The sequence below is a fragment of the Massilia timonae genome (assembly GCF_001866515.1).
GTDB lineage: Bacteria > Pseudomonadota > Gammaproteobacteria > Burkholderiales > Burkholderiaceae_D > Telluria > Telluria timonae.
On sequence record NZ_JRYB01000001.1, the window covers coordinates 4,256,738 to 4,314,408 of the forward strand.

A 57,671-nucleotide genomic window follows, 5' to 3' on the forward strand; every position below is an offset into this window, starting at 1 on the left:
TTCCGGATCAACGAACTGGCCTGGTCTGGACGCCGCTACTTCCTGACCCTGGGCGTCAAGATCTGATCTCGTTCCCGATGTCTGCAGCCAGCCGCCCTTGATGGGGTGGCTGGCTTTTTCGCTTGAGAGGACACCATGAAATCCCATGCATTGCCAATCCTGTGCATGCTGCTGGCGCTGGCCGGCTGCCAGGCCCCGGCCGCATCCGACGATGATGCCGGCTTCGCCAACCCCCTGGTGCGCCAGCGCGCCGATCCCCACGTCACCCTGCATCCGGACGGCTGGTACTATTTCACGGCCACGGTGCCCGAGTACGACCGCATCGAGCTGCGCCGCGCGCGCAGCCTCGCCGAACTCGGGAAGGCCGAGGCCCGGGTCGTCTGGCGCAAGCACGCCAGCGGCGAGATGGGCGCCCACATCTGGGCGCCCGAGCTGCACCGCATCGACGGCAAGTGGTATCTGTACTTCAGCGCCGGCCGCGCCGACAAGGTGTGGGAGATCCGGCTCTACGTGCTGGAGAACAGCGCGGAGAATCCGTTCGAGGGCGAATGGATCGAGCGCGGCCAGCTCAAGACCGGCTGGGAGAGCTTCGCGCTCGACGCCACCACCTTTGCGCACCGCGGCCAGCGCTACCTCTCATGGACCCAGGTCGCGCCGGACGGCAGCAAGGGCACCAACATCTACCTGGCGCGGATGGACGGTCCGCTGGCGATCCGCCAGCCGGCCGTGCTGCTGACGCGTCCCGAGCACGCCTGGGAAAGGATCGGCCACTGGGTCAACGAAGCGCCGGCGGTGCTGGTCAAGCATGGCCGCGTCCTGATGACCTATTCTGCCAGCGCCACCGACGCCAACTACGCGCTCGGCCTGCTGTGGGCGCAAGAGGACGCCGACCTGCTCGACCCGGCCGCGTGGACCAAGTCGCCGCAGCCGGTCCTGCGCAGCAGCGAGAAGACCGGCCAGTATGGACCTGGCCACAACAGTTTTACCACCAGCCGGGACGGCAAGACCGACATCCTGGTCTACCATGCGCGCGACTATCGCGACATCGTGGGCGAGCCGCTGCGCGACCCGAACCGCCACACGCGCGCGCAGGCGATCATCTGGCGCGACGACGGCATGCCCGACTTCGGCGAGCCGGTCGCAGACAGGGAGGCAGCGAAGCAATGAACAGCGTGGATATGCAGCAAAGGAGTGCGACATGAAGTGGTATCACTCGATGGCGGCGGCCTGCGCCGCCCTGTGCGCGGCAGGCTTGCCCTCGGCCCAGGAGCTCGGCATTCCCCAGGGTTCGGGGATGCAGGCGGCGCGTGACGCCGCCAAGGCAGGCGACAGCGATGGCCGAGTCGTCCTGATGCCGGCGCTGACGGCCGGCGCGGCCAATGCGCTGAGCATCCTGGTCTCGAACGACGGCGCCGATTTTACCTCGCTGGCTTCCGAGACCTGGACTCCGCCCGCCGGCGACCTGCGCGATCCGGCGCTGGCGCGTCACGCCGACGGTCGCTACTACCTGGCGTATGCGAACGGCGCAGGCGGCATCGGACTGGCCCGCTCGCCCGATCTGCGGCAGTGGGAGTTCTTGCGCGACATCCCGCTGGGCGGCGCCGGCCAGTCCGGCAAGCCCGGCTGGGTGCGCGAGCGCGACGGCACTCTCAAGCTCGTGTTCGCGAACGCCGGGGGCGTCCACATGGTCGCGCCGGACGCGCAACTGGCCAACTGGTCGGCGCCACGGCGGCTGGAAGGGCTGGCCGGCCACCTTGACGCGGCCGTTCTGCTCGATGGCGAAGGCTATGTGGCGGTGGCGCGCCACCAGGGCGGCCGGCTGGCGCTGGCGCGCGCCGCCTCCCTGGCCGGCCCATGGAAGGTCGAGGCCACCCTGGACAAGCTCGGCGCCGGCGTGACGGCGGCGGCCCTGGTGCGTCATGGCCCGGCCCTGCGCCTGTACGGCGTCGACGCCGGTCGGCGCGCATGGCACGCCGACAGCCTCGATGGCGGCCGCACCTGGGGCGAACGGCGGCGCCTGACCGGCACCGCGGCGATGGCGTCGGGGTTTGGCGCGTTGGCGGGCGATGCCGGGGAGCTGGTCGGCGTGTCGGCGCCCAAGGGAGCGCCACGGAAGGTGAGCTGGGATCAGTATTCCCTCAAGATCGATGGCAAGCGGGTGGTGGTGTGGTCGGGCGAGATCCACCCGTTCCGCCTGCCCAACCCAGCCCTGTGGCGCGACGTGATGCAGAAGATGAAGGCGCTCGGCTTCAATGGCGTGGCCTTCTATTTCGACTGGGGCTACCATTCGCCGGCGCCCGGGGTCTACGATTTCTCGGGCATCCGCAACGTCGAGCGCGCGCTGCAGATCGCAAAAGAGGAGGGCCTGTACGTCATCGCCCGCACCGGCCCGTACATCAACTCGGAATTGACCGGCGGCGGCTATCCGGGCTGGATGTTCCGCAACCGCGGCGAGGCGCGCACCGACGACCCGGTGTACCTGGCGGCGGTGGACGAGTGGATGACCCAGGTGAACGCGATCATCGCGCGCCACCAGGTCACCGATGGCGGCGGCAATGTGATCGCCTACCAGCTCGAGAACGAACTGGGCAAGGTGGAGCCCAAGCACGTGCGCCAGATGGAGCACCTGGCGCGCAAGGCGCGCCGTGACGGCATCACGGTGCCGTTCTTCCACAACGCCGCCGGCCGCCTGCCCGACTGGACGCCGAAGGACTCGAGCGCGGCGTGGGCCAATCCCGGTCCGACCGACATCTACGCCTTCGACGGCTACCCGGGCGGCAGCTGCGACGTGCACGCCAACCCCGCCGGCGCCAACAAGGCGCCCGACTGGGGCATCCATGGCGCGCCTGGCCCGCGCGCCGGCGCGCTGTCTTCCCCCGCCACGCCGGGCTTCGCGGCGGAACTGGGCGGCGGCTGGTTCGACTACTGGGGCTCGAACGGCACCTATGCCTGCACCGCCGAGCGCCAGGGCAAGGGCTACCAGCGGGTGTTCTATGGGACGAACCTGATCAACCGGATCACGATCCACAACGTCTACATGACCTTCGGCGGCACTTCGTGGGGCTGGCTGGCCGGTCCGGTGGTCTACACCTCGTACGACTACGGCGCGGCGATTGCGGAAGACCGCGGCCTGCGTCCCAAGGCCTATGCGCTCAAGCAGCAGGGCATGTTCGTCCAGGCCGCCGAAGCGGTGCTGGCCGAGATGGACAAGGGGCCGCCGCTGGCGCCGGCGGACGGCAAGGTCAGGGTTTACCACAACGTCAACAAGCGCCTGGGCGCCCACGTGGTGTTCGCGGCCCACAATCCCCTCGATGGCAAGGGAGAGGAGCGTTTCAGCGTCAGGCTCGCCACGCGCGACGGCGAGTACACGATCGCCTCGACCCTGCGCGGGCAGGACGCGCGCATGCTGCTGGCCTCCTACGATATGGAACGCCAGCGCCTGGTGTATTCGACCTCCGAGCTGCAGACGCACCTGCGCGACGGTGAACGCGACATCGTGCTGCTGCATGGGCGCGATGGCCTCGAGGGCGAGACCGTGCTGCGCTATGCCGGCGCCCCGAAGGTCGAGGTGCTGGCGGGCCGGGTGCAATCGCGCTGGGACGCGGCCAGGGGCGACCTGGTGCTGAACTACGTGCACGATGGCCTGGCGCGGGTGCGCATCTCGGGCGGTGGGCGCGCCCCGATGCTCCTCCTGCTGGCGGACGAACAGACCAGCATGCGGTTCTGGACCCAGGACACCGGGGCCGGACGCGCCTTGCAACTGACGCCGGCGCTGGTGCGATCGGCGCGGCTCGCCGACGGCCTGCTTGCCATGACGGGCGATGTCGACCAGGATGGCGCCATCGAGATCTGGGGGCCGGCGTTCGAGACGGCCAGCTTCAACGGACAACCGCTGGCGCTCACGCCCCAGCTGGACGGCAGCGTGCGCGCGGCCGGCCTGAAGGGCCCGGAGGCGGTGCGCGTGCCGGACCTGGCGCGCCTGGCCTGGACCCGGCGCATGGACAGCCTGGAGGTGGCGCCGCGCTTCGACGACAGCGCCTGGGTGCGGGCCGACCGGCGCGCGTCGGCGGCCCAGACCTGGACCATGCCGGAACGCGGGCAGCCGACCCTGGCGATGAGCGACTACGGCTTCCACCACGGCGACGTGTGGTATCGCGGGCGCTTCACCAGCACCGATCCGAAGGCCAGCCGGCTCGAGCTGTTCTACGGGGCCGGCGGCGCCGGCATGATCCAGGTGTGGATCGACGGCCGCTTCGTCGGCCAGCACGAGCTGGACACCGGGCGCTCGTTCCCGGAGACGACCGACAGCGTGAAGCTCGACCTGGGCACGCTCACGCCGGGCGAGCACATGATCGCGGTCATGGTGCGCAACAACGGCCATAACTGGAACCTGATGGCGGACGATTTCCATCGCGAGGCGCGCGGCCTGATCTCGGCCTCGCTGACGAGCCGTGGCGGCCAGCGCTTCGGCACGCCGATCGCCTGGCGCATCCAGGGCCGCCAGGGCGGCGAGGACTTGGTCGACCGCGTGCGCGGCCCGATGAACAACGGCGGCCTGTATGGCGAGCGCGCCGGCTGGCACCTGCCGACCGCGTCGTCCCAGGGTTGGCAGTCCGCTCGCCCGACCGACGCCCCGCCGGCCGCCGGCACCTATTGGCTGCGCACGCAATTCAAGCTCGACCTGCCGCGCGACCACGACGTCCAGCTCGCCCTGGCCTTCGGCGACACCGACAAGCCACGCTCCGAACGCGACAACCGCGCGCTGATTTTCGTCAACGGCTGGAACATGGGCCAGTTCATCGCCCACATCGGCCCGCAGCGTACCTTCGTCATCTCGCCGGGCATCCTGAATCCGAACGGCGAGAACACGATCGCGCTGGCGGTCACGACCGACGGCCGCCCCGAAAACGCCCTGGAACCCATAAGGCTAGTCACTTTGCGCGCGACCCGCGGCGGCGTCCCCCTCGAGATCATGACCGCACAGGATGGGAAACCCCAAAAATAGCGATCCTTATTCCACCAATAATGAGGGTCAGAGTCGAATTGTTTGCCAACTTCAGTAAATCAATTGGCCAATAATTCGACTCTGACCCTCATTGTTGGGTTAGTGAGCGTGGGATAGTTGTGGGGTGGCTGTGGAGAGTGCGGCGCGCCACGCGTCGCGGTAGGCGGACAGGCCGGCGACCGCGCGCGGCGGCTTGGGGTGGTGTTGAATGGTTGGGGTGGCGTCGCGGTAGCGCAGCAGCCAGCCGCCGCAGGTGGTGCCGCTGGCGTCGTCGGAGTAGGCCAGCGCCTGGTGGGGACGCAGGCTGGCCAGCAGGGGGCCGAACCAGGGATTCGCCGTGAAGCTGCCCTCGACGGTGATCGGGCCGCGCGCGCCGAGCGCGTCGAGGCAGTAGTCGGTCATCAGGACACAGTACAGCGTGGCGAGCGCGAAGCGTTCGCCGACGTCGGCGGCGGGCGGTCCCGCGATGCGGCCGGCCCGGCCTGCGAACGGGCCGCCGCCATCGGCGAAGCACGGCAGCGCCATCGTGCCGCGCGCGATCAGCCGTTCGAGCTGCTCGAATGAACAAGTGCCCGGCTGGTCGCCCGCCAGCGCGCCGAATTCGCGTCCACCCATGAAGCGCATGCAGGCCACTGGCTGGCCGAGCGCGTTGGTATTGGCCAGCATGTCGGCGTCTTCGCGCAGGCCGGCGAGACCGACGCCGAAGGCGGCCGCGATCAGCCAGGTGCCGGTCGACAGCACGGTGCGCGGCGCGCTGGGGACATCCGCGCCGTCGCGGCCCAGGTGGCGCAGCAGCGAGGCATTGCTGTCGTGGATGCCGCACAGGACCTCGCAGCCTGGCGCCAGCCCGGTGGCTTGCGCGACCTCGGGACGCAGCACGCCGAGCGCCGCCCAGGCGGGCGCCAATGGCGGCATCTGGGCTTCCCAGCCCATGCGCGTCACCAGCGAGGAATAGTCCTGGCGCACCGGGTCCCACATATCGGTGTGGCAGCCGAGCGACGTCGCTTCGCCGGCGGCGACGCCACACAGGCGCCAGGCCCAGTACTGCGGATACATCAGGATGTGGCGCGCCCGCGCGAAGGGTTCGGGGTGATGCTGCCGCAGCCAGGCCAGCTGGCGGCCCAGGTTCAGGCCCGCCGGCAGCAGCGGCGAACAGGTCTGCGCATAGGCCGGCCGCAGCGCGGCGTAGTCGAGCCCCGGCAGCGCCGCCTCGTAGTCGAGCACCGGCAGCACCAGGCCGTCGTCGTCGACCAGGGCGGCGGTGGCGCCGTGGGTGACGGGCACGATCGCGGTCACCCGCGCCTGGCCGGCGAAGGCGCGGCAGGTCGCCAGCATCCAGTCCCAGATGCCGTCGGTGTCGTGGTGCGGATAGGGGCCGTCGTGCAGGATCGCATTCGGCCGGCGCCGTTCGGCCAGCAGCCGTCCGGCCGCGTCGACCAGGGCCAGCTTGACGTTCGTCTTGCCGATGTCGAGTACGATCAGCGCGTCGTCCGGGGTCGCTTGCATGGGGGCGCGCTCCATCAATGACGGGCCGGCTTGCCGCGCAACAGGCGCGACAGCGCGATGGTGGCCAGCAGCAGCACGCCCACCACGATCGTCATGTAGATGCCGGGCACGTTGGCCAGCGCCAGCCCATAGGTCACCGCGCCCATCGTCAGCACCGCCAGCAGCACGCCGCCGATGGTGCCGGCGCCGCCGGCGATGCTCACGCCGCCCAGGATCACCATGGTGATGATCTCGAGCTCCCAGCTGGTGGCGATGTTCGGCCGCGTGCTGCCGATGCGGCCGGTCAGCAGGAAGGCCGCCAGGCCCGCCATGGCGCCGGTGAGCATGAACAGGCCCAGGCGGTAGCGGTCGACCGCGATGCCCGAGAAGCGCGCGGCGTCCGGATTATTGCCGATGGCGTAGATGCGGCGGCCCACCGTGGTGGCATGCAGCACCACGGCGAACAGCAGCGCGAAACCGAGCAGGATCACGAAGGCGCGCGGCACCACGCCGAAGAAGGTGCCCTGGCCCCAATCCGCCATCAGCTGCGGGTAGTTGGTGAAAGCCTGGTCGCCCAGCGCCACGCTGGCCAGGCCCCGGTACAGGGCGATGGTGCCGATGGTGACGACGATCGAGGGCAGCATGAAGCGCGTGACCAGGAAGCCATTGAGCCAGCCGCAGGCCAGGCCGGTGCCGACCGCCACGAACAGCAGGGTCTCGGCCGGCAGGCCGGCGCCGTGCGCCAGGCCCATGGCGACCGACGACAACGCCAGCGTGCCGGCCACCGAGATGTCGATCTCGCGGCAGATGATCAACAAGGCCATCGGCAGCGCGATCAGCGCCTTCTCGCTGAAGTTGACCGTGCCATCGAGCAGGTTGTAGGGATCGAGGAAGTGCTCGAGCGTGACGCCGCCGGCGACGAACACCGCCAGCAGAAGTATGGCAAGCAGGGTCTCCCAGCGCGCCAGCACGTGGCGCAGGCCTGGCTTCTTGCGGTCGAGGATCGTATAACGCGATGTGTGGCTGGAGTCGTTCACGGTCTTGATATCGAGTGGGGGTTCGACCTGGGCGATGCTGGTCGCATTCATGCTGGGCTCCTTGCGGCCGGAACGTCGGTGCGGTGCAGCGGCAGGATCTGGCGGCTGCGCTTGCGGTTGCCGCCGGCATTGAGCAGCACGGCCGCCAGGATCACGGCGCCGGTCAGCGCGCTTTGCCAGAACGGCGAGACCTGCAGCACCGGCAGGGCATTGCCGATCACCGACAGGAACAGGGCGCCGAGCACGGTGCCGAGCACCGAGCCGACGCCGCCGGCGATGCTAGCGCCGCCGATCACGCAGGCGGCGATCACGGTGAATTCGAAACCATAGGCGATCTCGGTATACGCGACCGCATAGCGCGCCACCCACAGGTAGCCGCACAGGCCCGCCACCATGCCCGAGAGGCCATAGGTCCAGAGCAGGCGGCGCGCGGTCGGAATGCCGATGTAGGCGGCGCATTGCGGCGCATTGCCAATCGCGTACAGGTCGCGCCCGAAGCGGGTGTGACGGGCCAGGAAGGCCATCGCCAGCACCGCGCCAAAGGCGATCCACACCAGGTGCGGCAGGCCGAACAGGCGCTGCAGCGGGAAGCCGATGAAGTTGGCCGGCATCTGGTGCGCCGACACCCAGGCGCCGCCCGAGATCACGAACACCAGGCCGCGGTACACGCTCATGGCGCCCAGCGTGACCACGATCGGCGGCAAGGCCAGATAGCCGATCAAGCCGCCGTTGACGAGGCCAAGGGCCAGGCCCGTGCCGGCCGCGGCCAGCATCACCAGCGCCAGAGGCAGTTCCGGATTACCCGACGCCAGCATGGCCGCGACCATGCCCGACAAGGCCAGGTTCGAGGCCACCGACAGGTCGATGCCGCGGGTGACGATCACCAGCATCTGGGTCAGGGCCAGCATCACCAGCAGGGTGCTGTCGGTGAGCAGGTTGGCCAGCGAGGCGGTGGTGAGAAAGACCGGGGCGCGCAGGCCGACCAGCAGCACCAGCGCCACCACCATCACGGCCAGCAGGGCTTCGCGCTGCCTGAATACCTCGGTCATGGGGACACGCTTGATCATGGCGCCGCCTCCAGTCCCAGGTCGACCCCGGATGCGGCCGCGACCACGGTCTCGGGCGTGGCCTCGCCGCGCGCGAATTCGCGCACCACACGGCCCTGGCGCATCACGACCACGCGGTCGGCCAGGCCCAGCACCTCGGGCAGTTCGGACGAGACCAGGATCACCGACAGGCCGCGTTCGACCAGGCCGCTCACGAAGCGGTGCACGGCGGCCTTGGAGCCGATGTCGATGCCCTTGGTGGGTTCGTCGAGGATGATGACCTTGGGATCGGTGGCCAGCCACTTGCCGAGCACCACCTTCTGCTGGTTGCCGCCCGAGAGCTCGTCGACGTTCTGGCTCAGGTAGGCGGCCTTCAGCTCCAGCTGTTCGGCGAAGCGGCGCGCCAGCGCGGCCTCGGCCCGGGCACGGGGGAAGAAACCCAGCTTGGACAGGATCGGCAGCGTGATGTTGTGCATGATCGGCATGGTCAGGTGCGCACCATGGTGCTGGCGGTCCTCGGGCACATACGCCAGGCCGCATGCGATCGCTTCGCCCGGGTTGCCAAATACCGCCGGCTGGCCCTCCAGCCGCACGCTGCCGGTCACCCGCGTCGTCAATCCGAACAGCGCCTGCATCACCTCCGAACGCCCGGCGCCCACCAGTCCATAAAAGCCGAGGATTTCCCCCTTGCGCAGGGTGAAGCCGACATCCTGGAATTCGGTCGGGTGGCTCAAGCCCTCGACCTCCAGCAGCGGCGCGCCGATTGCTACCTCGGCCTTCGGATAGGCCTGGTGCACCGCGCGGCCGACCATCAGCGCCACCAGCTCCGGCTCCTTCACGTCGGCCAGCCGGCCTTCGGCCACGAACTGGCCGTCGCGCAGCACCGTGTAGCAGTCGGCCACTTGATAGATCTCGTCGAACTTGTGCGAGATGAAGATGACGGCGGTGCCGCGCGCGCGCAAGCCGTCGATGATGCGATACAGCTCGCGGATCTCGCGCTGCGACAGCGCGGCGGTCGGCTCGTCCATGATGACCACGCGCGCATCCTGCGACAGGGCGCGCGCGATCTCGACGAAGTGGCGCTGGGCCACCGACAGGTCGCGCACGCGGGCGCGCACCGGCAGCGACACCTCAAGGCGCGCGAACAGCTCCTCGGCCTCGGCTTCGATGCCGGCCCAGTCGATGCGCCGCGCTGGGCCGCGGGTCGGGTGGCGTCCCACATAGATGTTCTCGGCCACCGACAATTCGTCGAACATCACGGTTTCCTGGTGCACGGCGGTGATGCCGGCGGCCATCGCTTGCTGCGGGCTGCCGAAGGACACCGGCTTCCCGTCGAGCAGGATCGCGCCTTCGTCGGGACGGTGGATGCCGGTCAGGGTCTTGACCAGGGTCGACTTTCCGGCCCCGTTCTCGCCGATCAGGGCCATGACTTCGCCCGGACGGATGGACAGGCGCACGCCATTCAGGGCGCAGACGCCGTTGAAGCGCTTGGTGATGCCGGTCAGCTGCAGTACCGGCGTGGCGGGCGCGCCGTCGTGCGGGCGCAGGGGAGGGCTTGTCAGTTGGGTCACTGGCATATGGGTGCTGCAAACGGATGAAAGGCGCCGCGCGCCGATCATGCAAATCGCATCGATCGCGCGCGGCGGACGGGCCGGGTCAGAACAGCTTGGCGAACTTGTCGACGTTGCCGGCGTTGTAGGTGAACGGCGGGCCGAGGGCGGTTTCGCCGTTGGCGTCCAGGGTCACGGCGCCCAGGCGGCCGACCGCGACGGTCGCGCCAGCGCTGGAAGTCGCCTTGCCGGCCACGAACTGGTGGGCCGCATAGGTGGCGGCGTAGCCCAGGTCGACCGGGTTCCAGATCGCGAATTCACGCACCGCGCCGCTCTTGACGTGGCCGGCCATCTCGGACGGCAGGCCCAGGCCGGTGACGAACACCTTGCCCACCAGGCCCTCGTCGGCCACCGCCTTGCTGGCGGCGACGATGCCGACCGTGGTCGGGGCGATGATCGCCTTCAGGTTCGGGTGGCTGCGCAACAGGCCGATGGCTTCGCGGTAGCTCTTGTCCGACTGGTCGTCGCCATACACGGTCGCCACCAGCTTCAGGCCAGCGTATTGGGGCTGCTCGAGCGTCTTCTTCATGACGCCGATCCAGATGTTCTGGTTGGTCGCCTGGGCCGACGCCGACAGGATCGCCAGCTCGCCCTTGCCGTCCAGTTCCGCCGCCGCCATCTCGATCTGCTTCTGGCCGATCAGTTCCGCGTTGGAGGGATTGAGCTGCATCTGGCGCCCGTCGGGGGCCAGCGCGCTGTCGAACGAGATCACCTTGATCCCGCGCTGCATCGCCTTCTTGGCGATCGGCACCAGGGCGTTCGGGTCGTTGGCCGAGACCACGATCGCATCGACCTTCTGGCTGATCAGGGAATTGATGATCTCGATCTGGCCTTCCGCGCTGGGCGTGGTCGGGCCGGTATAGATGATCTCGACCCCGCCGATTTCGGCGGCGGCATCCTTCGCGCCCTGGTGGGCGGCGTCGAAGAAGCCGTTGCCCAGGCTTTTGACGACCATCGCGATGCGGGTCTGTTCAGGCGCGTCCGCGGCCTTCTTGTCGGCGCAGCCGGCCAGGCCGGCGAACACCCCGACGGCCGCCGCGGCGAGCAGGAGCTGTTTGATCTTCAATGCGAAATCTCCATCAGGGCTGCGGACTGGAAGTCATACTGGGGGCTGTAGCGCGTGGTGCGCAACGCCGGCATCTCGCCGTCGGGTTCGACGGTGACGACCTTCACGCCATACTGTTCGAGCAGCTGCACCGCCTTGTCGGAAGCGTCGGTATCGGTGATCACGGTGGACACGCGATCCAGGCCGCACAGGATCAGGCCGGCCTTGCGCGCGAACTTCGAGCTGTCGGCCAGCACCACCAGTTCCTCGGCCTGGCTGATCAGGCGCTTCTCGGCCTGGATCAGGAGCGGGTCGGCTTCCATCAATCCCAGCAGCGACAGGCCGTAGACGCTCATGAACATCTTGGTGGCGTAGTGGTGCTGGGTGATGTCGTTGTCGAACGGCGAAAGGATGACGTTCTGCTCGCGGTACACGCGCCCGCCCGGCACGATGATCTCGTTCTCGCTCGAGACCAGCAGCCGCTCGGCCATCAGGAATGAGTTGGTCAGGATCTTGAGCTGCTTCTCGGTGAGGAACTCGGCCATCATGAAGGTGGTGGTGCCACCGTTGATGATGATCGTCTCGCCGTCGTTGCACATGCCGGCCGCATGGCGGGCGATGGCGCGCTTGCGCGAGGCGAAGCACTGGATATTGTTCTGGAACGTTTCGCTGGTCAGCGGGAACTGGCGCGTCCTGGGCAGCAGGTTCTCGGCGCCGCCCCGGGTGCGGGTGAGCAGGTTGCGTCCCGCCAGCCAGCTGATGTCGCGCCGGACCGTCGCCGGGGACGCGTTGAGCCATTCGACAAGCTGCTGGACCGTCGCCGTCTGGTGCTCGGCAAGCAGTTTCAGCAAACGCTTGCGGCGTTTGTGATTCACCATATTGTGTCTCCTCCGTAAGCCGTCTGGTTGTGTGCGGCATGGGACCCGTCGTTCCAGGCCTCTTGTGGGCAGGAATCGCGGGGTGTTCGAAAAGAGTAGTTTCTAGATGCAATATCGTCAATCACCAAATGATCATTTGACTGATTATTTCCCGGCGCTGCAGCGCACAAATGCTCAAATCGCTCAAGTCGGTGATTGATTCTTACTTGGTCAGCAAGTTGATTGTTTCCGCGTTGACACCCCGTGGGCCGCTGCTTTCTACTGTCTGCCGATGCCGTAGCGCTGCTGGAGCAGCATGCGGACGCAGGACATGGATGAGACGCATCGATTCGATGACAAAACAATCAACTAGGAGATACAGATGGGCGCCTTGAGCGAAACGAAGCAGCGCGAACCGATCACCTCGCGCTGGGATGAAGCCGTTGCGGCCACCTTGAGTGAGCCGGAACTGCTGCTGTACCGGTCCAACCTGCTGGGTTCCGACCTGCGGATCACCAATTTTGGCGGCGGCAATACCTCGGCCAAGATCGACATGGTCGACCCGCTGTCGGGCGAGCAGGTCGAGGTATTGTGGGTGAAGGGTTCGGGCGGTGACCTGGGCAGCATCAAGCTCGATGGCTTCTCGACCCTCTACATGAGCAAGCTGCATGCGCTCAAGGGACGCTACCGCGGCCTCGAACACGAAGACGAGATGGTCGGCTACCTGCCGCACTGCACCTTCAACCTGAACCCGCGCGCGGCCAGCATCGACACGCCGCTGCACGCGTATATCGCGCGCCGCCACGTCGACCACATGCACCCGGACGCCTGCATCGCGATCGCCGCCTGCAAGAACAGCAAGGAACTCACCGCGAAGATCTTCGAGGGCGAGCTGGGTTGGCTGCCGTGGCAGCGTCCTGGCTACGACCTGGGCCTGAAGCTGGAGGCCGTGTCGCAGGCCAATCCGCAACTGAAGGGCATCATCCTCGAAGGCCACGGCCTGTTCACCTGGGGCGACACTTCGCAGTCGTGCTACGAAACCACGCTGGCGATCATCAAGCGCGCCGAGGACTGGCTGGCGCAGAACATCCAGCAGCCGGTGTTCGGCGGCCCGGCCAGCCCGATCCTGCCTGCATCCGAGCGCGCGGCGCTGGCGGCGCGCCTGATGCCGCTCCTGCGCGGGAAGATCAGCAAGGACGAGTACAAGCTCGGTCACTTCGACGACAGCGACGCCGTGCTCGAATTCGTGAGCAGCGCCCACCTGGCGCCGCTGGCGGCGCTGGGCACCTCGTGCCCGGATCACTTTTTGCGCACCAAGATCCGCCCGCTGGTGCTGGACTTCGACCCGAGCGCGCCCGATTTCGAGCGCCTGGCCGCGAGTCTCGACCAGGCCCTGGTCGACTACCGCGCCGACTACACCGCCTACTACGAGCGCTGCAAGCGCGCCACCAGCCCGAAGATCCGCGACGCCAACCCGATCATCTACCTGATCCCGGGCGTGGGTATGCTGTCCTTCGCCAAGGACAAGGCCACCGCCCGCATCGCCGGCGAGTTCTACGTCAACGCCATCAACGTGATGCGCGGCGCGAATGGCGTCGACACCTATGTCGGCCTGCCGGAACAGGAAGCCTTCGACATCGAGTACTGGCTGCTCGAGGAGGCCAAGCTGCAGCGCATGCCCAAACCGAAAAGCCTGGCCGGCCGCATCGCGCTGGTGACCGGCGGCGCCGGCGGCATCGGCCAGGCGGTCGCGCGCCAGCTGCTGCAGGAGGGAGCCTGCGTGATGCTGACCGATATCGATCCCGAGGCCCTCGAACAGGCCGGCAAGGACCTGGCCAAGGTCGCAGGCAAGGACAGCATCGGCACCGTGCGCGCCAATATCACGAACGAAGAGGAAGTCGCCGGCATTCTTGAGGCGGCCGCGCTGCGTTTCGGCGGCGTCGACCTCCTGATTTCGAACGCCGGCATCGCCTCGGCGGCGCCGCTGGACGAGACCACGCTGGAGATATGGAAGCGCAACCAGGATATCCTCGTGACCGGCTACTTCCTGGCTACCCGCGCGGCTTTCCGCATCATGAAGCAGCAGGGCCTGGGCGGCAGCATGGTCTTCGTGGGCAGCAAGAACGGCCTGGTCGCATCCGCCGGGGCCTCCGCCTACTGCACCGCCAAGGCGGCCGAACTGCACCTGGCGCGCTGCGTGGCGCTGGAAGGCGCCGAACACGGCATCCGCGTCAACGTCGTCAATCCGGACGCCGTGATCCGCGGCTCGCGCATCTGGGACGGCAAGTGGAAGGAAGAACGCGCCGCCTCCAACAAGATCGAAGCCGACGACGTCGAGGAGTTCTACCGCAAGCGCAGCATGCTGAAACTCTCGGTGCTGCCGGAGGATATCGCCGAAGCGGTGTACTTCTTCGCCAGCGACAAGTCGGGCAAGAGCACCGGCAACATCCTGAACGTGGATGCCGGCAACGCCGCCGCCTTCACGCGCTGACCGCGGGCGATACGCTAAGATAGCAAGAGATCACAACAAGCTGGGACGCCGACCCTCCGGGGCGCGCGTCACCGGTCATCGGCGGCGTATGCCGCCTGCATGGAGGAGACGAGTATGACAAGCGTTATCGACGCCGGCCTGGTCGCGGACCAGAACGCCAAACTGGACGCGCAACTGCAGGCCGACTACGAGGGATTGGGCGGCATGCTGGCGCGCCGCGGACTGGATATCGACAAGCTGACCGCGCTGGCGCAGAGCTTCGCCGTGGCGGTGCCCAGCTGGGGCGCCGGCACCGGCGGCACGCGCTTCGCGCGCTTCCCGGGCCGCGGCGAGCCGCGCAATGTGTTCGAGAAGCTGGAAGACTGCGCCGTCATCCACCAGCTGACCCGCGCCACGCCCAGCGTGTCGCCGCACTTCCCGTGGGACAAACCGACCGACGCCTCCGAGCTGCGCGAAACGGCGCAGGCGCTGGGCCTGGCCTTCGACGCGGTCAATTCGAACACCTTCCAGGACCAGCAGGGCCAGGCGCAGAGCTATAAGTTCGGCAGCCTCACGTCGACCAGCGCCGCCGTGCGCGCGCAGGCGGTGGCCCACAATATCGAATGCATCGAGATCGGCCGCGCGATCGGTTCGCAGGCGCTGACCGTGTGGGTCGGCGACGGCGCCAACTTCCCCGGCCAGCACAACCTGCGCGGCGCGCTGGAGCGCTACCTGGACAGCATGCGCGAGATTTATGCCGCGCTTCCCGCCGACTGGAACGTGTTCATCGAACACAAGCTGTTCGAGCCGGCGTTCTACGCCACCACCATCGCCGACTGGGGCACCAGCTTCGCCTGCGCCACCGAGCTGGGACCGAAGGCCAAGTGCCTGGTCGACCTGGGCCACCATGCGCCGAACACGAATATCGAGATGATCGTGGCGCGCCTGGCGCAGTTCGGCAAACTCGGCGGCTTCCACTTCAACGACAGCAAGTATGGCGACGACGACCTGGATTCCGGCTCGATCAACCCGTTCCAGCTGTTCCTGGTGTTTAACGAGCTGGCCGACGCGGCGCGGCGCGAGGGCGAGGCCTTCAAGCCGGCCTATATGCTGGACCAGTCGCACAACGTGACCGACCCGATCGAGAGCCTGATGAGCAGCGCGGCCGAGGTGCAGCGCGCCTTCGTGCAGTCGGCCCTGGTCGACCGCGCCGCGCTGGCCGCGCTGCAGGAGCAGAACGACGTGCTGGAGGCGGCGCAGACCCTGAAGCGCGCCTTCCGCACCGACGTCAGCCCGATCCTGGCGATGGCGCGCGTGCGCGCCGGCGGCGCCGCCGATCCGGTGGCCTGCTACCGCGCCAGCGGCTACCGCGACCGCGTGGCCGGCCTGCGCCCCGTGAAGGCCGGGGCCAGCAGCAGCGGGATCGTCTGAGCATGGGCGTTAACGCCACGCGCGCCTTCCGCATGAAGCTCAAGGCCGGCAACGAGGCGGAGTACCGGCGCCGGCACGACGCCATCTGGCCCGAGCTGGCCGCGCTGTTGTCTGGCGCCGGCATCCACGACTACGCGATCTTCCTCGACGAGGCGACGCTCGACCTGTTCGCGGTGATGAAGCTGCGCCCGGGGCATGATCTCGGTCCGCTGCCCGATCATCCGGTGATGCGCACATGGTGGGATTACATGGCCGACCTGATGGAGGTCGAGCCGGGCAACCGGCCGAAGGAGTGGCCGCTGACCCAGGTATTCCACCTGGCTTGAACCCGATTGGCTCCGCGGCCTGGCATCGCCAGGCCGTTTTCCATGTGCGTCAGCGCGCCGGGAAGCTGCGCTCGAGCCAGGCCTTCGGCACCGGCACCACCACGATATTCATCGAACGGCCGTCCTCGGACAGCATCGCCGACTGGATCTGGATGCGGGTGCCGTCGGCATTGAAGGTCGGGTGCGGGTGGTCGGCCGCGGTGGTCTTGTGGCCGGTGGTGAGCAGCATCATCTCGCGGTTGCGGCGGTCGATCAGGTAGACGCTGCGGCTGAAGTCATCGCCCACCGCGAAGCGGCCGTCGCTCGAGCCGTGCACGTGCCACAGGCCGCTGCCGGATTCGGTCTGGCCGACGATCTGCATCTGGCGCGTGCGCAGGTTGACGATCGCCAGGCCGGTCGGCTTTTCGCGGGTGCCGGTGGCGCCCCAGCCGTCGTCCTGGCCCGGATTGGCGCCGCCCACGTCGGTGGCCGGGCCGGCCACCGGGGCCGCCGCGCCGGGAATCGCGCGGTGGCCCATGATGGCCATCGCCACCTCGTCCTTCGTGATCACCGCCTCGTGCGTGACCCATTCGTACGGCGCTTCCGGATACAGCGGACGCAGGCCGCTGCCGTCGGCGCGCACGGTCCAGGTGCGCTGCGGCGACTTGCCGCCGGTCTCCCAGCAGAACACGATCTCGCCCGGATTCCACAGATTGGCCTGGATGTGGCCGACCTGGAACGGCACCGACACCACGTGTTTTATTTCGCCGGTGCGCACGTTCAGGCGCGCGATGCCTTGCGGGCCGGCGCCCATCTTGCGCGGGCCGAAGGCGGGCTCGATCTTGGTGCCCGGCGCCAGGTGCCTGGCCGCCTGGCCGGGGCCGACCTTGAAATAGACCCATTCCTCGTCGGCGTCGAGCGCCAGGTCGCCGCCGGCTTCCAGTTCGGCCGGCAGGTTCGAGACCACGCGCTGGTAGGTCGCCGCGGGCTGCATGCGCCTGGCGGCGCTGTCGGCCAGCACCCGCGCCAGGTCGGTTTCGACGATCTGCAGGCCAGCGTCGCCTTTGCGCATGTAGTACAGCTTCATCGACTTCTGCGCCAGGTTCAGCATGCCGGTGTAGCCGCCCTCGGTCACCTGCACCAGGTCGCCCGTCTCTTCGTTCACCGCCAGCGCCTCGCTGCCGGCCAGCCGCGAGCGGAACACCAGCCACTTGCCGTCGGCAGTCCATTGCGGGTGGGTCGGATAGATCTTCGAGTCGCCGTGCGGTTTGCTGGTCAGGAAGGTCAGTTCGGTGCCGGTGACCGGATCCTTGACGAGCTTGCGCTCGGAGGGAAAGCGTTTGCCGATCTGGGCCGAGGCGTCGGCGCACAGCAGCAGCGCGACGGCCAGGCCGATCGCGGAATGGATGAGGGGTCGCATCAGGGTGTCTCCGTCTTGTGGATGTTGTCCGCTCATTGTTACAGTACGAGTTGCTCATTTCCAATCATATTGCTGATTCTTTCCGCGGTTTGACCGCCATGGCTGATCGCGCCGCATAGAATCTGCCTATAACAACGACCGATGGAGACCGTGGCAATGACTGTTTCGCGCGCCCTGCAGCGGATATTGGCATGGCTGGTGCTGGCCTGCGCCATGGCGTCAAGCCATGGACAAGGCCTGGCCGCCGCCGTGAATACCGACCCCGCGCGCGCCCGGGTCGTGCTGCCGGAACCGGCCAACCCGGCCCTGCCTTCGATCATCCTGATCGGCGACTCCACCGTGCGCAACGGCCACGACGACGGCCAGGGCAAGGGCGCGCAGGGGCAGTGGGGCTGGGGGAATCCGCTGGCGGCCCAAGTCGATGCGGCGCGCGTCAACCTGGTGAACCGCGCGGTGGGCGGCCTGTCCAGCCGCACTTACATCAGCAGCGGGCATTGGGAGCGTACGCTGGCCCTGGTCAAGCCGGGCGATGTCGTCATCATGCAGTTCGGGCACAACGACGCCTCGCCGGTCAACGACGACAAGCGTGCGCGCGGCACGCTGCGCGGCGTGGGCATTGAATCCACCGAGATCGACAACCTCCTGACCGGCCAGCGCGAGACGGTGCACAGCTACGGCTGGTACCTGCGCAAGTACATCGCCGAGATCCGCGCCAAGGGGGCGACGCCGGTCGTGGCTTCGCTGGTGCCGCGCAAGGCCTGGAACGACGATGGTCCCCAGCAGGGCAAGGTGCGCCGCAACCGCGCCGACTATGCCGGCTGGGCGGCCGAGGTGGCGCGCAGCGAAAAGGTGGGTTTCATCGACCTGAACGAGATCGTGGCGGCGCGCTACGACGCGATGGGGCGTGACGCCGTCATGGCGCTGTTCCCGGCCACCGTGCCGGACGAACGCGTCCATACCAACTGGGCCGGCGCCGTGCTGAACGCCCAGGTGGTGGCGACCGAGCTGGCCAGGCTGGACGATCCGCGCATGAAGACCTTCCTCAAACCGGTGGAAGACGTGCGCCCAGTGGTCGACGCGCGCGCCGTGCGCGACGAGGCGGCGCGCGATCCGTCCTTGCCGACCCTGTTCCTGGTCGGCGACTCCACCGTCAGGAGCGGTGGCCAGAACGGCGCGATCGGCTGGGGCGAGCGCATCGCGCCGTATTTCGATGCCGGCAAGATCAATGTGGTCAATGCCGCGATCGGCGGCCGCAGCAGCCGCACCTTCTACACCGAGGGCCGCTGGGAGCGTGTCAGGGCGCAGCTCAAGCGCGGCGACGTGGTGCTGATCCAGTTCGGCCATAACGACGGCGGCCGCATCGGCGATCCGGCGTCGAAGAATCGCGCCTCGGTTCCCGGGATCGGCCCGGAAACGGTCGAGGACACCCGCCCGGACGGCAGCAGGGAAGCGGTGCACAGCTTCGGCTGGTATATGGCGCGCTACGTCGCCGACGCCAGGGACAAGGGCGCCATCGTGGTCATCGCCTCGCCCATTCCGCACCGCGACAAGTGGCAGCATGAACGCGACTTCGCCAACTTCGCCGACTGGGGCCGGCAGGTGGCCGCGGCCGGCGGCGCCCACTTCATGGACCTGACGATGCTGGTCTCGGACGCCTACCGTGAGGTCGGGGCGGCCACCGTCGACACCTTCTTCTCGGACGCCCGCACCCATACCAACGCCCCCGGCGCCGAATTCAATGCGCGCCGGGTCGTCGCCGGCCTGGCCGCGCTGCCGGGCGATCCGCTGGGCGCCTATTTTTCGCCACGGGCCTGCGTGCGCTGGGGCGAGCGCGGCGCCTTGCTCCATCAGGACGATTTCAATGGCCCCTTGACCGGCTATGTGAGCGAGTATGCGCGCAAGCCCGGCAATGTCGTCGCCAACCGCGACGGACGGCTGTTGATCGACGTCGATTCGGGCGCCACCGTGTGGCTCGACAAGCCTTTGTCAGGCAACCTCCTGATCGCCTACACGCGCCGGGTAGTGATGGACGGCGGGCCGAACGACCGCCTGTCGGACCTGAACCAGTTCTGGATGGCGCGCGATCCGGCGCGCGACACGCTGTTCACCCGCTCCGGCAAGTTCGAGGACTACGACGACCTGGAACTGTACTACGCCGGCATGGGCGGCAACGGCAACACGACCACGCGCATGCGCCGCTACGGCGACGGAAAGCGCGAGCTGGTCGCCGAGCGCCTGGGCCGCGACTTCCTGCTCGCACCGAACCGTGACTATCTAGTGGAGATCGCGGTGCGCGATGGCTGCACGCGCATGCGCGTGGACGGCCGAGACCTGTTTACGTATTACGACCCGCGGCCGCTCACGCGCGGGTATGTCGGTTTTCGCACCACGTGGTCGCGCCAGACGATCGACGGACTGACCATCCACCAAATCCAATAAAAGGAGACTTCACCGATGCATTCCCCCAAGCCGCGCCACACCCTGATGGCCATTCTCGTGGCGGGCCTGTTCCCGTTCTCCCTGGGCGCGATCGCCCAGGACGCTCCGCCGCCGCAGGAAAAAGGACCGGCGCCGGCCGACGCCATGCTGCACGCGCTGGAGGTGACTTACCCGACGCCGTACCGCGCCATGGAAGCGGCCGAGGTCAAGGCCGTGCTCGACCGCGTGTTCGCCTACCTCGACCGCACCACGCCGGCGGAGCTGATCGACAAGACCACGGGCGCCGCCATCACCGACGTAACGAAGGCCAACCCGAACGCGGTGCTCAAGCCCGGCGACTTCCGCCTGACCAGCTACGAGTGGGGCGTGACCTACATCGGCATGCTGGCCGCGGCCCAGGCCACCGGCGACGCCCGCTACCAGGACTACGTGACCAGGCGCCACACCCTGCTGTCCCAATTGACCCGCGCCTACCTGCCGGTCGTGAAGGCCGATGCGCAGAACGCGCATGCGCCGATCAAGAGCTTCCTGAACCCGCACGCGCTGGACGACGCCGGTGCGCTGTGCCACAGCTTCATGAAGGCCAAGGTGGCCGGCTCCAAGGTCGATTACGGCCAGATGATCGGCGTGTGCGGCGACTTCGTCACCAACAAGGAATACCGCCTGAAGGACGGCACGCTGGCGCGCGGCGGCCCGGACGGCAAGGGCGGCCGCAAGATGCGTCCGCTGCCGGACACCCTGTGGCTGGACGATATGTTCATGGGCGTGCCGACCATGGCCTACCTGGGCAAGACCACGGGCGAGGCCAGGTACTACGACGACGCGGTGCGCCAGGTGCAGCAGTTCTCCAAGCGCATGTTCAACCCCAGGCTCGGCATCTACATGCACGGCTACGTCGAGGGCAAGCGCGATCATCCCGAATTGCGCTGGGCCCGCGCCAACGGCTGGGCGGTGATGTCGATGGTCGAGGTGCTCGAAGTGCTGCCCAAGACCCACAAGGGCTACAACGCCGTGCTCGAACAGCTGCGCGCCCACATCCGCGGACTGGCCGGCTACCAGAGCCGCGACGGCTTCTGGCACCAGCTGATCGACCGCAACGACACCTATCAGGAGACCTCGGCCACCGCGATCTATGCCTACGCGATCGCGCGCGCGGTCAACCGCGGCTATGTCGAACCGGAGATGTATGGCCCGATGGCCAACCTGGCCTGGAACGCCGTGGCCAGCAAGGTGACGCAGAATGGCCAGATCGAGGGGATTTGCGTCGGCACCGGCATGGCCTTCGACCCGGCGTTCTATGCTTATCGCCCGACCAGCGTCAAGGCGGCGCATGGCTACGGTCCGACCCTGCTGGCCGGCGCCGAGATCATCGAGATGAACAAGAAGTTCAAGTTCGGGCTGAACGATAGCGGCCTGATGTTCCAGGGCGGCCGCGACTGACCCTCTTCCTCAGGGCGTCAGCGCCCTGAGCCTTTCCACCAGGCTGGCCGGGGCCGCGAACGCGGTCCCGTGGCGCATCTTGCGCGGAAAGCGCATGCGCGTGCTGACGTCTTCCCAGTGCAGCATGTCGCGCGAGCGCAGCGCGCCGTAGTGGCCTGCGGTGTAGGCGTCGAAGTACAGCAGCACCTCGTCGCCGACCTGCAGCGCGCTCGGCCCCTCGGCCCACAGGCCGGACGGCGTGACCGGCGCGCTCAATGGCCCGAACGGGCCTTCCAGGCTGGCGGCCTGTGCGACCCGCAGGTATTTGCGCGGCGGATGGCGGGTCTCGTCCTTCACCACCAGCCAGTCGTGCCCGAGCGCCCGCACGAAGGTGGCGTCGATCACCGAGAAGCCCGGATCGTAGAACAGCCGGGTCGGCGTGAAGCTGGCGAAATCCTTCGTGGTGGTGGCGTAGATGCGGTGGTCGTACTGCTTGTCGCCGGCGGCGTCGCCGCCAGCCTCGGTATGCGGGAAGCGGCCCGGGATCGTCGACGACCACAGGATCAGGAAGTGCGCCCGTCCGGCGTCGTGGAATATTTCTGGCGCCCAGGCGTTGAGCGCGCCCGGTTCGTGCGCCATCACCGGCAGGCTGCGCTGGTTCGACCATCGCACCAGGTCGGGCGAGGAAGCGTAGCCGATGCCGGTATCGTTCCAGCCGCTGGTCCACACCATATGGAACATCCCGTCCGGTCCGCGCGCGATGCACGGGTCGCGCATCAACCTGGTCGGGCCGACGGTGGGCGCCAGGAAGCTGGCGCCGCCGCGCAGCGCCTCCCACTGGTAGCCGTCGCGGCTCGCGGCGAAATGCAGGCCGTCGGCGCCATTGCCCAGGAAGTAGGAGAACAGGTAGGCCGGGTCTTCGGTGGCCCGACTAGCCGACAGCGGGCCGGCGCATCCGCCGAGCAGGCCGTTCGCCAGCAGGGCAAGGGTGGTGCGGCGCCTCATCGAGCAGCCCCGGTGGTCACTTCGCGCTGCCCGTCGTCGCCGAGCGGCCGTGCTTGCGTGCGGCCGGGGCTGGGCGGCGCCGTGAAGCCGGACACCGGATCGGGATGGGCCGGGTCGAAACGGAAGTCGGGGACGAGGTGGGCGGCCAGCGCAAGCTTCGCCTCGCGCATGCCCAGCGCCACCGCCTTGGCCAGCAGGTAGCTGCCATATGGGTTGTGGTGGGTGTTGTCCAGCTTTCCCGGGGCGGGCGAGGCAAACGCCGCCTTGGAGCCTTCCACGCCGAGGGTGGCGTACAGGGTCTTGCTCATCGCATTCAGGTCGATGAAGGGCACATCCAGCTCGCGCGCCGACTGGCGCGCGGCTTCGGCGTAGTCGCTGAGCGTGGGCCTGACCTGGCCCGCCGCGTCGAAGGCGCGGCGCTCGACCGGCGAGACGATCACCGGCAGGCCGCCGCGCGCACGGGCCATGTCCACATGGGCCTTGATCTCGGCCTTGTAGGTCGTGAATGGGCCGCTGCGCCCGTCCTTGACCTGCTTCTGGTCGTTGTGCCCGAACTGCATCAGGAGCAGGTCGCCCGGCTGCATCATGCTCAGGATCTTGTCGATGCGGCGGCGCGCCAGCGAGTCGCGGTAGGTCTCGCCCGACTGCGCGTGGTTCGACACCGCGACCTGGGGACCGAAGAAGCGCGGCAGCATCTGGCCCCAGCTATTGTACGGTTCGCCCGGCTGGTCGCTCACGGTCGAGTCGCCCAGCAGGAAGATGGTCGGCACCCTGGCCGGCGCGATCTCGATGCGCTGGACGGCGTCTGGCTCGCCGTTCAATTCCAGGGTGAGGCGCTCGTCCCAGTTCCAGGCCTCGGACTCGGTCTCGCGCGGCGCCTTGAGGGCGACCGCGCCGGCCGCGACGCCAGGCACGGGGGCGATGCGCGCAGTGCGCACATTGGCGACGAAGGTGCGCAGCACGCGCTGTCCGGCCGCCGCCGGCACGTTCTCGAGCATCAGCCGGCGCAGCTCGGATTTTATCGTGGTCGCGGTCGGCTGCGTGGCATGGCCAAGCACGACGGTGACGGCGTAGTTGCCTTCGGGGAGACGGACCGAAAAATAACTGCCGCCGTCCTCGAAGCCGTAGCCGCGCCCTGCATCGTAGGGTGTGCCGGGGGCGACGCGGGTGTGGCCGGCGGGCGGCTCGGCGTCGCCGAACACGAATCGGGTCGGCGCGGCGGCGTGCACCTGCGCGCCCAGCAGCGCGCCGGCCACCAGGCAGAATGCGTGAAATGAGTGGGTCATGGCGAATCGCATAGACAGGTCAGAGGACGTCACCGATCAACGCCAGGTTCTGGATCGCGGCCAGGCCCCATTGCGCGGTGTCGTTGGTGGTGACCCATGGCACTTCGAGGACCGGATTGAGCGTGGCCGCACCAAGGACCTTGGTGGCCACGAACGGCGGATAGGGGCGGATGCCCGCGAACTCGGTCCAGGCGCGGCGCGCCAGCGCCGGGTCTTTGCGCCGCCAGGCCGCGTATGCAGTCAGGCGCGAGTGGCCGATCACCAGCACGTCGGAGCCGCCATGCGGCTTGCCCAGACAGCGCTGCTGCTCGTCCTTCGGCGCGTTGTACAGCGCGCAGTAGTCGAGCCAGGCGCGTTCGAAGGCCTGGTCTCCGGTAAGGGCGATCAGTTCGTCGAATACCTCCACCGCGCCAAACACGGCGTTCAGGTGCGAGGCCTTGACGCTGTCGCCGGCCATATTGTGCAGGCGCCCGCTGCGGGGCTCGTAACCCATGCGTTCGCCGCTGAAGAAACCGTGCGGCATGGCGGCGATGTCGCGCATGCCGGTCAGGATCTTGTCGCGGTAGCGGGTGTCGCCGCTGCGTTCCCATTCGGTGAGCCAGTTGGCCGCCAGCGAGGCCCAGTCGGTGCCGAAGCTGGCGCGCACCGGATACGGGTCCTTGGGCGGCTGGTTCGGGAGCTTGCGCACCGGGTCGACCGCATCCAGGCGCAGGTCGGCGTCCAGCAGCTCGCGCATGACGTCGCCGGTGCGCTCGTCGGCCGTCAGGTAATAGTACATGCGGCGGTAGACCGCGGTGCTGATGCGCACCTGCTTGGCGCTGCAGCCCCAGTGCTGGACGTTGTGGCGCGTGCCCAGGCCGGCGAAGCGGCCCAGGTGGTAGGTGTCCACGTCCGTGGTATGGCGTACCATGGCTTCGCCCATGCGGAAGATGTCGGCGCGGCCGCTGCGCAGAAAAGCGTACCATAGCCACAGGTCGGGCGAGAGTTCCGAATTGGCCCAGGCATAGCCGCCGACGTCGTAGCGCCATTCGTGGCGATCACGGTCGTAGGTGTGGCGCACGTCGCCATGGTCCCAGAAGCCGTACCAGCGGCGCTGCTCGACCTCGTCGCGGTAGAAGGCGAAATGGGCATCCAGCCGGTCCTCCAAATGGGCCTTGGCCGGCGTCGAGCGGTCCGGCAGCGCATACAGGTTGCCGAAGGCGCGCGTGGCCAGGATGTGGGCTGGCGCCGCGCACAGCTGCGGCGGCGACTGGACATGGGCCGCAATGCGCACCAGCTGCTCGCGCGCCGGCGTCGTGTCCAGCGCCCACAATGTGAATTCGCTGCTGCGCGCCACGCCGACCGGCGTGCCGAAGCCTTTTTCGTAATCCTCGTAGGTGACGTCCAGCGCCTGCAGCTCGTCGGCATGGGTCTGCATGCCCATGCCGTCGTGGTAGAAGCGCAGGTCCATCGCCGGCGCATCCGGCGCCCAGATCCACAGCGTGACCTGGGCGGCGTCCGTCTGCGCGTTGCGGATGTCGAGCTGGGTCGGATGGCGCTGCCAGAAGTCGCGCATGCCGAAGGCCAGGCCGCCGCTGGCGCCGCCGATATAGCCCAGGCCCGGCGCGCGCCGGCCCCAGGCCGCGTCGATCCAGCCATGGCCTGCCTTGGTCCGCTTGCGGATGCGGAAGCTGTCGGGAGAAAGCTGCGCCAGGCTGTAGTCGCCCCAGGCCGGGATCAGGTGCAGCGATTTGTTCACCCGCTCGGCGATCGGCGGCACGGCCTGGCCGGCCAGCTGCGCCTTGCGCACCGCTTCGCCGGGATCGCGCCGCAAGCCGGTGAGATTGCGTACGCCCTCGGCCCACAGGCCGCCAGCCTCGCCGCCGAAGCGCACGTGACGGTCGTGGGGAGCGTCGACCAGCGGCACGTCGAAGCGCAGGCCGAGGCCGCGCACGAAATCCTTCTGCTCGTCGCCGTCGAACACGAAGGTGTGCATGATGCGCACCGATTCGGCGCCGGCGTAGAAATACAGGCGCAGCGTGAACGGCAGCCAGGAACGGTCGCCATCCCGGGCGCGGTGCATGCCCTCGACTTTTGCCACGCAGCGCACGGGTCCGCGCTGTTCGAGCGTGACGCGCTGCAGCCGGCTCTCGTAGGCCGTCTGCCGGGTGCTGCCGTCCGGGCTGTCGTCGCTCAGGGCGACCAGCTTGCCCGCGCGCGCGATCTCGCGCCCGCCGCGCCGCAGGCTGCGCACGATGTCGGCGCCCTGGCGCGGGATGGCGCACTCGATGACGCCGGTGTCGATCACGATGGCGTCCGGGCTTTCCTTGAGCGTCACTTGCTTGCCGCCCGTGGCGCCGGAACTGGCCGGCCGCAGCCGCAGGCGTTCCGGCGCCGCATCCATGGGCGGCAGCGCGTGCGCGCTCCACTTCAGCGAACCGTCCGGCCAGTAGGCCAGGGGCCAGCTCTGGCAGGGCAGGTCTTGCCCGTCGCCGGACAGGACGAAGGCCTGGTCCTTGGGCAGCGCGCCGCGTGGCCAGGGCACGCCGAAGGTGGCGCCGGTCAGCAAGGCAGGCCTGCCTTCGAGCCAGGATAGATCCACCTTCCCCGGCGCGGCCGGCGTGGCCGGCGCGGCGTCGGCCTGGGCCGCGTTCAGGCCCAGCGGCAACGCGGCGGCCAGGGCCCCGGTCTTGAAGAAGCTGCGGCGGGACAGCGGCGCCATGCTGTCAGCGTCCCGCGGCCAGGCTCACGTTCACCGGCGAACGCAGGCGCAGCGCCTCGTCGGCGACGTGCTGTTGCCACTGCGCCTGGGTCGCGAACGGGCTGCCGCGGGTCCAGGCGGCGCCGACATGGTAGCGCAAGGGCTGGCCCGACGTGACCGGCGCCGTCACCAGGCCGTTGCGTGCGTCGGCGGCGAAGCCCGAGGCCGACGGCACGATCACCGCCACGCCGAAGTCGCCGAAGCTGCGCTGGGTGACCCATTGCACCAGGCTGCCGTCCGCCTTGTCCTGGGCGAAGTCGACTTTCACTTCCTGGCCCTTGTCGCTCGGGTTCTTGTGCAGCCCGACGGCGGCGTTGAGCGTGGCCGGTCCGCTGAAGGTGAAGGTGCTGTCGATGCGGTCGAACCAGCGCCCGGCGTCGACCGTGAAGCGCTTGACCTCGGACACTTTGGCGCCGCCCGCGTCCCAGGCGTCGTAGTGCAGTTCGAACACGGTGCGGATCGGGCCGTTGGCCAGGATCCGCCACTCGCGGTAGTTGGCGCCGACGTGGAGCTGCTTGCCGTCCCAGATGCCGGTGCCGCCGGCGCCGCGGGTGGGGCCGACGTTGTACATGTCGATGCCTTCGCCCTGGTCGACGTGGTAGTGGTCGTGGCCGATGTTGTACCAGCGGTCGACGATCGGATACGGCACCCGCTTGAACCAGATATCGAGGCCGCTGGTGACCAGTACTTCCTTGTCGCTGCCGGGCGGCGCCGGCGCCTTGAGCGCCGGGCCATAGGCGCGGTGCGCCAGCTTGTCGTTTTCCCAGGCGAAGTCGTCGAGCCGCTCCTGCACGAAGCGCGCATAGGTCTTGGGAGGGAAGGGCGGCACGGTGGCGCCGGCCTTCTCGATGCTGAAGGTGGCCGATTTCTCACCCGCCTTGAAATCGTACTGGAACAGCAGCTCGCCGTAGGCGGCGCCGATCATCTGCGGGTCCTTGGCGGTGGCCGCGACATTGGTCACCTGATAGGCCAGGGTGCGGCCGGCCCCGTCCTTGATCACGAGCTGCTGCGATCGGGCCTGCGGCAGGGCCTCGTTGATTCTAGCCCAGGGAATCGAGATCGTTTCGGCCGGCCGGGCGATGTCCAGCGCATGGCTGGCGGTCACGCTCAGGCGATCAAAGGCGCCGGCGTCGAAGGTGAGCAGGGTGGCGAGGGCGGCGAGGGGAAGGGAAAGGCGAACAGTCATGTCAAACGCTTTATCTGGATTGATCGGAAACCTGCAGCGGCAAGGTCATGCCTTCGCCGAGGAAGAAGCTGGGGTGGGGCGGCTGGTTGTAGGCGGCATTCTGCGCCGCCACCTGCACCCGGTACTGGGTGTCGTGCATCAGGGTCGGGATGCGGTGCCGGGTCGGCGCCGTGGTGGAGAACACCAGCAGCGCCGCGTCGTCGGCGCCGCGCCAGACCACTTCTTCGCGCCAGTCGCCGAACAGGTCGGCCGTCAGCACGGGATTGGCCTTGGTGCCGTTGATCGAGGCCGCGCCATGCCTTGCGCCGTCGAGGAGCGGCTCGAGGCGCTGCGCCTGCGGGTTCCATTTTTCGATCCGGGTGCCGTCGAGCGACTCGCGCAGCAGGTCGCCATCCCACCACAGGCCGAAGTTGAAGGCGCGCGGGCGCACGGGCGAGATCTGCGCGCCGGCAGCGTTCACCGGGCCGCCAGCCGGGTTGTTGATGCCGCCGATCGCGGCCCAGCACTCGTTGCCCGGATGCGCGGGATCGATGTCCATGCAGATGCCGCGTCCCACGTCGATGCTGCTGGCGATGCCCCACAAGACCTGGCCGGTGGCGGCGTCGTGCATCTCGGCGCCATGCCCCTTGTAGCAAGAGGGCGACTCATGCACCATGAATACCTGCAGGCCCGGCCGGCCCGGGTCGTGCTTGCCGACGTGCAGGGCGTCGCCGTGGCACAGGCCGGTGCTGTACATCAGCGCGCCGTCGCTCCTGATGGTGGCGGCGCCATAGACGATGTCGTCGCGGCCGTCGCCGTCGGCGTCGGCCACGGCCATCCAGTGCGCGCCCTGGCCGGCGGCGGCCGCATTGGCGGGCAGGTCGCTGTCGAATACCCAGCGCCGGGTGAGCCGGTTGTCGCGCCAGTCCCAGGCCGCCAGCACGGCGCGGGTATAGTAGCCGCGCGCGAACACGGCGCTCGGACGCGCGCCGTCGAGATAGGCCACGCCGCCCAGGAAGCGGTCGACCCGGTTGCCGTGCGCATCTCCCCAGGCCGCGACGTCGCCGCGCGGCGGCGCGTAGTCGGTGCTGGCCAGGGCGGCGCCGGTGCGGCCGTCGAACACGGTCAGGAATTCCGGGCCGGCCAGGATGTAGCCGTCCTTGTTGCGGTGGTCCGCCGCCGGGTCGCCGATGGCCTTGCCGGCGCCGTCGATGGTGCCGTCGGCGGTCTTGGCCATCAGTTCGGCGCGGCCGTCGCCGTCGAAGTCGAAGGCGAGATAGGTCGTGTAGTGGGCGCCGGCGCGGATGTTCCTGCCCAGGTCGATGCGCCACATGAACGTGCCGTCCAGGCGGTAGGCATCGATGAAGGTCGAACCCGTGTAGCCGCGATGGGCGTTGTCGTGAGCGTTGGTCGGCTGCCACTTGACCAGCAATTCATAGACGCCGTCGCCATCGAGGTCGGCCGCGGAACCGTCGTTCACGCCATAGGTATAGGCCTCGCCATCCGGGGTGACGCCGCCCGCGGGTTTGCGCAAGGGGATGGTCTTGAACGGCTGCGGCCAGGTGGCGCCGGCGCGCCCGTCGATGGCGCTTTCGGCCCCCTTGCTGACCGCGCGTACGCTGTAGGCCGCGCTGGCGGAGGCGCCCGCATCGACGAAGTTGGTCGCGCTCAGCGGCGTGGCATTGATGCGCACGCCGTCGCGGTACAGGTTGAAGGTGGTGGCCGGGTCTTCCGGGCCGAGCGCGCGCCAGCTGACGAAATTGCCCGCGCCGGTGTGGATCGCGACGACGCCGCGATCGAGCGGCTCGAGCTGGCGGCCCGGGGTGGCGCAGGCAGCGCAGGCCAGCGCCAGCAGCGCGAGGGCCGCGCCGCGTTTCAGTTTCTGGTAAGGGGGAATGGATGCCATCGTTGTCCTGGTCTGCGTCCTGGTCTGCGCCCTGGTCTGGTCAAGGCTTGCCCGGCCGAGTATTCATTTTCCGTTCGGGAAGTGTCAACGGGCGGGCGGCCCTGCGGTCCATTTAATCAGGCGCTTGAGCGTTTGCCCTGCATGTCAATACGGCGTGCGCGCTCAGGACGCTGATTATCCCGGGCCCCTGGATGGACGAGGATGCGCGCGACGGCGTAGACTGCGGATTCGATCCGCTCATCTGCTCATCCAGTATCCGTACATGATCATTTCGTCCGCCACCGACTTCCGCCAGGCCGCGCGCCGCCGGCTGCCACCCTTCCTGTTCCACTACCTCGACGGCGGCGCGGGCGCCGAGCAGACCCTGTGCAGCAACGTCGACGACCTGCAGGCGATCAGGCTGCGCCAGCGCGTGCTGCGCGGCTCCGAGCAGCTCGATTTGAACGTGCAGTGGTTCGGCGAAAGCTATTCGCTGCCGATCGCGCTGGCGCCGGTTGGCCTGACCGGCATGTACGCCCGGCGCGGCGAGGTGCAGGCGGTGCGCGCCGCCTGCCACCGCAACATCCCGTTCATCCAGTCGACCGTCTCGGTGTGCCCGCTGGCCGAGGTGGCGGCCCAGGCCGCGCACCCGATCTGGTTCCAGCTGTACGTGCTGAAGGACCGCGGCTTCATGCGCGACGTGATGCGTCGTGCATGGGAACTCGGCTCGCGCACCCTGGTGTTCACGGTCGACATGCCGGTGCCCGGCGCGCGCTACCGCGACGCCCACAGCGGCATGAGCGGGCCGAACGCGCCGCTGCGGCGCATGCTGCAGGCGGTGCTGCATCCGCGCTGGGCCTGGGACGTGGGGCTGTTCGGCCGTCCGCACGACCTGGGCAACATCACGGCCTATCGCGGCAGCGCCACCGGCCTGGCCGACTACATCGGCTGGCTCGGCGCCAATTTCGACCCCGGCATCGCCTGGCCCGACCTGCAATGGATCCGCGACGAGTGGCAGGGCAAGCTGGTGATCAAGGGCATCCTCGATCCGGAAGATGCGCGCGATGCGCTGGCCTTCGGCGCCGACGGCATCGTGGTGTCGAACCACGGCGGCCGCCAGCTCGATGGGGCGCCGTCGAGCGCTTCGGTGCTGCCGGCCATCGCGGCCGAGGTCAAGGGACGGATGACGATCTTCGCCGACGGCGGCGTGCGCACCGGAACCGATGTGTTCCGCATGCTGGCGCTGGGGGCGGACGGCGTCCTGCTGGGGCGCGCCTTCGTCTATGCGCTCGCCACGCAAGGCCAGGCCGGGGTCGAGCGCCTGCTGCAGATCATGGAAAAGGACTTGCGCACGAATATGGTCCTGACCGGCGTGCGCAAGGTAGACGAGATCGGGCCGCACCTGCTGGCGGCCTGACCTTCCTTCAGGCCCGGCTCACTCTTGCGGATCGGGTCGCACGCGCGTGAGCTGGTAGTCGGCGGCGGAACGTTCGAGCGCCAGGCCCAGCACGTCCTTCAGCTCGTCCGGGCTCGCGCCCGCGTCCAGCTGGCGCTTGGCGAAGGTGTTGCGCAAGGTGCGCCCGCCGGAGCGCGACAAGTCCATGCCGGCCCGTTCGAAGGTGGCCCGCATCTGCATATACACGGTCTTCCTGGTCATCCTGGCGCCGGTCAGGTTGGCCGGGAACACGAACTCGCCCGGGATCGCCATCGCTTCGCGTTCCTCCATCCACGCGCGCAGCTCGTCGGCGCCTGCGCGGGGGAGGGCGACCTCGTGTTCGTGGCTGGTGTCGTGCTTTTCCTCCGGGGTGATCGTCAGCACGATCGCCCCATCGATCGACGCCTGGCGTCCGACTTCGGTGGTCAGGAGGCCGACCGCTTCCGATACCTTCAGTCCCGCCAGGGCGATGGCGACCTGCATGGCGCGGTCGCGCCGGCGTTTCCAGCCATCGAAAGGCGTGTTGCGCCGCCGCCGCGGCGCTTCGGCGGGCAGCGCGGCGAAGAAGCGCTGCAGCTGGTCTTCCGACAGCGTGCGTCCGGCCTCGTCCTTCGCCATGTGAGCGCGGTCGATGCCGAGGATCGCCTCCTGCGCCGGATTGGGCAAGACCCCGAGGTGTTCGTAGCAGCGTTCCAGCAGGCGCAGGTAGCGGTAGGCGATCTTGCTGTTCAGGACGCGCTTGCCCTTGACCGTGCGGCCGATGAAGCGCAGCAGGTCGGCCTTCGACACCCTGGAGAAGGTGAGTCCCTGTTCCTGCAGCCAGCCGGCCAGGTTGTTGAACATGAAGAGATAGATCTTTGCCGATGCCGCCGACGGTATCCGCAAGGTGCCGTCGGCGCGCTGGCGCCGGCCGGTTTCGGCGAAGGCCGCGGTGGACACGAAAGCCTTGAATGATTTGACTGGGTCGGCATCCCACGAAGTGGCGGTGTGCATGGCGAGACGGAGTGGATGGAGATGACGTCACCATATCATAAAACGTAACTAACCAACATAAAACAACCACACAAACAAATCAGCTAACGCCAACGACTACGAAGCAGATAACACTACTCAGCCAGGCTTGCAGGAAAGGAGCGGCCGGTGGACGCTCCATGCGCAGAGAAGGCGGTTCCGACGCCCCTGCGATGGCGCCGCGTGGGCGCCGTCGAGAATAGGTGCGGATGTCGGCGGCCTTACGCACCGCTGGTCCGGCCTGTCACGATCGGCGCGACGCTCGCCTGGCGCGCCAGCGTCGCGCCCAGCACCGCGCCGAGGCCGAGGCAACAGGCGATGCACAGGATGGCGACGGTGAAGGCGTCCGTGATCGCCGCCGGGTCGTCATGCACGCCGCGGACCGTGTAGAAGACGCCGCCGATCAGCGCCACGCTGAGCGCAGTGCCGACCTGCAGGGTCGAACTTGCGACGCCGGCGATCATCCCGGCATGGGCGGGCGCCACGCGGCCCGTGATCATCCGCATCAGCGACGGCAGCGCCAGCCCCTGGCCGCAGCCGATGACGAAGAGCAGGGCGGCCAGCGTCACCCCCGCCGGCGCGACACCCACCGGCGTCGCCGCCACCAGCGCGGTCAGGCCGATAAAGCCCGCTGTCAGCAATGCCATGCCGACCGGATTGAGCCACTCGCCCAGGAGGCGCCTGCCGAACGGCGTCGCCAGGGGGCCGAGCAGGTAGCCTAGGCCGAACGGCAGGAACACCAGGCCGGCGTCCAGGGCGCTCACGTGCAGCGCGTTCTGCAAATAGACCGAGAACAGCAGGAAAAAGGCGGCCAGCGCGTAAAGCAGCAAGGCGATCGCCAGCGCGCGTCGCATGCCCGGTGCGCGCAGCGCGGTGGGGTCGACCAGCGGCGCGCCGCCTGCGCGGACAAGCGCGTTCTGGTGGCGCCAGAAGCACCATGCCAGCACGGGCGCGGCGCACAGACACAGCCAGGACCACCAGGGCCAGCCGGCTTCCCGGCCTTCGATCAGCGGCACGATCAGGGCGCCCAGCGCCAGCACCGACAGCGCCGTGCCGCCCGGATCCAGCCGGCTCGAGCGCGGCGCCCGCGTTTCCTTCAGCAAGGGCAGGCCGAATGCCAGGACCAGGATCGCCACCGGCAGATTGACGAGGAAGATCATGCGCCAGCCCATGCCGAACAGGTCCAGTGCAATCAGGATGCCGCCCAGCGCCTGTCCGATGACGGAAGCCAGGCCGAACACGGCGCCGTACAGGCCGAGGGCGCGCGGCTTCTCGGCTTCCGGGAAGATCGCATGGACCGACGCGAGCGCCTGCGGCGCCATGATGGCGGCGGTCACTCCCTGCAAGGCGCGCCCGGCGATCAGCGCCGCCGGCGACCAGGCCAGGCCGCACAGCAGCGATGCGGCGGCGAAGCCGGCCAGCCCGAAAAGGAAGATCCGGCCACGACCGAACAGATCGCCCAGGCGTCCGCCGCTGATCAGGGTGACCGCATACAGCGCGGCGTAGGATGAAATGACGAGCTGCTCGGCCGAGGCCGAGGCGCCCAGTTCAGACTGGATCGACGGCAGCGCCACGTTGACGATGAAAAAGTCCAGCGGCGGCAGGAAGGAACCGACCAGCAGGACGGCGAAGATCGCCCAGCGGCGCGATTCGGGCAAGGTCGTGTGAGTCATCGGATTCCCTTTACGGAACCAATCGGTTCCAAATTGGACAAAAAAATTCAGTCGAGAAGACGCATGGCGGTGTCGACGATCGCGACCATCTCCGTCTCGGGAACGCCGGTCTTTCCCAGCACGCGCATGCCCTGGATCTGGCAGACAAGAAAATGGGCCAGCACCTGTGGGTCGCGTGGCGCGATTTCGCCGCTTGCCTGGCCGCGCGCGATCGCCTGCGCGTACAGTTGCTGCAGGCGGCGGAACATGCGGCCGGTGCGTTCGGCGATGTCCGGGTCGTGCGTGCCGACCTCGGCGGCCATCGCCACGATCAGGCATCCGCGCCGCCCCGCATCGCCGGAGGAGAGGGCGGCAAGGCGCATCAGCGAAGCGCGGATCGCTTCCCTGGCCGAGCCCGGCCTGGACAGGAGGTCAGTGGTGGCTTGCAGCCCCTTGTCCATGTACAGGTCGAGCGCGGCCAGCAGCAATCCCTTCTTGTCGCCGAACGCCTTGTACAGGCTGCCGCGCGACAGGCCCGTGCCTTCGATCAGGTCGGGCAGGGAAGCGCCTTCGTAGCCCCGGTCCCAGAATACGTTCATCGCATCGCGTGCGGCGACGTCCAGTTCGAATTCGCGTGGGCGACCGGGGCCGCCATGATTTGTCATCGATAATCCTGAGGTGCTGGTCAATATGTGAACCGATCGGTTCCTATATTAGCACCGCGCGCGAGAAGAATGCAACCGTGGGAGCTGCACGGCCCAACGACGCTCAGAGCGCGCGCAACACACCCATCGCCCCCGACATTTTTTCCGACAGCAGGGAGGTGTCGCTATGCGTCATGACCAGTTCCTGCGTGGCGCGGGTCATCGCCACATACAGCAGCCGCGCCTCGTCGCGGTCATCCTCGCCGTCCCTGGCCGGCGCGCCGATGCCGGGGATGCAGACGAGCGGGAATTCCAGCCCTTTGCTGCTGTGCATGGTGATCAGTTTCACGCTATCGTGTTCCGGGACGAACGAGCCCTTGCGATCCTGCTGCCACTGGAAGGGGATGCCCTTGTGCGCCAGGGCGTCGACGAGCAGCTTGCCGATGCCGTAGCGGCGGTAGACGACCGCCATGTCGTTCCATGGCGTTCCCAGGCGATTGGCTTCGGCCAGGCGATCGGCCAGGAACGCGGCTTCGTCCTTCAGCGTCGGCAAGGTAATGAGCAGGGGCTTGGGGCCGCGGCGCCCGGCGCTCATCGGCAGCACGGTCGGCGCCTGGTCCTCCTCGGCATCGCTTGGCGCCAGCAGGTTGTCGGCGAAGGCGCGCGCCACCGCCAGGATTTCGGCCGTATTGCGGTAGTTCAGCTTCAGGATGGTGGTGCGGCCCTTGGCCTGGATGCCGACGCTGGAAAACGAAAACCGCGGCTTCTTGCGGTCGCCGTAGATCGACTGGGCGTCGTCGTACAGCACCAGCAGCGAGTTCGAGTCCGGGTGGACCATCTGGACCACGAGCTTGAACCATTCCGGCTTGAAGTCGTGGCCCTCGTCGACCAGCACGGCGTCGTACTGCGCCGACGGGATCAGCTTCTGGTCGACCGAGCGGATCACGCGTTCCACGCAGGCTTCGAAGAAGGCGTTGGCATCGCCGTCATTGACCGGCTTGCCCGCGTGATAGGCGTCGAGCTGGCGCACGCACCAGGCATGGAAGGTGGCCACGTGGACCTTGTCCTGCAAGCCCTTCGCCGCCATCACGCTGGCCAGCTTGGTCGCCAGCGTCTTGTTATAGCACAGCACCAGGATCGGTCGCGTCGAGGATTTCGCCAGGTGTTCGGCCCGGTAACCAAGGATCAGCGTCTTGCCCGAACCGGCGACGCCGTGGATGACGCGGTGCCCTTCGCCCAGGCTGCGCGCCAGCTGCTCCTGCTGCAGGTCCATGACGCGCATGACGTCGGGCAGTTCGACCGTCCGCTGCCCCGGTTCGTCGAATGCGTCCGGCTGGGGCGGGATGCGCACCTCGGGGAAGATGTGCCAGCGGATGCGGTCGATCTGCGGCAACGTCAGTTTTCTCGTGAATTTGATCGGGAACATCTGCCACAGCCGCTGCTGGAAGCCTTCCGCGTCCACGGCTTCGGTCATCTCGTCCTGGCAGATGACGAGGTGCGGAGGAAGGACACCGTCCAGCTCGGCTTTGTCGAACTGCTTGCGGGTGATATTGGTCAATACCACGCCATGCCCGTAAGGAAATGAGGGCTTGCCTTTCAGCGAGCCGCTCGGCCACACCAGTTGCGGGTCGCGTTCGAGCTTGTTGACGACGGCGTACATGTACTGGCGTGCCTGCTCCAGTGGATTCTGCACGTGCTTGACGCCGTCGCCGGCGACGATCGCCACCGTCTGCTTGTCGATGCTGCGGATCGTGTCGGGACGCCAGTCCTTGACCTCGAGAACCAGCAGGCCCCGGTTCGGGTGAAACACGACGAAATCCGGGTGCTGGGTGCGGTCGCCGATCGAGACGTCATACCAGCACAGGTAATCGTCTTCCAGCTTGTCTTCGAGGCGGTTGGCCAGACGGCGTTCGCCGGGCGTCATTCGCGAGGCGCAAGCGCCGATCGAAGGAATCAGCGTTGCCATGTGCGCTCCTAGTTTTGCTCGCGAACCATTTTACTTGACACCAGAATGGCCAAAACTCGCCAATTCCCACGTTCCGGCGCCCCGCACGACCATGTCGTGCTATTTTGCCCGGTCCAGCAGCCCACGCGCCTGCAACCACTCTTCGGCGCGCCGCGGCCACGCAGATGCGGTGCCCAGATTGGGCCGCATGCCCATCCCATGCTCGCCATGCTCGAATACATACATTTCGGCGGGCACCTTGGCGCGCGTCAGCGCCTGGTAGAACAGGATGCTGTTCTCGACCGGCACGGCGGCATCGGCCTGGGTATGGATCAGCAAGGTCGGCGGCGTGCGCGCCGTGACCTGGCGCGCGACCGACATCAGCTCCACGTCGGCCGCGCTCGGCGACGCCCCTAGCAGGGCGTTGCGCGAGCCCATGTGCGCTGCTGGGCCTTCGAGCGCGATCACCGGGTACATCAGCACCAGGAAATCGGGCCTGGCGCTGACCGCGTCCAACCCGGCGCCGGTGCGCCCCAGCGGATGGTCGAACAGGGTGCCCGCGCTGGCGGCGAGGTGGCCGCCGGCCGAGCTGCCCATCACGCCGATGCGCTCCGGCCGCAGCTTGTACTGGGCTGCCTGCGAGCGCACCAGGCGCACCGCGCGCAGCACGTCCTGCAGCGGCGCCGGATGGCCGAATTCCCGCATGCGGTACTTGAGCACGAAGGCGGTCACGCCCAGGCTCGACAGCCAGCGCGCATATTGTTCGCCTTCGCGCTCGATGGCCAGGCGTTCATAGCCGCCGCCGGGACAGATGATGACGGCGCTGCCGTTGGCGCGGTCGACCGCGGCAAGATAGACGGTGAGGGTGGGCTCGGAAACCCGGCTGATCCTGCCGTCGACATAGCGCTCCGGTTCCAGTCCGGCGCGGGCGCCGGGCACGCCCTCGGGCCAGAGCGGGATCGTGGCGGGTGCCGGTGGCCAGCCTTCTGCCGATGCAGGCGCGGCTGACAGCGCGGCCCCCGATGTGGATGCGGCCAGCATGGCGGCCCCGATCTGTTTCAACATGCGTCTCCGTGTCGTGTGCATGGTTATCCTTGATTATTATTATCCTTATAGTAACCCAGTGACGGCTGAGCAAGCACTGGAATGAAGCATCCGGCCAGAGGCGACGCAGCGCCTGCGTGTTAGAATACGCGCCTATCCTTGGCAGTAGCGGATCGAGCGAAGTGAGACGCTCCACGAGAAATTCGGTACTGTAATAAGCGACCATGAGCCCTGTCCCGACAGGGCTTTGTATTTTTTCCCACCGTATCTGGATTTTTCCATGGAAATTAAAGTCAACTTCCTCGACAAGCTTCGCCTGGAAGCCAAGTTCGACGATTTCACCGTCATCGCCGACCAGCCCATCCGCTACAAGGGCGATGGATCGGCGCCGGGGCCTTTCGATTACTTCCTGGCCTCGTCCGCCCTGTGCGCGGCGTATTTCGTGAAGTTGTACTGCAATACCCGGAATATCCCGACCGAGAATATCCGGCTGTCGCAAAACAATATCGTCGACCCGGAAAACCGTTACCAGCAGATCTTCAAGATCCAGGTCGAGCTCCCGGCGGACATTTCCGACAAGGACCGCCAGGGCATCCTGCGCTCGATCGAGCGCTGCACGGTGAAGAAAGTCGTCCAGGCCGGCCCCGAATTCGTGATCGAGGAAGTGGCCAACCTGGACGCCGACGCCCAGGCCCTTCTGACCCTGCAGCCGGACGCGCAATCGCGCACCTACATCCCGGGCAAGGACCTGCCGCTGGAACAGACCATCGCCAATATGTCCGGCATGCTGGCCAGCTGGGGCATCAAGATCGAAATCGCGTCGTGGCGCAATATCGTGCCCAATGTATGGTCGCTGCATATCCGCGACGCGCATTCGCCGATGTGCTTCACCAACGGCAAGGGCGCGACCAAGGAAAGCGCGCTGGCGTCAGCCCTGGGCGAATACATCGAACGCTTGAACAACAACCACTTCTATGCCGGCGTGTTCTGGGGCGAGGACATCGCCAACGCCGAGTTCGTGCATTATCCGAACGAGCGCTGGTTCAAGCCAGGCCCGGACGGTGCGCTGCCGGAAGGGATCCTCGACGAATACAGCCTGTCGTTCTACGATCCCGATGGCGAATTGCGCGGCTCGCACCTGATCGACACCAATTCGGGCAATGTCGAGCGCGGCATCGTCGCGCTGCCCTTCGTGCGCCATTCGGACGGCGAGGTCGTGTATTTCCCGTCGAACCTGGTCGAGAACCTGTATGCCAGCAATGGCATGAGCGCCGGTAACACGCTGGCCGAAGCGCAGGTGCAGTGCCTGTCCGAGATCTTCGAGCGCGCCGTCAAGCGCGAGATCCTGGAAGGCGAGATGGCCTTGCCCGACGTGCCGCAAGAAGTGCTGGCCAAATATCCGGGCATCGTGGCCGGCATCAAGGGCCTGGAAGAGCAGGGCTTCCCGGTGCTGGTCAAGGACGCCTCGCTGGGCGGCCAATACCCGGTGATGTGCGTGACCCTGATGAACCCGCGCACCGGCGGCGTCTTCGCGTCCTTCGGCGCCCACCCCAACTTCGAGGTGGCGCTGGAACGCAGCCTGACCGAACTGCTGCAGGGCCGCAGCTTCGAAGGCCTGAACGACCTGCCGCGGCCGACCTTCGCCAGCGAAGCCGTGACCGAGCCGTATAACTTCGTCGAGCACTTCATCGATTCGAGCGGCGTCGTGTCGTGGCGCTTCTTCAGCGCCAAATCGGATTACGATTTCGTCGAGTGGGACTTCAGCGCCCAGGGCGACAACGCCAACGCCGAGGAAGCCGCGACCCTGCTCGCGATCCTCGAAGAGATGGGCAAGGAAATCTACACCGCCGTGTACGACCAGCTGGGCGCGGTGGCCTGCCGTATCCTGGTGCCCGATTATTCCGAGGTGTATCCGGTCGAAGACCTGATCTGGGATAACACGAATAAATCGCTGCTGTTCCGTTCCGATATCCTGAACCTGCACCGCCTGGACGACGACAGCCTGGAGGCGCTCCTTGAGCGCCTGGAAAACAATGAGCTGGACGAGTATTCCGATATCGCCAGCCTGATCGGCATCGAGTTCGACGAAAACACCGACTGGGGCCAGCTGACGGTGCTCGAGCTGCGCCTGTTGATCAACCTCGCACTGAAGCGTTTCGAGGACGCGCACGAACTGGTCGGCGCCTTCCTGCAGTACAACGACAACACCGTCGAGCGCGGCCTGTTCTACCAGGCGCTGAACGTGGTGCTCGAGGTGGTGCTGGACGACGAGATGGAACTCGACGACTACGTCGTCAACTTCCGCCGCATGTTCGGCGACACGCGGATGGATGCGGTGCTGGGCTCGGTCGACGGCAGCGTGCGCTTCTACGGCTTAAGCCCGACCAGCATGCAGCTGGAAGGGCTCGATCGCCACCACCGCCTGATCGATAGCTACCGCAAGCTGCACGCGGCGCGCGCCATGGCGGCAGCCAAATAAGGCCAGCATGATCCAGCCCCTGTCCGCAGGGGCTTTTTTTTGCCTTCAAGCCAATCCCTCGCTAGAATCGTCGTGTTCGCTTGCACGCTCCGGGGAGACGCCAGATGCGCGACGCAATCATCATCGGCGCCGGCCATAACGGCCTGGCCTGCGCCTGGTACCTGGCCCGCGCCGGCTTGAAGGTGACGCTGCTCGAGCGGCGCGGCGTCGTCGGCGGCGCCGCGGTCACCGAGGAATTCCATCCCGGCTTTCGCAACTCCGTGGCCGCCTACACCGTCTCGCTGCTCAACCCCAAGGTGATCCGCGACATGGAACTGGGCCGGCACGGCCTGCGCATCGTCGAACGACCGCTGTCCAACTTCCTCCCATTCGAGGATGGCCGCTACCTGAAGGTCGGCGCCGGGCGGACCGCTCTTGAAGTGGCCAAGTTCTCGCAGCGCGACGCCGCGCGCCTGGACGACTACCACCGGCACCTGAACGACGCGGCCGACCTGCTGCGCGAGCTGGTGCTGCAGACGCCGCCGAACCGCGTCGAGGGCGGCTGGCTCGCCGCGCTGCCCGAACTGCTCAAGGCCGGCCGCATCGGCAACCGCATGCGCAAGCTGTCGCTGGCGAGCCAGCGCGCGCTGCTGGACCTGTTCACCAAGTCGGCCGGCGACGTCCTGGACGGCTGGTTCGAGAGCGATCCGATCAAGGCCGCCTATGGTTTCGACAGCGTGGTGGGCAACTACGCCAGTCCCTACACGCCCGGTTCGGCCTATGTGCTGCTGCACCACGTGTTCGGCGAGGTCAATGGAAAAAAGGGCGCCTGGGGCCACGCGATCGGCGGCATGGGCGCCATCACCCAGGCGATGGCGAAGGCGGTGCAGGCCCTGGGCGTCGAGATCCGCACCGGATGCGCGGTGGCCGAAGTCGTGCTGCACAAGGGCCGCGCCACCGGCGTCGTCACCGGCGACGGCCAGCGCTTCGATGCGCGCGCCGTCGTGTCGAATCTCAATCCGCGCCTGCTGTACACACGGCTGGTCGACCCTGGCGCGCTGCCGGCCGACTTCCTGCGTCGCATGGAAGGATGGCGCTGCGGTTCGGGCACCTTCCGCATGAACGTCGCGCTGTCCGAACTGCCGGACTTTCGCTGCCTGCCGGGCAAGGGTATGGCCGAACACCATGGCAGCGGCATCATCATCGCACCCAGCCTGCATTACATGGAGCGCGCCTACCACGACGCGCGCGCCGCGGGCTGGTCGCAGGCGCCGATCGTCGAACTCCTGATCCCGTCGACGCTCGACCCGACCCTGGCCCCGCCGGGGCAGCACGTGGCGAGCCTGTTCTGCCAGCACGTCGCGCCAATACTCCCCGATGGCGCGAGCTGGGACGATCACCGCGAGCGGGTGGCCGACCTCATGATCGACACCGTCGACCGCCATGCGCCGAACTTCAGGCGCGCGGTGCTGGGCCGCCAGATCATGAGCCCGCTCGACCTGGAACGCACTTTCGGCCTGGTCGGCGGCGACATCTTCCACGGCGCGCTGGGACTCGACCAGCTGTTCTCGGCGCGCCCGATGCTGGGCCATGCCGACTACCGCGGCCCCGTGCCGGGGCTGTACACCTGCGGGTCGGGCGCCCATCCCGGCGGCGGCGTGACCGGTGCGCCGGGCCACAACGCCGCGCGCGAGATCCTGCGCGACTTCAGGCAGCGAGCCGCTTAGGCCGCTCAACCCAGGCGCTTGAACCCAGGCGCTTCGATCAACTTGATGACTAAACCCGCCAGGCCGTTGTGCATGGTGGGTTGGAATCCTAATATATCACCGCAGTCGGCCGATCGGATTCTCTGAGGTAACCCTAGTCCGCTGCTGTCTCTTTGCTGGCTCGCCCGGTGCGAGCCAGCCCTTTTGAGATTCCCGATGGATGGCCGCGTGAGCTGAAATACTAGTCGATCACGCCGCTAGCAGCACGCATTCCACAATTATTATCAGGAGACACAATGAGTTTTCCATCCCCGCGCCGCCGCTCGGCGTTGACCGCGATTGCCCACGCCGCGGCCCTGCTGGCCGCCGGCGCCATGACCGCACAGGCCCAGGAGTCCGGCGCGCAGTCGTCGGAAGGCTTGCAAGTGGTGACGGTGACGGCGCAGAAGCGCCCGCAGGCGATGCAAGACGTGCCGGTGGCGGTCAGCACCGTGGACGAGCGCGCGATCGAGAACCAGCAGATCGTCGGTTTCTCGGACCTGACCCGGGTGGCGCCGGCCCTGACCATCAACGAGAATCCCAACAACAACAATATCGCGCTGCGCGGCATCGGCACCTTCGCCTTCAGCATCGGCATCGAATCGGCGGTCTCGGTGATCATCGACGACGTGCCCGTGATCCAGCAGTTGCAGGCGTTCTCCAACCTGAGCGACATCGCGCGCGTCGAAGTGCTGCGCGGCCCGCAGGGCACGCTGTTCGGCAAGAACTCGTCGGCCGGCGTCATCAACATCGTCACCAAGGAATCGAGCGAGGAGCAAGAAGGCCATGCCCAGGTCACCCTGACCAGCGACGGCGAGAAGCGTCTGGAAACGGGCATCTCGGGCCCGGTCAGCGACAAGCTGGGCTATCGCCTGAACGCCTACACCGGCAACCGCGAGGGCGACGTCACCAACCTCGAGTCGGGCGCCAGGCTGAACGGCGAACGCAGCAAGGGCGCGCGCCTGCGCCTCGACTTCAAGCCCACCACGCGCCTCGACGGCCGCCTGATCGCCGACTACAACAAGCGCCGTATCGAAGGCCCGGTCACGACCTTCCTGTCGGTGCCGCCGGGCGCCAGCCTGCGCGGCGTGGCGCCGATCGGCCCGGCCCTGGTGGGCGTCACGCCGGGCCCGGACAACCGCGACGTCCGGATGGATGATCCGGGCTTCGCCGAACACGAGTCGCGCAGCATCGCAGGCACCCTGAACTGGAAGCTGGACAACCACACGATCACCTCGGTCACCACCTGGCAGGATTGGCAGTTCGACTTCCTGGCCGACTTCGACGGCACCAGCCTCGACCAGCTCGGCCCGCAGTCGAACGGCCGCTTCCACGGCGGCGTGACCGCCGGCGGCCCATACCGCTCGCGCATGTCGACCCAGGAACTGCGCCTGTCGTCCAACGGCGACGGCGCGCTCACTTACCTCGGCGGCCTGTATTACGCCGATTCGCGCACCGAACGCACCTATGTGCGCGGCCCGTTCTCGAACCTGGCCGACTGGGAGGCGCGCTCCGGCAACCAGACCGCCGCCGCCTTCGCCCAGGCCGAATACCGGATCACGCCCGCCACCCGCGTCAGCACCGGCGTGCGCTTCAACCGCGAAACGATCGAGGTCGACTTCGCCAACCGGCTGCCGGCGGTGCCGGCCATCTTCGACGGGCGCAGCCGCGACGACGCCACCACCGGCAAGATCGCCCTGCAGCACGACCTGGTCAGGGACGTGATGGTCTACGGTTCCTTCGCCACCGGCTACAAGGGCGCCGGCTACGACGTCTCGACCGGCTTCAACGAGGCCCGCGTGCGGCTGCCGGTGGCGCCGGAGACGTCCGAATCGTGGGAGCTCGGCATGAAGAGCCGGTTCTTCCGCAACCGCCTGCAGCTTAACGCCACCGTGTTCCACACCGACTACGAGGACTTCCAGGCCCAGTCGCGCCGCCTCGATCCGCTCACCCAGGCCTACGAGAATGTCGTCACCAACGTCGGCGAACTGCGCACCCGCGGCCTGGAGCTGGAAGTGCAGGCCAAGCCGATCAACACGCTGCTGCTTGAAGCCTCGGTGGCCTGGGTCGACGCGACGATCAAGAAGTTCCCGAACACGAACTGCTATCCTGGCCAGACCGCGGCCGAGGGCTGCATCCTGATCGGCGGCGTGCCGCTGCAGGACCTGTCCGGCAAGCGCCTGTCGAACGCGCCGCGCACCAAGCTCAATCTGGGCGCGACCTATAATTTCCCGATCGGGGAGAGCGGCTACAGCGGCATCGCCAACATCAACGGCCAGTACCAGTCGAGCGTCAACTACGACCTGGCCGCCAATCCGCTGGCCGACCAGAAGGGCTATGGCACCGTCAACGGCAGCATCGCCTTCTTCAATCCGTCGCAGGACGTGAAGCTGACCTTCTATGTCAACAATCTGTTCGACAAGAGTTATGCCAGCTTCGTCGGCGACAATTACAACGTGTTCGGCAACGTGCACGTGCTGACCCAGACCCTGCCGCGCAATGCAGACCGTTACTTCGGCGTGCGCATGAAAGTCGACTTCTGAGATTCAGGCATATGAAAACACTCCTCACGGCATTCTGGATCTTCGTTGGCGCGCTGGCCTGCCAGGCGGCGCTGGCGGATACTCTGCGCCCCACCTTCCTGCTCACCGGCGCGCTGCACCGCGACAGCCAGGACCTGTCCGGCCAGTGGACTTATTCGAAAGACCTGTACCGCACCGGCCTCACCGACATCAACGGCTGGGTGGCCAAATCGCGCATGCAGCGCGCGCGCGACGTCGACGTCGCCGCCGTCGAAGCCAGGGGCGGCGTCGACTTCTACGAATTCGACATGGACCGCGGCCCGCTCATCAACGTGCCCGGGGCCTGGAACGCGGCGGCGGCCGAGCTGCGCTACTACGATGGCCTGATCTGGTTCCAGCGCAAGTTCGACGCGCGGCTGAAAGCCGGCAAGCGCGCCTTCCTGCGCTTCGAGGCGGTCAACTACCGTGCCTATGTCTACCTCAACGGCAAGGAAGTGGGTCGTCACGAAGGCGGCTTCACGCCCTTCGTGCTGGAAGTGACCGAGGCCCTGCGCGCGGGCGACAACCGGCTGGTGGTCGGTGTCGACTCGAGCCATGACGCCCAGTCGATCCCGACCCAGATCACCGACTGGGACCTGTACGGTGGCATCACCCGCAAGGTCAGCCTGATCACCACGCCCGCGACCTTCATCGACGATGCGACGCTGACCTTGCGGCCGGACGGCCGCATCGCCGGCGAAGTCCAGCTGCAGGGACCGCAGGCCGCGAACCAGGCGGTGACGGTGGCGATCGGCGCGCTCGGCACGGCGCGCGCCACCACCGACGCCAACGGCCGCGCGCTGCTCGACCTGCCGGCGCCGAAGGGCCTGGAGCGCTGGACGCCTGAAAAGCCGACCCTGTACGACGTGCGCTTTTCCGCCAACGGCGACCAGGTGCGCGATCGCATGGGCTTTCGCACCATCGCCGTCAAGGGCAACCAGATCCTCCTGAACGGCAAGCCGCTGTTCTTGCGCGGCATCTCGCTGCACGAGGAGGAGTTCGGGCCGAACCCGGCGCGCAACATGACCGAGCAGGCGTCGCGCGCGCTGCTGCACGAGATCAAGCACGGCCTGAACGGCAACTATGTGCGCCTGTCGCACTATCCGCACTCCGAGACCACGGTGCGCCTGGCCGACGAAATGGGCCTGCTGGTGTGGAGCGAAATCCCGGTCTACTGGACCGTCGACTGGGACAACCCGGCGGTGCTGCGCAAGGCGCTCGTGATGCAGGCCGAGACCATCTACCGCGACCGCAACCGGGCCTCGGTGATCCTGTGGAGCGTCGGGAACGAGACGCCGGTGTCGCCGTCCCGCACGCGCTTCCACGGCGCCATGGCCGACAATGTGCGCGCCCTCGATCCGACCCGGCTGGTGAGCGCCGCGCTGCTGGTCGAGCGCAAGGGCGACGTGCTGGAGATCCAGGATCCGCTGATCGACAAGCTCGACGTGCTGGCGGTGAACGTGTATGCCGGCTGGTACGGTCCCGACACGCTGGACGGCATCGCGAACCTGCGCTGGAACGTCCCCGGCGAGCGGCCGCTGATCCTGTCCGAATTCGGCGCCGACGCGCTGGCGGGGCACCGCGGCCAGGGGCTCAGGAAGTTCAGCGAGGAATACCAGGCCGAGTACTACCGCAAGACGCTGGCCATGGCCGAGGGCATCCCGACGCTGCGCGGCCTGTCGCCCTGGATCCTGAAGGACTTCCGCTCGCCGCGCCGCGAACACCCGGTGTTCCAGAACGGCTGGAACCGCAAGGGCATCCTGTCCGAGACCGGCGTGCGCAAGCAGGCCTTCGACGTGCTGGCCGACTACTACCGCCGCAAATGAGCAACCACGCCGTGGCCACGGGCCACGCGCTTCGCTCATGATCTTGATTGATTGGCACAGGGCGCGGACAGCGGGCCGCCGATGGTGAACAATAGGGCACTGGAACATTGATATACCAGCGGCCCGCAGCGCCAGGAGAGACAGGACATGAACCCCGCCGACGACAGCTTCCACCTCGACCGCTCGCGCAACGCGACCATCCAGGTGTTCGAGCATTTGCGCGAACTGATCGTCGGCCTGGCCATCAAGCCGGGCACGGTGCTGGCGCGGCCCCAGTTGTGCGAGTACTACAAGCTGTCGGCCAGCCCGGTGCGCGAGGCGCTGCTGCGCCTGGAAGAAGAGCATCTGGTCGACATCTACCCGCAGCACCAGACCCGGGTGCGCCGCATCGACCTGGCCCAGGCCAGGCAGGCGCACTTCTTGCGGCTGTCGGTGGAGCTCGAGATGGTGCAGGTGCTGGCCCAGGACGCCGACCCGGTCCTGGCGCGCACCCTGGCCGGGCTGGTCGAGCGCCAGCGCGCCAGCCTGGATTCGGGCGACCTGGGCACGTTCACCCAGGTCGACATGGAATTCCACCGCTGCCTGTACCACGCCGCGGCGGTGCCGGACCTGTGGTCCATGATGCGCAGCCGCAGCGGCAACCTGGACCGCCTGCGGCGCCTGCACCTGCCGCTCAACGGCAAGGCGCAGTCGATCCTGGACGAACACGGCGCGATCGCCCAGGCCATCGCGCGCGGCGACGCGCAGGCGGCCCAGCAGATGGTGCGCACGCACCTGTCGGGAACGCTCAGCGCGATCGACGCGCTGCGCACGCGTTATCCCGACCTGCTGCTGCCGCTCGACTACGGCGCGCCGGCGCTGGCTGCCTGAGGTTAGCGCACGTCGAGCAGTTCGACGTCGAAGATCAGGCTCGCGTTCGGTGGAATCGGACCTGCGCCGCCGGCGCCATAGCCCATCTCGGGCGGCAGGATCAGCGTGCGCTTGCCGCCGACCTTCATGCCTTGCACGCCTTCGTCCCAGCCGCGGATGACCTGGCCGGCGCCCAACTGGAAACTGAACGGCGCGCGTCCGACCGAGGAGTCGAACTGCGTGCCGCGCAGCGTTTCCTTGCCCGGCTCGTACAGCCAGCCGGTGTAGTTGACGACCGCGGTGGCGCCGGCCACGGCTTCCTTGCCGCTTCCGGGAATGGTGTCGATCTTCTGGAAGGCGACCGCGGACGCGGCCGACTGCGGCGCCTGGGCGCGGTCGCAGCCGGCCAGCGCCAGCGTCAGGCCCAGGCCGAGGACGCAGGAGGACAGCAGGTGTTTCATAGTCTTCTTTCTTTGGTGGTTGCCGTAAATGGGATGCCCGGGAGCATACATGGCGCCGCGCGCGCTGCCAACACCGGCGCATCCACGGGGCGGGCCCATGTTCGCGGACGGCGTTGGCCACCCGACCGGCGCGACGGCGTCGACCGCGAGCCTGGCGCGTCGAGCCGCGTGCGCACGACACACTGGACCTTGCAACTGTCGTCAACAAGCCCGCTTCGGCGGGCTTTTTTTCGTATGTACGCCAATCCCGCGTCGCGTGTAAAAGGATGTATGAAATATTTTGTGTATTTATGTCAACGGAATGACTTGGCAGAGCGTTAAGGCTGGTATCGAAGGGCGCGACCCGGCATGTCCGGAGCATGTGTACGCAAGCCCGAATCACAGAATTGGAGAGTGAATGACCCGATTGAAAGTCAAGCCGATCTGCGCCGCCATCATGCTGATGTCGGCCTACGGCGCGCCAGCCCTGGCGCAAACCGCCGCCGCAACCGACGCCACCGAACAGACCGCGCCGGCGGCCGAATCCTCTCCAGCCGCATCCGCCGTCCCCGCCGCTCCAGCCGCGCCGACGCCCCAGGCCGCGCCAGCCGCCGCCGTGGTCCAGGTCACCGGCCTGCGCCAGAGCCTGCGCTCGGCCGAGGACATCAAGCGCGACGCCGCGCAGGTGGTGGATGCCATCAATGCCGACGACATCGGCAAGTTCCCCGACCGCCAGGCGGGCGACGCGCTGCAGCGCGTGGCCGGCGTGCAGGTGGGGCGCGACCGCGGCGAGACCAGCACCGTGATCATCCGCGGCCTGCCCGACGTGGCGACCACGCTCGACGGCAACGAGATCTTCACCGCCGCCGGCCGCCGCCTGTCCTACCAGGACTTGCCGGTGCAGTCGATCGCCGGCATGGAAGTGTATAAGTCGGCCACCGCCAACCAGTTCGAGGGCGGCATCGCCGGCGCCGTCAACATCCGCCTGCGCGCGCCGTTCGACAACAAGGGCTTCACCGCGACCGGCTACGTCGAGGACCGCGTCAACCAGACCAACGGCAGCGGCAATACCTCGGACAAGCACAGCCCGGGCGGCGGTTTCCTGGTCAGCAACCGCTGGGACACCGACTTCGGCGAGATGGGGGCGCTGTTCGACGTCGCGGTCAACCGCGACAACTGGGCCTTCCCGGTGCAATACGTCGACCGTCCCGACAATGTGTTCTCGGTCAGCCCGGACGGCAGCGCCACGCGCCTGGGCAACGTCGGCCCGTATGCGCCGGCCGCGCCGGGCGACGTACTGGGCCAGCTGCCGAACATCGGCGGCATCTACAACGCCGGCCAGCGCGAGCGCCAGAGCGTGCACGGCGCCTTCCAGTGGAAGGTCAACCCGCGCCTGACGGCCAACGCCCAGTACCTGGGCATGGGCTACCAGGGCCGCACCGGTGTCAACTATGTGATGAGCAACGCCACCTGGGCGCCGCGCCTGACCGACGTGGTGCTGGCGCCGCAAGGCAGCGCCTGCGCGACCCCGCAGGGCGCGATCTGCCCGATCCTGGCCGCCAGCGCGCCGGCCGCGCAGTTCGGCAATGCCTACGACTGGGATCCGTACACGGCGTCCAGCACCTGGGGCCAGAACGAACGTACCGCCACCCACTACCTGAACCTTGGCCTGAAGTACGCCGACGGACCGCTCAGCGTCGATTCGCAGTTCGGCTATACCCGCTCCAAGTTCGTCAACGACACCGTGATCGTCGACCAGCAGGTGCCGGGCGCCAGCGCCAGCGTGTATTCGTATGGCGCCGACGGCCACGGCGGCTTCAATGCGATCACGCTGCCGGGCAGCGGCGGCAATGCGCTGCAGGATCCGCGCAACTACGTGCTGCGCGGCATGGTCCAGAACTGGAACGAGCAGACCGGCAGCCAGCTGCAATGGCGCACCGACGCCACGTATCGCCTGGGCGGCGACGGCTTCTTCACGGCCCTGCTGGGCGGCCTGCGCCTGTCCTCGCGCAAGGCCAGCTATCATGGCGCCGAAGGCCACGCCGATTTCACCGGCGAGCGTCCAAGCGCCATCGGCGCCCTCGGCCCGTCGTTCCAGGCGCAGGTACCGGGCCTCGACCGCCTGGGCGGCGCCTGGTACGGGCCGTCGGCCGACTACCTGATCGACAATGCCGACGCCGTGCGCAACCTGTACGGCGCCGCCAGCGGCCGCGTGCCGGACGACCCGGGCCGCCTGTTCGACCAGCGCGAACGCAACGCGACCCTGTACCTGGCGGCGCGCTGGGCGGCGAACCCGGGCGGCATCGACGTCAAGGGTGAAATCGGCGGGCGCGTGGTGCGCCTGAATCGCGAGCTGAGCGGCATGACCCGGATCGGCGACGAGGTGTCGAACGTCGACCTGTCGACCTACGAAACCAATTACCTGCCGAGCGCTTCGGCGGTGGTCGGCTGGACCGAAGACCTGCAGTCGCACTTCTCGGTAGGCAAGACCATCACCCGGCCGAACTTCGGCACGCTCAATCCGGCCCTGACCCTGGTGCCGTCGACCGTCAACGTGCCGGGCAGCGGCAGCGCCGGCAATCCCTACCTGGAGCCGACCCGCTCGACCAATATCGACGCCACGCTCGAATACTACTTCCAGAAGAACGGCTTCGCCCAGGTCGCGCTGTTCCACCGCGACATCGACGGCTACGAGCAGAGCTTCACGCGCGACGAAGTCATCGACGGCCAGGTGTATCGCGTGACGCGTCCGCAGAACTCGGGCAAGGGCCGGCTGCGCGGGGCCGAATTCGGGGTCCAGAAGTTCTTCGACTTCCTGCCCGGCCCATGGGCCAACTTCGGGGCCCAGGCCAACTACACCTGGATCGACGGCGAGAACCAGAGCCGCACCGCGTTCGACAGCGACACCTATACGACCACGCCGCTGACCGGCGTGGCCAAGAAGAGCTACAACTTCGCGCTGCTATACGAGGGCAACGGCATCACCGGCCGCCTGGCCGCGACCCGCCGCGGCGACTACGTCGAGCAGATCGCCGAGGCGCCGTTCAACCAGGACCGCGTTGTCAAGGCCGCGACCTTCGTCGACCTGAGCATCGGCTACGAGATCAACGACAAGGTCTCGCTGCAGTTCGATGCGATCAACCTGACGAAGGCCAAGTTCGAAAGCTCGCTGGGCGAATACATGCCGCGCGACGTGCGCTACAACCCGACGACCTATGGCCTGAGCCTGCGGTTCCGGATGTAAACGCCGTCCGGCGGGGCGGCAAAACGAAGGCGCCGGCGTCCCGATGGGAGGCCGGCGCCGCGCAGTGCAAAGCGGGTGGATCGGCGGCGTAGCGCGAAGGTCAGGACACCTTGCGCAATGGCGCGGCATCGTCCACCATCTCCATCACCGAATTGCGCTTGTCCAGCAAGTGCAGCGACAGGATCGCCGCCAGGCGCTTGCCGTCGCGCGCCTCGAGCGCCTCCATCATCTGGCGATGTTCTTCGATCGCCTGGTCCCATTTCTCCGGCTTGATGTTCGACTTGAGGCGCAGCGATTGCAGGCGCCGGTTCATGTTCAGATAGGTATGGTGCAGCACCGAGTTGCGCGCCGCTTCGGAGATCTTGTTGTGGATCGCCTGGTTGCGGCTGTAGTAGCCGGGCAGGTCTCCCTGTTCGCGGCAGGTCAGCATCGCATCGTGCAGCGCCCGGATGTCGGCGACTTCCTCGGGCGTGATCCGTGCGCACGCGTGTTCGCCAGCGAGGGCTTCGAGGCCGCTGACGAACTCGAAGGTTTCCCAGACTTCTTGCTGCGACATCTTGTAGACCGAGGCGCCCCGGTTCGGCGAAATCTCGATCAGGCCCTCCGCGGCCAGCGCCTTCAGGGCTTCGCGCAGCGGGGTGCGCGAGATGCCCATGGTTTCGCACAGCTCCCGTTCGTTGAGCTTCATCCCGGGCGGAAAGACGGATTCGACGATCAGCCGGCGCAGGTGGGACACCACCGTCTCATGCAGGTGTTGTCGCGCCAGCTTTGGAAGGGAGGGCGCGGCGACGCCGGACTCCGCCGCCGGTACAACTTCCGAGTTTTGCATCAATGTCTCCACTTCCATAATTTTGGAGGAATTCTATCATTCAGGCGTATTTGCATTGTTGAAAGCAGGCTTAACCCGGCGAACTGGTCGACCCATGTCGCATGGCGGACACGGCGCGGACGTTTCATTTGCGCAACAAGCCCCATCAGCGTCCGAAGGCCCCATCCATAGGAGGGCAGGGTGACCAAGTTTCAGGCCCGACGCTGCGCGACAGTGCCTTCCGACTGCGCACATGGTGTGCGGCCGGTTTGGCGTCCGATCTCTTTACCTCGTCCGGGTGCCCGCGAACAGCGGATGGGCGCGTGCCGAAGCGCTGGCTGGGGTCCGTCAAATCAGGCTGCCGCTGTCGACCGAACCGTAAAATCAGAACATTCTAAAACTTCTGAACTTTCGAAATAGCCATTCTAGCACCTGCCTCAGGCTTGTGGTATGTAACTCCTGGTTGCCGAAGGGATGTGCTTGTCGGCCGTTCTGTCTTGCGGTGTTTCTCGCACTCAACCCCTTTGCGTATAAAATTTTCTTCACGGAAATTATTGATGACCAATATTTCGATTTGGCATAGTAGGGCGGTTGTTGGTACTATGTATCTTGCATTTTGCATACAAAATACATTCTTTACATTGAGAGAGAGACTTCATGTCCGACGATCAGCAATCCCCATCGCGGCGGCGCCTCATCAAGAGCCTGGTGTTCGTGCCCATGGGCGCGGGCGCAGCGGCGGCAGCCATCCACCAGGGCCTGCCCAACGCCAATGCCACCGCCACCGCAGCACCGGAAGGCAAGCCAAATCCCTACACGCCCAAGTTCTTCAACGCGAAGGAATGGAAATTCGTGATCGCCGCGGTCGATCGCCTGATTCCGCATGACGAGCACGGCCCCGGCGCCGTCGAACTGGGCGTGCCCGAGTTCATCGATCGCCACATGCAGTCGCCGTACGCATCCGGCAGCATCTGGTACATGCAGGGCCCGTTCCTGGAAGCGACCTCGGAGTTCGGTTACCAGGGCAAGCTGGCGCTGAAGGACATCATCCGCGTCGGCATTGCCAACGTGGACGCCCATTGCGCCAAGACCTACTCGGGCAAGGCCTTCGCCGACCTCGACGTGCGCATGCAGGAATCGGTCCTCAAGGACCTCGAAGGCGGCAAGATCAAGCTCGCCGACATTTCGTCGAAGACCTTCTTCGCCGACTTCCTGGCCGAGACCCGCGCCGGCTACTTCTCCGATCCTAGCCACGGCGGCAACAAGGACATGGGCGCCTGGAAGATGATCGGTTACCCCGGCATGCGGGGCGACTACCTGGAGTGGGTGAAGATTCGCGACAAACCGTATCCGCTGGGACCGGTGGACCTGGCTGGACGGAGGGGATAAGAGAATATGGCAATCGTAAAAGAGAAAAAAGACGTGGTCATCGTCGGCGCCGGCTGGGTCGGCGCCATCATGGCCAAGGAATTGACGGACGCTGGCCTGAACGTGGTCATCCTGGAACGCGGCCCTGACCGCGACACGCAGACCGACTTCGCCTATCCGCGCGTGATCGACGAGCTCGAAGGCTCGGTGCACCGCAAATACCTGCAGTCGCTGGCGCAAGAGACCGTGACGATCCGTCACAACCTGAACACCGTGGCGGTGCCGAAGCGCCGCATGGGTTCGTTCAAGCCGGGCACCGGCGTGGGCGGCGCGGGTTCGCACTGGTCGGGCGTGCACTTCCGCGCCCTGCCGGAAGACTTCAACCTGCGCAGCACGATGGAGCAGCGCTACGGCAAGAAGATCATGCCGGCCGGCATGTCGATCCAGGATTTCCCGGTCACCTATGAAGAGCTGGAGCCGCATTTCTCGCACTTCGAATATGTGTGCGGCACCTCGGGCAAGGCTGGCGTGTTGAACGGCAAGGTCGTCGAAGGCGGCAACCCGTTCGAAGGCTCGCGCTCGCGCGAATACCCGCTGGGACCGAACCCTGACTACCTGGGCGGCGAAATGTTCTACAAGGCGGCGCGCGAAATGGGTTACCACCCGTTCCCGATCCCGGCCTCGAATACCTCGGCCAGCTACGTCAACCCGTACGGCTGCCAGATGGGCCCGTGCAACTTCTGCGGCTTCTGCTCGGACTACGGCTGCCTGAACTACTCGAAGGCCAGCCCGAACATCAACATCTTCCCGGTGCTGCGCGGCCGCAAGAACTTCGAGATGCGCACGCTGGCCCAGGTCTTGAAGGTGAACCTGACGGCGGACGGCAAGATGGCCACCGGCGTGAACTACCTCGATGCCGGCGGCCAGGAATGCGAACAGCCGGCCGACATCGTCATCCTGGGCGCGTTCTCGCTGTATAACGTGCACCTGATGCTGGTGTCGAAGATCGGCCCGGCCTACGACCCGGTGACCAAGACCGGCACCGTCGGCAGGAACTACTCGTACCAGAACCTGAACCGCGTCTCGCTGTTCTTCGACAAGAACGTGCACGCCAACCAGTTCATGGGCATCGGCGGCGGCGGCACCACCTTCGACGACCTGAACGGCAACCGCAACGATCCGACCAAGTCGGGCTTCGTCGGCGGCGGCGTGATCTGGGCGCGCCAGCCGGGCGGCGGTCCGGTGCGCGGCATCGCGACCGCGCCGGGCGTGCCGAACTGGGGCAGCGACTGGAAGAAGGGCGCCAAGGATGCGATGCGTCACTCGTTCTACTACGAAGTGCAGGGTTCCTGCATGTCGTACGACGACGCCTACCTGGACCTGGATCCGAACTACAAGGATGCCTTCGGCCGTCCGCTGCTGCGCATGACCTTCGACTGGCACGACAACGAGATCGCGGCGTCGGCCTACCTGGTCGACAAGGCGCAGGAGATGTGCAAGGTCCTGAATCCGCTGGCGACCAAGGGCGATGCCAAGAAGCCGGGCACGCACTACAACATCAACCAGTACCAGAGCACGCACACGGTCGGCGGCGCGATCATGGGCGCCAATCCGAAGACCTCGGCCCTGAACAAGTACCTGCAGTCGTGGGACGTGCCGAACGTGTTCGCGCCGGGCGCCAACGCCTTCCCGCAGAACAACGGCTACAACCCGACCGGCATGGTCGGCGCGCTGGCCTACTGGTGCGCGAAAGCGATCCGGGAACAGTACATCAAGAACCCGGGCCCGCTGGTGCAGGCATAAGAGGACGAACACATGACCAAACAAAAACCTGTCAAGAAAATCGTCCTCGGTCTCGCCATCGCCGGCGCGGTGGTCCTTGCCGGCGCCTATGGCTATGCCGTGGCGCCGACCGAGACCCGCAAGATCGAACCGGGTCCGCAGCTCGCCAATCTGGCCAATGGCGCCAAGCCTGACGCCGGCCTGATCGAGAAGGGCCGCTACGTCGCCACCGCGTCCGACTGTATCGCCTGCCACACGGCGCCGGGCGGCAAGGAGTTCGCCGGCGGCCGCGTGATCCAGTCGCCGATCGGCAATATGTACGCGACCAACGTCACGCCGGACAAGGAAACCGGCATCGGCAACTACTCGCTGGACGATTTCGATCGTGCGGTCCGCCACGGCATCGTGCCGGGCGGCGGCACCCTGTATCCGGCGATGCCGTTCCCGTCGTATGCCCGCATGAGCGACGACGACATGCGCGCGCTGTACGCCTACTTCATGCACGGCGTCGAGCCGGTCAAGCAGGCCAACCGCGACAACGAGATCAGCTGGCCGCTGTCGATGCGCTGGCCGCTGGGCATCTGGCGCAAGACCTTCGTGCCGGTGCAGGGCCCGATGGACCTGACGAAGTACGCCGACCAGAAGATCGCCCGCGGCGCCTACCTGGTGCAGAGCCTGGGCCACTGCGGCAGCTGCCACACCCCGCGTGCGGCGACGCTCAACGAGCTGGCGCTGGACGAATCCGGTCCGGAATACCTGGCCGGCGGTCCGCTGATCGATGGCTGGCTGGCGGTCAACCTGCGCGGCGACAAGGTCGACGGCATGGGCAACTGGACGGCGCAGGACATCGTCGACACGCTCAAGACCGCCCGTAACAAGCACTCGGGCGTGCTGGGCGAGCCGATGCAGGACGTGGTCAAGCACAGCACCCAGAACATGACCGACGACGACCTGATGGCGATGGCGCTCTACATCAAGAGCCTGCCGGAGAGCGGCAACAAGAAGGCCACCTTCGCCGCCAGCGACGCCACCGTGCAGAAGATCATGCAGGGCAACGACAGCGAACGCGGCGTCCAGCTCTACCTGGACAACTGCGCGGCCTGCCACCGCGTGGACGGCAAGGCCGCCGGCGACGTTTTCCCTGCGCTGCCGGGCAATCCGACCGTGCTGCAGGAAGATCCGACCTCGCTGATCCGCGTGATCCTGGCCGGCGCGCGCCTGCCGTCGACCCACACGGCGCCGTCCGACCTGGGCATGCCGGGCTTCGCATGGCGTCTGTCGGATGAAGAGACCGCGCAGCTGGTGACCTTCGTTCGCAACAGCTGGGGCAACCAGGCTTCGCCGGTCGGCGCGGCTGACGTAGCGAAGGTGCGCAAGCTGGTCAAGGAGCACGAGCTGCACACGGCGGACAAGGGCGATACCAAGCACTGATCCGACACGTGGCCATGGCGCCGCCGGCACCCGTCAAGTCGACGGGCGCCGGCGGCGCTTTTTCGTTTTCTGTTACGAGGCGAGCATGGGCCGGGACCGCCCGAGTCACGCGGCATTGTCAACTGGGAGTTGATAATGGTTTGAGTCCGCGGTAGTTCGTGCGCCGGGACGGCGCGCTACAGTGAGCCGACAATATCACTCACTGTACGGAGACCGCAGCATGAAAACCTATCATATCGCCACCATTCCCGGCGACGGCATCGGCAAGGAAGTCATCCCGGCCAGCCGCGAAGTCCTGGCGGCGCTGGCCGCCACCAGCGGCAGCTTCCAGTTCGCCTTCGAGGATTTCGACTGGGGCGGCGACTATTACCGCAGGCATGGCGTCATGATGCCGGCCGACGGCCTGGAGGCCCTGCGCGGCAAGGACGCCATCCTGTTCGGCTCGGCCGGCGATCCGGACATCGCCGACCACATCACCCTGTGGGGCCTGCGCCTGAAGATCTGCCAGGGCTTCGACCAGTACGCCAACGTGCGGCCGACCCGCATCCTGCCGGGCATCGACGCGCCGCTCAAGCGCTGCCGCGCCGAAGACCTGAACTGGGTGATCGTGCGCGAGAACTCGGAAGGCGAATACTCGGGCGTCGGCGGGCGCGTGCACCAGGGTCACCCGATCGAGGCCGCGACCGACGTCAGCATGATGACCCGGGTCGGGGTCGAGCGCATCCTGCGTTTCGCCTTCCGGCTGGCGCAGTCGCGTCCGCGCAAGCTGCTGACGGTCATCACCAAGAGCAATGCCCAACGCCACGCCATGGTGATGTGGGACGAGATCGCGCTGCAGGTGTCAAAGGAGTTCCCGGACGTGAGCTGGGACAAGGAGCTGGTCGACGCCGCGACCGCGCGCATGGTCAACCGCCCGGCCACGCTCGACACCATCGTCGCCACCAACCTGCACGCCGACATCCTGAGCGACCTGGCGGCGGCCCTCGCCGGCAGCCTGGGCATCGCCCCGACCGGCAATATCGATCCCGAGCGGCGTTACCCATCGATGTTCGAACCGATCCACGGTTCCGCCTTCGACATCATGGGCAAGGGACTGGCCAATCCGATCGGCACCTTCTGGTCGGTCGTGATGCTCCTCGAGCACCTGGGCGAGCACGCCGCGGCGGCGCAGGTCATGCAGGCCATCGAGAGCGTGACCAGCACGCCGGCGCTGCACACCGGAGACCTGGGCGGCGCGGCCACCACGGCCGAGGTGACGCGGGCGGTGTGCGACTTCATCGGCGCGGGCCGCGAGCGCGCCGCCGCCTGAGCCAGGCTACATCAGCACCCGCCGGCGCCGGCCTGCCAGGCCGCGCGCCATCCTGCACGGGTCCCGCAACACATCTCGCCGCAGAGCGAAGAGGGGACGCCGCATACATCAAGGAGACACCATGTCAACGCGCTTCTTTGGAAAACTGTACGTGCAGGTCCTGATCGGCGTCGTCGCCGGCGGCCTGCTCGGATTTCTCTACCCGCAGCTTGGCGTCGATCTCAAGCCGCTCGGCGACGTCTTCATCCGCCTGATCAAGATGGTGTTCGCACCGGTCATCTTCGCCATGGTGGTGCTGGGCATCGCCAGGATGGAAAGCATGAAGGAACTGGGGCGCGTCGGCGTACGCGCCCTGATCTATTTCGAGGTCCTGTCGACCTTCGCGCTGCTGCTTGGCCTGGTCGTGGTCAATGTGTTCCAGCCGGGCGCCGGCATGAACGTCGACCCGAAGGCGCTCGATGCAGGCGCG

The 57,671-nt window shown here is 67.3% G+C and carries 39 protein-coding genes (2 of these 39 running past the window's edge); 20 read left to right on the plus strand and 19 right to left on the minus strand.

Translation table 11 applies throughout. The features are described from left to right. The 3 genes from LO55_RS18110 to LO55_RS18120 all read left to right on the plus strand — a co-directional run. A protein-coding gene (locus LO55_RS18110; RefSeq protein WP_071362534.1) for a TonB-dependent receptor crosses the window boundary here: on the plus strand, positions 1 to 66 show its 3' portion. 3,114 nt of this gene lie to the left of the window's left edge; 66 of the gene's 3,180 nt are visible here — the last part of the coding sequence; its start codon lies off the left edge, out of view; its stop codon occupies positions 64 to 66. Positions 67 to 135: 69 nt separating this feature from the next. After that, positions 136 to 1,167, plus strand: coding sequence for a glycoside hydrolase family 43 protein (locus tag LO55_RS18115; protein WP_071362535.1), 1,032 nt, complete (start codon positions 136 to 138; stop codon positions 1,165 to 1,167). Positions 1,168 to 1,198: 31 nt separating this feature from the next. Further along, complete coding sequence (locus tag LO55_RS18120) at positions 1,199 to 5,005, plus strand: beta-galactosidase (RefSeq protein WP_083415413.1); 3,807 nt, start codon at positions 1,199 to 1,201, stop codon at positions 5,003 to 5,005. 99 nt (positions 5,006 to 5,104) lie between these two features. Here LO55_RS18120 and LO55_RS18125 read toward each other — a convergent pair whose 3' ends face one another. From LO55_RS18125 to LO55_RS18150, 6 genes are all read right to left on the minus strand, one after another. Further along, the gene (locus tag LO55_RS18125) at positions 5,105 to 6,511 is read right to left on the minus strand and encodes an FGGY-family carbohydrate kinase (RefSeq protein ID WP_071362536.1); all 1,407 of its coding nucleotides are present in this window, start codon (positions 6,509 to 6,511) and stop codon (positions 5,105 to 5,107) included. A gap of 14 nt (positions 6,512 to 6,525) precedes the next feature. After that, positions 6,526 to 7,578, minus strand: coding sequence for an ABC transporter permease (locus LO55_RS18130; protein WP_071362537.1), 1,053 nt, complete (start codon positions 7,576 to 7,578; stop codon positions 6,526 to 6,528). After that, a complete protein-coding gene (locus LO55_RS18135; protein ID WP_143054553.1) occupies positions 7,575 to 8,594 on the minus strand; it encodes an ABC transporter permease in 1,020 nt (339 codons plus the stop codon). Before LO55_RS18135 ends, LO55_RS18130 begins: the two co-directional genes overlap by 4 nt. After that, on the minus strand, positions 8,591 to 10,150 hold the full coding sequence (locus LO55_RS18140; RefSeq protein WP_071362538.1) for a sugar ABC transporter ATP-binding protein: 1,560 nt from the start codon (positions 10,148 to 10,150) through the stop codon (positions 8,591 to 8,593). The genes LO55_RS18135 and LO55_RS18140 overlap by 4 nt, the downstream gene beginning before the upstream one ends. A gap of 79 nt (positions 10,151 to 10,229) precedes the next feature. Then, positions 10,230 to 11,249 (minus strand): rhamnose ABC transporter substrate-binding protein, encoded by a 1,020-nt coding sequence (gene rhaS, locus LO55_RS18145; RefSeq protein WP_071362539.1) that lies wholly within the window; start codon positions 11,247 to 11,249, stop codon positions 10,230 to 10,232. Next, positions 11,246 to 12,106 carry a DeoR/GlpR family DNA-binding transcription regulator gene (locus tag LO55_RS18150; RefSeq protein WP_071362540.1) on the minus strand — a complete coding sequence of 287 codons (861 nt, stop codon included), beginning with the start codon at positions 12,104 to 12,106 and terminating at the stop codon, positions 11,246 to 11,248. Before LO55_RS18150 ends, rhaS begins: the two co-directional genes overlap by 4 nt. A gap of 361 nt (positions 12,107 to 12,467) precedes the next feature. On the opposite strand from LO55_RS18150, the gene LO55_RS18155 reads away from it, so the two are divergent. The 3 genes from LO55_RS18155 to LO55_RS18165 all read left to right on the plus strand — a co-directional run bounded on the left by LO55_RS18155 (position 12,468) and on the right by LO55_RS18165 (position 16,312). Beyond that, entirely contained in the window at positions 12,468 to 14,576 is a 2,109-nt protein-coding gene (locus LO55_RS18155) for a bifunctional rhamnulose-1-phosphate aldolase/short-chain dehydrogenase (protein WP_071362541.1), read from the plus strand. Between the two features lie 114 nt (positions 14,577 to 14,690). Continuing rightward, entirely contained in the window at positions 14,691 to 15,986 is a 1,296-nt protein-coding gene (gene rhaI, locus LO55_RS18160) for an L-rhamnose catabolism isomerase (protein WP_071362542.1), read from the plus strand. Positions 15,987 to 15,988: 2 nt separating this feature from the next. Next, positions 15,989 to 16,312, plus strand: coding sequence for an L-rhamnose mutarotase (locus LO55_RS18165; RefSeq protein WP_071362543.1), 324 nt, complete (start codon positions 15,989 to 15,991; stop codon positions 16,310 to 16,312). Between the two features lie 49 nt (positions 16,313 to 16,361). Here the strand turns inward: LO55_RS18165 and LO55_RS18170 are convergent, their stop codons facing one another. Next, complete coding sequence (locus LO55_RS18170) at positions 16,362 to 17,711, minus strand: TolB-like translocation protein (RefSeq protein WP_071362544.1); 1,350 nt, start codon at positions 17,709 to 17,711, stop codon at positions 16,362 to 16,364. Between the two features lie 156 nt (positions 17,712 to 17,867). On the opposite strand from LO55_RS18170, the gene LO55_RS18175 reads away from it, so the two are divergent. Both LO55_RS18175 and LO55_RS18180 read left to right on the plus strand, forming a co-directional pair. Next, the gene (locus LO55_RS18175) at positions 17,868 to 20,150 is read left to right on the plus strand and encodes a DUF6250 domain-containing protein (protein WP_071362545.1); all 2,283 of its coding nucleotides are present in this window, start codon (positions 17,868 to 17,870) and stop codon (positions 20,148 to 20,150) included. A 15-nt stretch (positions 20,151 to 20,165) separates the two neighbouring features. Then, on the plus strand, positions 20,166 to 21,590 hold the full coding sequence (locus LO55_RS18180; RefSeq protein WP_071362546.1) for a glycoside hydrolase family 88/105 protein: 1,425 nt from the start codon (positions 20,166 to 20,168) through the stop codon (positions 21,588 to 21,590). A gap of 9 nt (positions 21,591 to 21,599) precedes the next feature. Here the strand turns inward: LO55_RS18180 and LO55_RS18185 are convergent, their stop codons facing one another. From LO55_RS18185 to LO55_RS18205, 5 genes are read right to left on the minus strand one after another with little or no spacing between them, the layout of a single operon-like run. Beyond that, positions 21,600 to 22,574: a glycoside hydrolase family 43 protein gene (locus LO55_RS18185; RefSeq protein ID WP_071362547.1), complete on the minus strand. Its 975-nt coding sequence runs from the start codon at positions 22,572 to 22,574 to the stop codon at positions 21,600 to 21,602. Further along, positions 22,571 to 23,860: a rhamnogalacturonan acetylesterase gene (locus LO55_RS18190; RefSeq protein ID WP_071362548.1), complete on the minus strand. Its 1,290-nt coding sequence runs from the start codon at positions 23,858 to 23,860 to the stop codon at positions 22,571 to 22,573. Before LO55_RS18190 ends, LO55_RS18185 begins: the two co-directional genes overlap by 4 nt. Positions 23,861 to 23,879: 19 nt before the next feature. After that, entirely contained in the window at positions 23,880 to 26,561 is a 2,682-nt protein-coding gene (locus LO55_RS18195) for an exo-rhamnogalacturonan lyase family protein (RefSeq protein ID WP_071362549.1), read from the minus strand. A gap of 4 nt (positions 26,562 to 26,565) precedes the next feature. Beyond that, on the minus strand, positions 26,566 to 27,786 hold the full coding sequence (locus LO55_RS18200) for a DUF4861 family protein (RefSeq protein WP_071362550.1): 1,221 nt from the start codon (positions 27,784 to 27,786) through the stop codon (positions 26,566 to 26,568). A 10-nt stretch (positions 27,787 to 27,796) separates the two neighbouring features. Further along, positions 27,797 to 29,671, minus strand: a complete 1,875-nt coding sequence (locus LO55_RS18205) for a rhamnogalacturonan lyase (protein WP_071362551.1) — start codon at positions 29,669 to 29,671, stop codon at positions 27,797 to 27,799. 262 nt (positions 29,672 to 29,933) lie between these two features. Here LO55_RS18205 and lldD point away from each other — a divergent pair, with 262 nt between their 5' ends. Next, on the plus strand, positions 29,934 to 31,067 hold the full coding sequence (gene lldD / locus LO55_RS18210; RefSeq protein ID WP_071362552.1) for an FMN-dependent L-lactate dehydrogenase LldD: 1,134 nt from the start codon (positions 29,934 to 29,936) through the stop codon (positions 31,065 to 31,067). A gap of 18 nt (positions 31,068 to 31,085) precedes the next feature. Here lldD and LO55_RS18215 read toward each other — a convergent pair whose 3' ends face one another. From LO55_RS18215 to LO55_RS18235, 5 genes are all read right to left on the minus strand, one after another. Next, positions 31,086 to 32,078: a site-specific integrase gene (locus LO55_RS18215; protein ID WP_071362553.1), complete on the minus strand. Its 993-nt coding sequence runs from the start codon at positions 32,076 to 32,078 to the stop codon at positions 31,086 to 31,088. A gap of 239 nt (positions 32,079 to 32,317) precedes the next feature. Beyond that, positions 32,318 to 33,769 carry an MFS transporter gene (locus LO55_RS18220; protein ID WP_071362554.1) on the minus strand — a complete coding sequence of 484 codons (1,452 nt, stop codon included), beginning with the start codon at positions 33,767 to 33,769 and terminating at the stop codon, positions 32,318 to 32,320. A gap of 47 nt (positions 33,770 to 33,816) precedes the next feature. Beyond that, positions 33,817 to 34,413 carry a TetR/AcrR family transcriptional regulator gene (locus tag LO55_RS18225; protein WP_071362555.1) on the minus strand — a complete coding sequence of 199 codons (597 nt, stop codon included), beginning with the start codon at positions 34,411 to 34,413 and terminating at the stop codon, positions 33,817 to 33,819. A gap of 103 nt (positions 34,414 to 34,516) precedes the next feature. Then, positions 34,517 to 36,358: a DEAD/DEAH box helicase gene (locus LO55_RS18230; RefSeq protein ID WP_071362556.1), complete on the minus strand. Its 1,842-nt coding sequence runs from the start codon at positions 36,356 to 36,358 to the stop codon at positions 34,517 to 34,519. A gap of 99 nt (positions 36,359 to 36,457) precedes the next feature. Further along, on the minus strand, positions 36,458 to 37,402 hold the full coding sequence (locus LO55_RS18235; RefSeq protein ID WP_229410174.1) for an alpha/beta hydrolase: 945 nt from the start codon (positions 37,400 to 37,402) through the stop codon (positions 36,458 to 36,460). A gap of 259 nt (positions 37,403 to 37,661) precedes the next feature. Between LO55_RS18235 and LO55_RS18240 the strand changes: the two genes are divergently transcribed. The 5 genes from LO55_RS18240 (at position 37,662) to LO55_RS18260 (ending at position 46,841) form a co-directional block, all read left to right on the plus strand. After that, positions 37,662 to 39,860 (plus strand): OsmC domain/YcaO domain-containing protein, encoded by a 2,199-nt coding sequence (locus tag LO55_RS18240; RefSeq protein WP_071362557.1) that lies wholly within the window; start codon positions 37,662 to 37,664, stop codon positions 39,858 to 39,860. 104 nt (positions 39,861 to 39,964) lie between these two features. Continuing rightward, complete coding sequence (locus LO55_RS18245) at positions 39,965 to 41,566, plus strand: phytoene desaturase family protein (RefSeq protein ID WP_071362558.1); 1,602 nt, start codon at positions 39,965 to 39,967, stop codon at positions 41,564 to 41,566. Positions 41,567 to 41,841: 275 nt separating this feature from the next. After that, the gene (locus tag LO55_RS18250) at positions 41,842 to 44,127 is read left to right on the plus strand and encodes a TonB-dependent receptor (RefSeq protein ID WP_071362559.1); all 2,286 of its coding nucleotides are present in this window, start codon (positions 41,842 to 41,844) and stop codon (positions 44,125 to 44,127) included. Between the two features lie 11 nt (positions 44,128 to 44,138). Then, entirely contained in the window at positions 44,139 to 45,971 is a 1,833-nt protein-coding gene (locus LO55_RS18255) for a glycoside hydrolase family 2 protein (RefSeq protein WP_071362560.1), read from the plus strand. Between the two features lie 147 nt (positions 45,972 to 46,118). Then, the gene (locus tag LO55_RS18260; RefSeq protein ID WP_071362561.1) at positions 46,119 to 46,841 is read left to right on the plus strand and encodes a GntR family transcriptional regulator; all 723 of its coding nucleotides are present in this window, start codon (positions 46,119 to 46,121) and stop codon (positions 46,839 to 46,841) included. Positions 46,842 to 46,843: 2 nt separating this feature from the next. On the opposite strand, the gene LO55_RS18265 is transcribed toward LO55_RS18260, so the two are convergent. Then, positions 46,844 to 47,281 (minus strand): FKBP-type peptidyl-prolyl cis-trans isomerase, encoded by a 438-nt coding sequence (locus LO55_RS18265; RefSeq protein WP_005670449.1) that lies wholly within the window; start codon positions 47,279 to 47,281, stop codon positions 46,844 to 46,846. A 397-nt stretch (positions 47,282 to 47,678) separates the two neighbouring features. Between LO55_RS18265 and LO55_RS18270 the strand changes: the two genes are divergently transcribed. Further along, the gene (locus LO55_RS18270) at positions 47,679 to 50,504 is read left to right on the plus strand and encodes a TonB-dependent receptor (protein ID WP_083415415.1); all 2,826 of its coding nucleotides are present in this window, start codon (positions 47,679 to 47,681) and stop codon (positions 50,502 to 50,504) included. 100 nt (positions 50,505 to 50,604) lie between these two features. On the opposite strand, the gene LO55_RS18275 is transcribed toward LO55_RS18270, so the two are convergent. Next, complete coding sequence (locus LO55_RS18275; protein WP_071362563.1) at positions 50,605 to 51,333, minus strand: GntR family transcriptional regulator; 729 nt, start codon at positions 51,331 to 51,333, stop codon at positions 50,605 to 50,607. 636 nt (positions 51,334 to 51,969) lie between these two features. Between LO55_RS18275 and LO55_RS18280 the strand changes: the two genes are divergently transcribed. From LO55_RS18280 to LO55_RS18300, 5 genes are all read left to right on the plus strand, one after another. Then, positions 51,970 to 52,701: a gluconate 2-dehydrogenase subunit 3 family protein gene (locus LO55_RS18280; protein WP_071362564.1), complete on the plus strand. Its 732-nt coding sequence runs from the start codon at positions 51,970 to 51,972 to the stop codon at positions 52,699 to 52,701. Positions 52,702 to 52,707: 6 nt separating this feature from the next. Then, positions 52,708 to 54,483 carry a GMC family oxidoreductase gene (locus tag LO55_RS18285; RefSeq protein WP_071362565.1) on the plus strand — a complete coding sequence of 592 codons (1,776 nt, stop codon included), beginning with the start codon at positions 52,708 to 52,710 and terminating at the stop codon, positions 54,481 to 54,483. Between the two features lie 12 nt (positions 54,484 to 54,495). Continuing rightward, on the plus strand, positions 54,496 to 55,893 hold the full coding sequence (locus tag LO55_RS18290; protein WP_083415416.1) for a cytochrome c: 1,398 nt from the start codon (positions 54,496 to 54,498) through the stop codon (positions 55,891 to 55,893). 220 nt (positions 55,894 to 56,113) lie between these two features. After that, positions 56,114 to 57,202, plus strand: coding sequence for a tartrate dehydrogenase (locus LO55_RS18295; RefSeq protein ID WP_071362566.1), 1,089 nt, complete (start codon positions 56,114 to 56,116; stop codon positions 57,200 to 57,202). A 121-nt stretch (positions 57,203 to 57,323) separates the two neighbouring features. Beyond that, positions 57,324 to 57,671 carry the 5' end (the start) of a dicarboxylate/amino acid:cation symporter gene (locus tag LO55_RS18300; protein WP_071362567.1) on the plus strand. The gene runs 1,002 nt beyond the window's last position, so the window shows 348 of its 1,350 coding nt (coding positions 1-348); it begins with the start codon at positions 57,324 to 57,326; its stop codon lies beyond the right edge, outside the window.

Excerpts from the sequence above, each read along its gene's own strand:
- LO55_RS18115 (WP_071362535.1), top strand. The coding sequence starts at position 136 with ATGAAATCCCATGCATTGCCAATCCTGTGCATGCTGCTGGCGCTGGCC.
- LO55_RS18120 (WP_083415413.1), top strand. The coding sequence starts at position 1,199 with ATGAAGTGGTATCACTCGATGGCGGCGGCCTGCGCCGCCCTGTGCGCG.
- LO55_RS18125 (WP_071362536.1), bottom strand. The coding sequence starts at position 6,511 with ATGCAAGCGACCCCGGACGACGCGCTGATCGTACTCGACATCGGCAAG.
- LO55_RS18130 (WP_071362537.1), bottom strand. The coding sequence starts at position 7,578 with ATGAATGCGACCAGCATCGCCCAGGTCGAACCCCCACTCGATATCAAG.
- LO55_RS18135 (WP_143054553.1), bottom strand. The coding sequence starts at position 8,594 with ATGATCAAGCGTGTCCCCATGACCGAGGTATTCAGGCAGCGCGAAGCC.
- LO55_RS18140 (WP_071362538.1), bottom strand. The coding sequence starts at position 10,150 with ATGCCAGTGACCCAACTGACAAGCCCTCCCCTGCGCCCGCACGACGGC.
- LO55_RS18150 (WP_071362540.1), bottom strand. The coding sequence starts at position 12,106 with ATGGTGAATCACAAACGCCGCAAGCGTTTGCTGAAACTGCTTGCCGAG.
- LO55_RS18155 (WP_071362541.1), top strand. The coding sequence starts at position 12,468 with ATGGGCGCCTTGAGCGAAACGAAGCAGCGCGAACCGATCACCTCGCGC.
- rhaI (WP_071362542.1), top strand. The coding sequence starts at position 14,691 with ATGACAAGCGTTATCGACGCCGGCCTGGTCGCGGACCAGAACGCCAAA.
- LO55_RS18165 (WP_071362543.1), top strand. The coding sequence starts at position 15,989 with ATGGGCGTTAACGCCACGCGCGCCTTCCGCATGAAGCTCAAGGCCGGC.
- LO55_RS18170 (WP_071362544.1), bottom strand. The coding sequence starts at position 17,711 with ATGCGACCCCTCATCCATTCCGCGATCGGCCTGGCCGTCGCGCTGCTG.
- LO55_RS18175 (WP_071362545.1), top strand. The coding sequence starts at position 17,868 with ATGACTGTTTCGCGCGCCCTGCAGCGGATATTGGCATGGCTGGTGCTG.
- LO55_RS18180 (WP_071362546.1), top strand. The coding sequence starts at position 20,166 with ATGCATTCCCCCAAGCCGCGCCACACCCTGATGGCCATTCTCGTGGCG.
- LO55_RS18185 (WP_071362547.1), bottom strand. The coding sequence starts at position 22,574 with ATGAGGCGCCGCACCACCCTTGCCCTGCTGGCGAACGGCCTGCTCGGC.
- LO55_RS18190 (WP_071362548.1), bottom strand. The coding sequence starts at position 23,860 with ATGACCCACTCATTTCACGCATTCTGCCTGGTGGCCGGCGCGCTGCTG.
- LO55_RS18195 (WP_071362549.1), bottom strand. The coding sequence starts at position 26,561 with ATGGCGCCGCTGTCCCGCCGCAGCTTCTTCAAGACCGGGGCCCTGGCC.
- LO55_RS18200 (WP_071362550.1), bottom strand. The coding sequence starts at position 27,786 with ATGACTGTTCGCCTTTCCCTTCCCCTCGCCGCCCTCGCCACCCTGCTC.
- LO55_RS18205 (WP_071362551.1), bottom strand. The coding sequence starts at position 29,671 with ATGGCATCCATTCCCCCTTACCAGAAACTGAAACGCGGCGCGGCCCTC.
- lldD (WP_071362552.1), top strand. The coding sequence starts at position 29,934 with ATGATCATTTCGTCCGCCACCGACTTCCGCCAGGCCGCGCGCCGCCGG.
- LO55_RS18215 (WP_071362553.1), bottom strand. The coding sequence starts at position 32,078 with ATGCACACCGCCACTTCGTGGGATGCCGACCCAGTCAAATCATTCAAG.
- LO55_RS18220 (WP_071362554.1), bottom strand. The coding sequence starts at position 33,769 with ATGACTCACACGACCTTGCCCGAATCGCGCCGCTGGGCGATCTTCGCC.
- LO55_RS18225 (WP_071362555.1), bottom strand. The coding sequence starts at position 34,413 with ATGACAAATCATGGCGGCCCCGGTCGCCCACGCGAATTCGAACTGGAC.
- LO55_RS18230 (WP_071362556.1), bottom strand. The coding sequence starts at position 36,358 with ATGGCAACGCTGATTCCTTCGATCGGCGCTTGCGCCTCGCGAATGACG.
- LO55_RS18235 (WP_229410174.1), bottom strand. The coding sequence starts at position 37,402 with ATGTTGAAACAGATCGGGGCCGCCATGCTGGCCGCATCCACATCGGGG.
- LO55_RS18240 (WP_071362557.1), top strand. The coding sequence starts at position 37,662 with ATGGAAATTAAAGTCAACTTCCTCGACAAGCTTCGCCTGGAAGCCAAG.
- LO55_RS18245 (WP_071362558.1), top strand. The coding sequence starts at position 39,965 with ATGCGCGACGCAATCATCATCGGCGCCGGCCATAACGGCCTGGCCTGC.
- LO55_RS18250 (WP_071362559.1), top strand. The coding sequence starts at position 41,842 with ATGAGTTTTCCATCCCCGCGCCGCCGCTCGGCGTTGACCGCGATTGCC.
- LO55_RS18255 (WP_071362560.1), top strand. The coding sequence starts at position 44,139 with ATGAAAACACTCCTCACGGCATTCTGGATCTTCGTTGGCGCGCTGGCC.
- LO55_RS18260 (WP_071362561.1), top strand. The coding sequence starts at position 46,119 with ATGAACCCCGCCGACGACAGCTTCCACCTCGACCGCTCGCGCAACGCG.
- LO55_RS18265 (WP_005670449.1), bottom strand. The coding sequence starts at position 47,281 with ATGAAACACCTGCTGTCCTCCTGCGTCCTCGGCCTGGGCCTGACGCTG.
- LO55_RS18270 (WP_083415415.1), top strand. The coding sequence starts at position 47,679 with ATGACCCGATTGAAAGTCAAGCCGATCTGCGCCGCCATCATGCTGATG.
- LO55_RS18275 (WP_071362563.1), bottom strand. The coding sequence starts at position 51,333 with ATGCAAAACTCGGAAGTTGTACCGGCGGCGGAGTCCGGCGTCGCCGCG.
- LO55_RS18280 (WP_071362564.1), top strand. The coding sequence starts at position 51,970 with ATGTCCGACGATCAGCAATCCCCATCGCGGCGGCGCCTCATCAAGAGC.
- LO55_RS18285 (WP_071362565.1), top strand. The coding sequence starts at position 52,708 with ATGGCAATCGTAAAAGAGAAAAAAGACGTGGTCATCGTCGGCGCCGGC.
- LO55_RS18290 (WP_083415416.1), top strand. The coding sequence starts at position 54,496 with ATGACCAAACAAAAACCTGTCAAGAAAATCGTCCTCGGTCTCGCCATC.
- LO55_RS18295 (WP_071362566.1), top strand. The coding sequence starts at position 56,114 with ATGAAAACCTATCATATCGCCACCATTCCCGGCGACGGCATCGGCAAG.